The sequence below is a fragment of the Pseudoalteromonas sp. Z1A8 genome, from assembly GCF_011378855.1.
Lineage (GTDB): Bacteria > Pseudomonadota > Gammaproteobacteria > Enterobacterales > Alteromonadaceae > Pseudoalteromonas.
In genome coordinates this window covers 1-57,671 of the sequence record NZ_WTLB01000018.1, presented here as the reverse complement: position 1 = coordinate 57,671, position 57,671 = coordinate 1, and the positions used below count along the sequence as shown (strand labels likewise).

The window sequence follows — 57,671 nt, the reverse complement described above, 5'->3', positions numbered from 1 at the left end:
TCACAATACTTTATTTGGTGGTGATGCACTGGCGTGGATGGATGAAGTGGCATTTATAGCGGCGACTCGTTTTTGTCGTAAGCCTTTGGTAACTATATCTTCAGATAGAGTTGATTTTAAAGAAGCGATACCAGCAGGTACTTTTGCAGAGTTAATTGCTAAAGTCGTGCATGTAGGTAACACCAGCCTTAAAGTTGATGTAGATATATTGCTAGAAACAATGCATAAAGACGATAAGCATTCAGCCATCAGTGGCAGCTTTACGTTTGTTGCAGTCGATGATAATCACAGACCAACACCGGTAGTCTGCGATAAAATGATTTATGGTTTTGATTAATTTAAAGCTTTAAAGACACTAGAGTGAAATTATATAAGCACCTAAATTGGTGCTTATATAAAAACCAGCAAAGAACACATCATACTAAATGTTTATTAAATGTAATCTCAACAGCTCAGTTAATATTTACTAATAAACTAATCAAAATAAGGGGCCAACTAATAGGGATAAAAGTTGTTAGAAGCAAAAAAAGGCATGCTTTAAACATACCTTTTTAGTTACATTTAGCTTTTAATTAAATTTACTAATACTTACATGCATACTACTTAAAGCACCATTGCTGCAATCCAGCCAAATATCAGCAGCGGAATGTTAAAGTGAATAAACGTTGGAATAACAGAGTCTCTAATATGGTCGTGCTGGCCATCGGCATTTAAACCTGATGTTGGGCCAAGTGTTGAGTCTGAAGCAGGGGAGCCTGCATCACCTAAAGCACCCGCAGTACCAACCAGTGCGGCGGTAGCCATAACCGAAAACCCAAGATCTAAACACAAAGGAACAAACAAAGTTGCAATAATAGGCACTGTCGAAAACGAACTACCAATTCCCATTGTAATTAATAACCCGACTAACAAAATAACACCTGCGGCCAAAGGTTTATTACCATCAAAAAGTGCGGCTGAGCTGTGTACTAAGCTCGCTACGTCGCCAGTAGCCTGCATAACTGATGCAAAGCCTTGTGCCGATATCATAATAAAACCAATCATCGCCATCATCGCAACGCCTTTACTAAATACGTCGCCGTTTTCTTCCCACTTAACTACACCAAATACACTAAATATCATTACACCTACTAAACCGCCTAAAATCATTGAGCCACTTAGGTTTTGTGCAACAAGTGAGGCAAGTACCGCACATAGCCCTACAATCATTACTTTTTTAGGGTTTTCTACCTCAGCCGATTTACTCTGAGTTGTTAATGGCTGCTCTGTGTATTCGCGGCGTTTTTTGTAGGTAATAAATGTCGCAATAAGTAATCCAATAAACATACCTAATGCAGGAATTATCATCGCCATAGGGACTTGTGTATTTACAATGTCTAGGCCGTTATCAACTAGATTTTTATGTAAAATAGAATACAAGTAAATACCACCAAAACCATAAGGCAGCACCATATAAGAGGTTGCTAATCCAAATGTTAAAATACACGCTATAGCACGCCTGTCTAATCTTAACTGATTAAAAACAACGAGTAACGGTGGGATTAAAATAGGAATAAACGCTATGTGTACAGGTACTAAGTTTTGCGAAGAAATTGCACAACCTAAAATAATTAATAAAATGAAGTAACTTAAAAATGTTTCATTCCCGCTGCCTTTAGCATTTACTTTAGCAAGTAACTTATCAGCGAGAATGCGTGTTAAACCCGACTTAGAAATAGCAACGGCAAATGCACCGAGCATGGCATAACTTAGTGCAATTTCAGCTCCGGCAGAAAGGCCAGAATTAAATGCATCAACACTTTCTTTTATACCCAAGCCTGCTGTTAAACCAGCAACTAAAGCACTTATGATCATGGCAACAATGACGTTAACGCGAGCCAGAGATAGCCCGAGCATTAAAATAACGCCTATAACAACAGCATTCATAGTATTCTCTATTTGGAAATTTTAATTAATTTTATCAGATCTTTAGCCTGAGTTTTACGCTCTTTCGTAAAAGGTTTTTTACTATAGCGTACTTGGTTAAATAACTGACTAAATGTGTTTATAGATTGTGCAGAACGAGGAAGTTGATCAGCAAAAAAATGTAACTGCTGACTCGGTGTTAAATTATCGGGTGTATTTATTTTTTGTTTTTTCGCCCATGCTTTTACTTCATAAAATTCTTTAACCATAGGCGCTAATTTAGTCGGGCGTTTTGGTAAGTTTAAATACACAAAATAACCTACAAAACAAAAACCAGCTGTTAGTAAAACCATTAATGGTACAAGCCAAATGTTTTTACTACCAAAAATTGATTTTAAAAAATCATTTTGTTTTTCTTCGTCAAAACCAAGTACCCAGCTAGACCATTGATAATCGAGATTTTCAAGTTCCAACCTTAACCAATTAATAGCGGGGAAATTACTTAAACTCACTAAACCAAAATCAAGATTACTTTTAAATTCGTCATTCAGCTCTTCGTTTTGCGAAAGCGAGCCATTTAAACGCTCCGGTGCGACAACAGCGGTTGCATCAAAAATAACCCAACCTTCGTTTTGTAAATATACTTCTACCCACGCATGCGCATCGTACTGGCGAACTGTTAGCGTATTATTATCTTGGTTTAATTCACCGCCTAAATAACCACTTACTAATCGAGCGGGTATACCTGCGGTTCTAAAAATGTACGCAGCGGCGCTTGCATAATGACCACAAAATCCACGTTGGTTTTCAAATAAAAATTGGTCAATCGTGTTATCGCCGCTCATCGGAGTGGGTGTTAACGTATAAGTAAATCCTGTACCTGCAAAGTATTGTAATAAGCTATTGTAAAAATCGCGGTCAGAGTGTGTATCTTGCTTTAGGTTTTTAGCAAGTGATGATGTTTTTACGTTCTCTTTATGAGCTAGATATTTGTAGCGTTTTTCTTCAAATTGTCCAAGTGGTAAAGCTGATAAACTAAAGCTGTTTACATCGTATTGTAAGCTTTTAGCTTGGCGGCTTTTTTTTCGTAATAAACCGAGTGAATTACCTTCAACATTTTGTGAGTTGCTGCTTGAATACGCTAAACCATAGAGCCATTTTTGCGTAGCGGGCTCAGTAATAATTGAGTAGCTTGCAATAAGTTGCTCGTCATTTGTACTCTCAATATTACTTTTTAAATTATTATATTTTAAAAAATCAGACGTTAGCCATGCATTGCCATTAAATTCATCATGCACTATTGCTCGCCAGTAATAGGGGGGTACAGGTTTTCTTTCATTAAATTTAGCTCTAAACACCAGCTCATCTGAATTTGAAAGCTTTGCAATATCGAATGGATCGACTTGTTCAGAAAGCCCAGTTTTTGCAAGTTTTGGCCCAGGGAGTTGCCAAAAAGCGGGCATTTTTGGTAAGAAAAGTAGTAAAAATATAGCTAAAGGAAGCGCTAAAAGTAGCAGTTTACTGCTTTGTTTAGAGGCTATTTTTAAATTATGTTTTGACTCAAGTAGACCAAGTACTGCAAAGTTTAATATGTATAAACCACTTACAGTTAACGTCGTTAAAATACTTTGGTTAAATAAATACACCGATGAGAGTGAAAAAAATGTAAGCGTTGTAATTACATGATAATGCTTTTTGGTTTTAGCCTGCAGCAGCTTAAATAAACTAGCAAGTAGCAGCATGGCCACAAATAAAATAACCGTATCCGACATGCCTACTGTGTAGAGCATTAAACCTAGTGACACACCTGCGAGTATATTTGCCAGCCAAGCATTTGGCTTTGGTTTATTACTCAGCGTTATGTAAAAGTTCCATGCACAAATAAGTGAAAGTACACCTACAAAAGCAAGCGGTAAATGTGATACAAAAAATACAATTAAACATGCATATATAAAAGACAGCGAATAATTTATTACTTTTTCGTTTTTAAGTATGTCCATTACACATCACCATTAAATGAGCATAATAATTCTAAGCATTGCTGCTTATGTTGCTGTCCGGTATTTGTATTTATTGTTTTATTCGGTAGCTTTAACATAAAAGGGGTGTTTTTCTCGGTTGCTTCACACACTAAAAAGCATAACTGGCTTAAACGTTGTTCTGTATCTCCATTCATTAACGTAAAATCGAAGAGCGCATTCGCTGTTTTAAAGTCTACAAACTCTTTTACTAACAACTGCTGTGTTTTTGCGTAATGCTTCCACGACACTCTTTGCAAGCCCATCTCTGGTAAATGTGGGATTAACGACTCAAACTCTTCGCTACCAGATTGTGTAGAAATACCTTTATCGGCTTGCTCATCAAGCATAGAAACATGCGCATCACTGTGTACTTGTTCAAGCGACGGGTATACAAAAACATCTGTTTGTAATTGAATGTAGCTCCAAACAGTTATTAAGCCAAAGGGGTAGTTACTCGCTATTTTAATACGTTGCACTGAGTACTTACCGCGTGAGCTGTAGGGTAAGTTGAGTGTAAGTAACTGAGTCTTACTATCAACTTCGTCGGTATGTTTGTGAGTTTGCTCACTACCTTGATATGTTAAATTAATAGATTGGGTAACTCTAGCGCTTTGTAATTCAAATACAATACTCGGTTTTTGAGGAGCGTAGCTGTTAAATGCATCTTTAAATTTAACCGTTAAGCCTTTAGCGTTACTGTAGCCCATTAATACAGCAATAATCATCACCACAAACATAAGATAAGACATTATTAAAATTAAATTATTTTGATAATTAATGCCCATCACAAAGTTTAAAATAGCCACAATTACAAAGTACCAACCAAGGGATGATGGCAATACATAAATTGTTCTGTGTTCAAGTGTAATTGAGTTTTTTAAATGCTTATTTTTTAATAATTTATTAAATACACCTCGCTTAAATGACTTAAATAAAGAAGGGCGCTTAGCTGTTTTTTTTGGCATGAAAGTTTATACCGGAACTAAAACGTTTTTTAAAATATCGTTTACTTGCGCTTCACCGGACTCATTATGCAAACCTAATCGATGCTGACACACACTTGCAAATACGGCTTGAACATCTTCTGGCATTACAAAATCACGGCCATCAATAAAAGCCCATGACTTAGCTGCTTTAGCCAAAGCCATACTTGCACGCGGTGATAGCGATGCTGCAAACGCATTGCTCGTACGAGTGTAATTAACTAGTTCAATAATGTAGTCAACCACTGGGCTACTTAGTGTTATTTTGCTTATTTTGGATTGAATTTCAGCAAGCTCTTGTTTGTTAATTCGCTGCGGTAATTGGCTGTAATCTCGTTTTTGCATATTCAAAATTAAGCGTTTTTCGGCCTCTTTAGGAGGAAACCCCAAGCTTATACGCATTAAAAAACGGTCTAATTGCGACTCGGGTAACGGATAAGTACCCGATTGATAAAGCGGGTTTTGTGTTGCGATAACAAAAAATGGATTTGGCAGCGTATATTTTTTTCCATCAACTGTTACTTGTTGCTCTTCCATTGCTTCAAGCAACGCACTTTGTGTTTTGGGTCCTGCGCGGTTTATTTCATCAGCTAAAACAACTTGGCTAAAAATAGGGCCTTTATGAAACGTAAAACTGTGCTCGGTAGAGTTAAACACATTAGTACCCAAAATATCAGCAGGAAGAAGATCACTGGTAAATTGTATACGCTGATACGATAAACCTAATACAGCCGACAATGCATGAGAAAGGGTAGTTTTTCCCATACCTGGTAAATCTTCAATGAGTAAATGTCCCTCACTAAATAAGCAAGTAAGTGCCAGTTTTATTTGTTGCTGTTTACCAAATATAACACTCGAAAGATCTTCTATAATCGCAGTAACAGTGCTTTGCATGTTAACCTTATTATTATTCTATTATTTCAAGACGCTTCATTACGGTGTCTACTTTTTTTGTATTAAATGGTTTTGCAATGAAGCCTTTAGCGCCCATTTCCCACGTATTTTGCACGTTTTCGAGGCTATTATGGCCAGAGCACATAACAACATGAGTATGCGGGTAGGTACTATTAATGTATTCTAATATATCCGTACCGTCAGAGTCAGGTAAATCAACGTCTACAAATATAACGCCTGGCGGTTTTTTGTCCATAATAGGCTTAGCAGAGCTAAAATCGGCACTTTCTAATATATCTTCAAACCCTAACTCAGTTAAAATTTGGTTTAGATAATCACGAATTTCCTTAACATCATCAATAATGAGGATAGGCTCTAGCGGGCGAACAAATTCCATATGTAGGTAACTTCTATTTTGAGTACATCTTAAGTGCTTTAATACTAAGCTAACCCCTTCATAAGCTCAAGAACGTTACTTAAAAAACACTAATAAATAAACTATTTATAGATTTAACTAATATCGATCATCCAGCTTAACTTAGCTTATCAAACATCTGACGAGATTAGTCTGATTTTTATGGTGGGTAGATTATACGTTCTCAGATGCATCTAACGGCATAGCAGATGAAAATGGCACTACTTTTGATTCAAACAGTGCAATAGAAGGCGACTCATCGGTTGAGTACTTCGTGTTTGAAGCACAATAATATCTAATCCCTAAAAAGCTATATGTAGCGGCTCGTTATGCAGAAGCCGAAAACACTTCCGACTTAATTGAACAAACAGACAACACAGTGGAGCGTATACAAGTAGCCGCAGGTTACTGGTTTAACGATAAAACGCTTTTAAAAGTTGAGTATGTTAATCAAGAAGAAGGTGTTAATTCGGGCGGCCAAATCGGTAAAGGATTTGACGGCTTCACTTCAGAAATCTCTGTTAAGTTTTAAATCATTATCCAACTAGTCCATCTATTTATATAAAGCGCCTAAAAATGCACTTTGTGGGCAGTTTTATACTTTAAAACTGCCATAAATAGAATTGGAAATAGATTGAAATTTAATAGCCCTTGTTAAAGCATAACGTGTATGGGGAATACCCGATGAAAAATAAATTAATTATGTTCGCGTGTGGCTTTATAAGTATGGGCGCTTAAAATTTAGTAAAAACAATGGTTTATGTTACAAGCGTTCAGGTTTAAGCCATGACAATGGCAGACAGAATTGCTGTGTTTAATGCCGGTATTATTGAACAGGTAGGTACACCTCTAGAGCTTTACAAAAATCCTGTAAACAAATTTGTAGCGGGTTTTATTGGTTCGCCAAAAATGAATTTTATAGATGCTACACAAAATGAAGATACGACTGTTAGTTGTATTGGTATTCGCCCAGAGCATATAACACTCTCTTCAGAAAGCGGCACTTGGGCGGGTACTGTCGGTGTTATTGAACACTTAGGATCGGAGAGCTTTTTACATATAAATATTGAAGGAAAAGGTACCGTAACAGTAAAAGCTGATGGTGATTGCCCATTAAAATATGGCGACAGTATTTACCTAAGCGCACCTGCAGATAAAGTATTAAAGTTTGATAATAATGGTTTAACAATTAGCTAAACCCAATTTTAAATTACCTTAAATAGCACTTTTATAAAGGTGCTATTAACTAAATTCTAATTACATAATCCTATGAAACCTAGGTATTTTTTATTAAGGAATGGTATATTTACAACTATAAATAACAAAAACGTTATTAATAAATAGATACTCCAAAATTAATAAAATAATTTATATAGCAGCACATATAATTAAAATTATGTAATGAAAATAAGGACTTAGTTTTCCTTCTATTTTAAGAGGTTTACGTGGTAAAGCTATCAAATACAGAAATTAGAAAGCTAGACGATGCGGCCAGAGCAGGGTGGTTGTATTATGTTGGCGGTAAAACGCAAGATGAAATAGCTAAAAAGCTCAACATATCTCGTCAGTCTGCACAAAGAATGGTTGCGTTATCAGTTAGCCAAGGGCTAATTAAAGTTAGGCTAGATCACCCGATTGCTAAATGTATGGATCTGGCCGAAAAAATAAAAAGCCGTTTTGGGTTAGATTCGTGCGAAGTTGTACCGAGCGATCCGTCTGAACCTTCATCGACATTAGGTTTGGCTCAAGCTGGCGCGGCAGAAATAGAACGACATTTAAAATCAGAACAACCAAAAGTACTTGCTATGGGAACCGGTCGGGTTTTGCGTTCATGTGTAGATGAGCTAAGAACTGTTGATTGTCCGCAACATAAAATTGTAGCAATGCTGGGTAATATGGCTTTGGATGGATCGGCTTCACCTTATGATGTTGTAGTAAGAATGGCCGAACACACCAATGCAAAACATTACCCAATGCCATTGCCAGTTTTACCAAGAAGTATTGAAGAAAAAGAACAGTTACATGCACAACAAAATATTACCGGTAATTTAAAACTCGCTAAAGATGCCGATGTAACATTTGTGGGTATTGGTAGCTTAGGTGAAAAATCGCCATTACATATAGATGGTTTTATTGATGCGCAAGAACTTAAAGAGTTACAAGAACTCGGTGCCATTGGTGAAATGATTAGTTGGGTGTTTGATAAAAACGGTAAGCTTTTAGATTGCACAGTTAATCAGCGTGTAGCAAGTACGCCATTAAAAACAAATGCTAACAAACAGATTTATGCGATAGCTGCTGGTGAAGAAAAAGTGTTAGCCATTTTGGGCGCAGTAAGGTCAAACATGATCAGTGGATTAATTACTAACGAATATACAGCTGAGCGTTTACTAAGTATTGATTAGACAATTTGATAAATAAAGCATCTATATTAGTAATACCTGTTATTGTAATAAAATCACTTAATGTCCGATACCGTCTAGTATTGGACATAGTAAGGACGCATTTAAGCGCTCTTACTATATAGTCATAAACTACCTATAATTTATATTATGTTAAATAGCATAAATAAGTACATAAGCAAGTTACTCACCTTCATTATTTAACGTATAAATGCCATTTTTTGGCTGTTTAATAAGCGTTAACCTGTTTGTTATAAAATTAGTGTCTTACCTAATTACCTGGTAGCTATACTACATAGAAAAACTCAAGCTATTGAGTTTAATAGTTTTTAAACTATCCAGTTGATGTATTTTTGATGCTCTAGAATGTTTTATCATTTATGTATTCACCAATGAGCTCTGACACTTTATCTGGGTATTCATCAATAACCCAATGTGCGGCTTTATCTATCCAAATCAATGATGAATTTGGTATGGCTTGTTCTAACATTGGTGCATACTTTGGCTTTTGAAACTTGTCTTCTTCACCCCATATTATAAGTGTTTCATGAGATAAGTTTTTAAGATCGCCTGTAATAGCCTCGGTATATTCTTTATTGAGCCTACGCATGTTATTAAATAAAGCGGCTTTTCCTTGCTCGTTGCTCCATGGTGTTAAGTATATTTTCATCAACTCTTCAGTCATTACGCTCGAGTCGTATACACCTTTAGGCATGAAATCTCTTAATGTATCCACAAATTCGGCTACCGTTGTTTTTTCTTATACGCCTGGTTCTAATAAAGGTTCAAATTCTGGTATTGGCCAAGAATCAAAACATACGCTGTCGATTAAAACTAATCCGTTTACTTTATCCGGTTGATTCACCGCCATTAATTGAGCTATACCGCCACCAATGTCATGAGCTACAACATTTGTTTTAGAAATATTTAGTTCTTCCATAAACTTAAGCATTATTCTACATTGCGCATTTATAGATACATCTGTGTCGCTTGGCATATCAGATTCACCAAAATTGAGTAAATCAGGTGCTATTACGCGATTCTTAGATGCTAGTTTTGGCATAACATTTCGCCATAATGCTTTATTAGTCGGTATACCATGTATCAATAATAAAGGTGTTCCTTGTCCCATTTCTTGATAAGCAATTTGATGGCCTTCTACTGTAACGTACTGTGTTATGTTCATAGTTCTGCCTCGTTAACTTTAAAAATTATAATATTTAGTAAAATATAAAATTGGAATATAGCCTTATAAAGCAAATTTCATCCCAAGATGAGTATCTAATAGTTATTGAACCATCATAATATTTTTGAAGTTAAACCCCTGTGATACGTAGGCTCTAGGCTAAGTTGGTTTACTTACCCCATAAAATTATAGGGTTTAATAATTGTGATTATTAAATTGCTTTAGGAGGTGTGAAACGATGACTCTTATATATGCAACAATTACAAAAGCGTAGCTGACAATATTTCAATGGGATTGTTTTTACTGAAGAATAAAATAGTTAACCGCCCTGCTGCTGCCCCTTAATTATTCCAAAATGACCTATAACCTAACCCGTAGTCGCGAGTTTACCTCGCGTGTAATAAAACCAAAACCAAAAATGCGGCATAAAGCAGCGCCTACAAATATAACCTAACCCGTAGTCGCGAGTTTACCTCGCGTGTAGTAAAAGCAAAATCAAAAACGTGGCATAAAGCAGCGCCGACAAACATAGCCTAACCCGTAGGCACGAGTTTACCTCTCGTAATAAAGTAAAATCCCAAATTAATTTAGATGGGTGTCGTCCTAAAATCGTTAACTGCTCTGTTAATGCCACTTAATTATTCTAAAAACGATCTAATATTTTCAATTAATACAGTTTGCTTAACCGGCTTTAATAAAAGACCGTTAAACCCAAGTTTCACATATTTGTTATCGTTATTCTCGTTTTCACTAAATGTATGAGCAATAATTTTTGTTGCTGATGCATCAGCATGCTTTCTTATTTTTAGCATTGCGTCAGTGCCTGTAAATTGCGGCATGACTATATCCATTAGAATAATGTCGTAAATATTTTGAGAAACCATGAGTAGCGCCTCTATTGCACTTGATGCGAAATCAATTAAAATATTTTCTTCTTTGAGCATTTTTCTAATTACAATTTCTATTAGTAAATCATCATCTACTAAAAGTAGTCTTTTAGTGTTATCTATAGGTGTTACTTTAAAATCGATAACTTCTGCCATATATCCAATAGTATTATTCATTTATTACTCCAGTGGCTTATCTTTTTAAAATACGTGATATTTGGTTTATTAAAACACCCTGCTTTACCGGTTTTAATAGTAAGTCATCAAAACCCTGATTTACGTATTTAGAATCTGTATCGGGTGTAGAAGTATGTGCAATGATTTTAGTTTTAGAGTTATCACTGTGTTTTTTAATTTTTAACATCGCGTCAGTTCCCGATAGCTCAGGCATAACTATATCCATTAAAATAATGTCGTAACTATTTTGAGATACCATTAACATTGCCTCTATCGCATTACATGCGTAATCTATTTTAATGTTTTCATTTTTTAGCATTGCTCTAATAACAATTTCTACTAGAGGATCGTCGTCAACAAGTAATAAAGTATTTTTCTGTTTTGTAGTTAACAGGTCGGTTACCGAATTAGTGTTTATTTGCGAACTGCTTACACCCTCTAGTTCGTCTTTGATTTTTTTGCTCGCTAAGTTTACAAGCATAGAAAGTGCTATCGTTGTTTTACTCGTACTGCTATTAATTGATATCGCTTTACCACCTAACATTTTAAATATTGAAATGAAAAATTTTAGCTCTAGTGATAAGTCTTTATCATCTATAAAGCGTGTTATATCGTCACCCGATATACTTTTAAGCTCAGTTATGAAATGGCTGCTGTTGATTAAATTACTTAATGAAAAGTCTAGGTGTAAGTAGTTTCGATTACTTTCATTTTCAATCTGTGCGTTAATACATAGCGTTGTATTATTCGCTGAATCTACGATCTCTGTCACTAACTGAATAACCAATTGAGATATTAACTTTTCATCGCTTGCTACGGTTAACTCAGATGCAATATTGTTTTTTAAAATTATTTTTTTATTTTCAGCCTCTTTAGTCAAAATTGAAATATTGTTATTAATCATTTTATTTAGGTCTACATTTTTGGACTGAAGCTTAAGCTTACCACTCTCCGATTTATTTATATTTACGAGTTGTTGAATTACACTTTCAAGTTGGTCGCACACATTTGATATGCTACCCACGTTATTTTTAAATTCGTTAAAGCTTATTGGGTCTTTAGATATTTCAACTAATGATTGCAAAGACGACAGCGGCGCTTTTAATTGCAGGGTAAGCCTTGAAACAAATTTTTCTTTTAGTTGATTTGTCTGTTTTGATTTTTCAAGCACATCAGCGAGTAAACTTTCTTTTTGATGTGCCTCTGTATCGTCTCTAAAGTAGCAAACAAAACCATTAAAATCTGTATGTCTTTGTAATACGGTTATCCATTTCCCGTCGGTAAAACCTATATCTATTAATTGGTTACGATCGTCGTCTAGTTTATGATGCTCATGGTAATGGTTTATAATATTTTGCTGCTGCGCAATACTTATCATCTGGCCATACGATAACTGATTATTTTGTTTATTTACCTGTGCGAATAAAAGATTGAATGCGTTGTTAGTTATCACTGGAAATTCGTGGCTATTAAAAATAGCAAAGCCATGTGGGAGTGCATCAAGTGAACTTGAAAATAACTCTTCTCGATTAAGGATTAACTGATTTTTTTGTTTTATTTCATTATGTAAACGCCTTGGCAAGCGTAAAAAATAATACACAAACGCGAATACACAAAAAGCGATTAACCCTAATCTAATTAAGCTATATTTAGTAACTTGTGGTCTTATAATTTTACTCATTGGTTGCACGTGTAAGCGCCACGTAGGTGGAAAACGATTGCTTAAAGCACTAATACTATTTTTAATTATACTAGGGTTTACTTCTCCTTTTTTTCCTAAAGTAAACTGTGGAGTTACTATAAAAACGTTATAGTTTTCAGTATTTAATTTACCAATAACGGCTTTTAAAAAATTACTTAAATCAAATGCAGTAAGAGTATAAATAGAGCCTTGCTTTATTTTTATTTCAGAAATTAAGAAGGCTGTATCAGCAACAGTAAACACTTCTACTGATTGTTTATTCGCTCTGTAATCAAATCTTTTTAACCAGTTAGTGAACCCATACGCAGCTAAATCAAAGTTGTTTTTAGACCAAAGTGCGAGTTGGTTATATTCAGAATCAAACACAACGTAACCTTTGTAGGTTAAATTTTGTGAAACCTGGCTTTGTACTAAATTATTAAGTTGCTCTTTTGTATAGTTATTTTGACTTTGTAAAAAGCCAGCAATCACTAAATCTTTTTGCGATATATATAATCCTTGATTATCAAACCGCTCTAATGCATTAAATAATGTTTTACGTAACTGCTGAGTTTGTTGATTATAATCACTTTGCAGCTCTTTTTTTTCAATAGTATAAAGTAGTAATGCAGTGAATGAGAATAATACTAATGCAATTAAAAAAGCCACGGGAGCTAAACTAAATACATGAATATATTTAGCTCCATTATTAATTTTATTTATAGATTTAGTACTTTTATCATCTATCGAATCTGAGCTTTTATTTAATTGTGTCTGCAATAATTGAGAAAATGAAATAAACTGATCTTTTTGCGAACCTATTAATGTTTTAGGTGCTAAATCAGCCATTAGCAATACGCCAATTACTTTATTTGTGGCGCTATAAATTGGATATTGTGCATAAAAACGAATTAAATTATGGGTATTACTAGATATCTCATCAAAAAAAGTATCTTCGAACAAATATAATTTTTCTTGTGTACAGCGCTTTTGATAGCTTAATAACTCATTTTCAACGCTTTCTTTATCGTTGCAAGTTATTAGTTGGTCTGAATAAATTTCTCTAAAATCGATAAATTTAACAATAGGCACATCATAAAATTGCTTTAGTAAGGTTAGGGTTTCTTTAATTTCTAACGAGATTTCATCAGGTTTTGCATCTACTAAATTATCATGTGAGGTAAATATATTTGAGGCGTTCATTGACGTTCTCCTTCCCCTTTAGGGGGAGTATGTATCCACGTTGTACTGTTTTGACCGCTGTGTACTGGCAGTAAAACTTTAAATGGTGGTGTTAAGCTACTAAGTGCGGGCTCGCCGGTGGTGATATTAATTACTTGTTCTGCATTTACTAAATTCAGTGATGTTTTACAGTATGTAACGCCTGGCTCAATGCCTATTAAGCTCAGTGTTTCGCTTATAATCAGGTTGTTAACTAAGTCGATTCCGACCAACTCAAACGTTGTTTTTAAAATAGTGAAAACAAGCGTCTCTACAATGTTTTCATCATCTTCTAAGCGTGTACCTTCGGGGCAGCATATTGTGCCAAGCTCTATATCAACGTTTGTTCCAATACCAACTAATGACAGTGCATTAAGGGCTGTATTTAAAAGCGGTTCTACCTGTGGTAAATATAAATCGAGTATGTCGCCTTGTGATTCGTAACCGGTTTTACACGAGTCACACGATTGCGATAAACCTTGTTCACTTGTACCTAACAGTGGATTTCCTAAAGCGGTTACTCCAACCAAACAACTGCTGTCGGCCGGTTGTTTATCTATTTCAAAGCTTTCACAAGGTGAGCCTGTTACTACTTTTTGCGATACATAACGAGATAGAATTTGTTCACTATTAGCAGGGCATTGTTGTGGCGTACTTCTTAATAACTGACCAATAACGGTATTACCTAACTGCCCTATTGCGTAATTTGGACCTTGCTGTAGCGCATTTATATAACTCACATTACCGGTATTATTTAGTTTACTTACACCTTGGCTGTCTGTTGCTTCATCGCTTAACCCTTTTAAACAAGGATTACCTTGGCAATTTGGTGCATCGTAATAAACAGCTTCTCGTGAGGTAAACCTATCATCTCGTATGCCTATTAATGCCCTGTAAGTGTTGTTTTCTCCCCGGTCTGTATAAAAAATGAGTGGGGCTTGGTGTTCGTCAAAACTAACTGCAATACCGAGCGGTTTGTTATTGGCATCTACTACGGTAATTTGATTATCTACCTTAGTTTGATGACGCTTAATAAGGGCATCCCTTACTAAAATAACACCACCAATCGAGCCAATAATTAAAATTGTTATAATTAAAATAAGCTCGATAGTAAGTATGTACCCTTGTTGATAATGCTTTTTCATATCAAACTCCTATAACACTTCTACAAGCATTTTAAGTACGTTCATAACTTGTAATGCTGCGGGGAAAAATACCAATACCAAAAACATCGGAAAACAAATTAGGATTATGGGAAAGGTTGTATGCATCGCTTTTTTATTAACTTTTTTAGCCAGTAAAATGTTCTTTTTTAGAGCTAGGCCTTCAAGTTGGGCCTCTACTGCTTGGATAAGTGGCGTGCCGAGTTTTGATCCTATTAACATTAAATTGGCGAGTTTTTTAATGCCCATTACACCCGTTCTTTCAAAAAGTGAGTTAAATGCAATTTCTCTATCTTTACCTGCGCTTAATTCAAATAAAAATAACTTTAGCTCTTTGTATAATGGATGTTTTTGACTTAATCCATGATCAACCGCCAGTGCAAATGAGCGCTCTAATGAAAATCCAGCGCGCATGTAAACTAGTAGCACCCGTAAAAAAAACTCTAAACTATTATTAATAGTGGTTTTGCGTTGATTTTTACGTAATAAAAACCAGCATTCAGGTGCAAAAAAACACATAAAACACAGTAATAATTTAATCGATTGGCTCAGCTCATAACCTGTTAGCTCTATAACCGTAAATGCACTAAAAGTAGCAGCCACTTTGAAGCAGTACAGGCTTATTAATATTTTATTAATTTGAATCCCTGCTTGTCTTAGTTGACGTTTAGAGATGATGATTAGTGGATACCAATTAATGTTTTTAGTATCGGGTTTATCTAATTCAACTTTAAGAGACTGCCTGTGAATATGGATAAACGAGCCCATACTCACTAAAAGTCCAACAAGTAAAAGTATATCAATCATAATGTTACCCTTAAGCTAAGGCGTAGCCACAAAAATCCAAATAGCTGACAAATAAGTGCAACTGTTATAAATGCGATTCCATTGGGATCGTTTAGTAACGGTTCAAACCAGGTAGGATCGGTATAGCTAAATAAAGGAATTAAGGCATAAGGTAAAAAGCCACTAAATACAGCCGCATATTTAGTACCCGATAGCTTTGCTTTTAGCTGTTGGCGATCGAGAGTTCTGAGTGACATCATGTTACATACGCTTTTTAGCATGTCAGTTAAGTCACACTGGCTTTGTGTATGCGTGATGATGCTATGAGCAAACAATCTAACTGTTTCGCAGTTGTATCTTTGGATTAAAGGAGCAAATGATGTTTCGGCATCACTACCCATGCTCATGCGTTGTATTAGTAAGGTGCTTTGTTTTTTTATATATGGGTCTGCATGTTCATCAGCAAACTGCATTGATTGCTGTAGCGATAGCCCAGTGCTTAAACACGATTGTACGGTTTCAATAAATTCTAAAAAGTGATGCTCAAATTTTGCTAATTTATAATGAGCCAAGTCAATCACAGTAATAAAACAAGTTATAAAAACGACTATTGAAATTATAAACGCGCTTGTAGATGCCTCGGGGTAATATAGTCTGGCTAAAAACCATGAGCTACTCGAAAGCGAGCACGCCATGCTTATAAACCAGGCGTTACTTATGTTTAAGCCTAGCACGCGTAGTGACAGAGTAAGTACGTCTTTTTCTTCTAAAATATCTACTTTTTTAGTGCCCTGGGTGCTTTTATTATTCACATACAAAGAAACCAATACACTCGCTGCAAGTACAAAGGTTATAACTGCCGCTACAGCTAATAAATAATCAAGTTTAGTCATTATTAGCCTCCGGGTTACTGTGCAGTAATGCTTTCAATTCTTGTGCATTTGCCCCTTGGCTTTTCATAAACTCAATCACTGTTGAATTATCTATTAGCTCACTTTGTACTGGCTCTGCTTCATTAATACTGTAAAGCGGGCTGAAGTGTGCCCCGCCATTTACTAGCTTAATCTCACCAATACTTTTTAAAGTTCGGGTACCATTGGTTGAGCGAGAAACATGCACTATAAGTTGAATACTAGACGCAATTAGCGAACTTGTGTGTGTATCGCTTAGCTGTGCATTGTGTAACTGCACTAAAGTAGATAAACGAATAACGGCATCATTTGCGCTGTTGGCATGTATGGTCGTCATCGAACCTTGATGACCGCAGTTCATTGCTTGGAGCATATCGATTACTTCGCCAGAGCGTACCTCCCCAACAAGTATTCTATCGGCGCGCATTCTAAGGGCTGCTTTTACTAAATCTCTTAAGCTTACTGCGCCTTTACCGTCACTGTTCGTGTCGTGGGCTTCTAGTTGCACAACATGGTTGTGATGCAAATTAAGCTCAGCGCTTTCCTCAATGGTTACCACACGTTCATTTGCGTTAATTGAGTTAGCAAGTACGTTTAATAATGACGTTTTACCCGCTCCGGCATTACCACATACTAAAATATTAACGCCTGTTTTAACTGCGCTTTTCAAAAATGATAAGATGTTTTTATCTAAAAAATGGTTATTAACTAAAAATTCATCGTTTATTTTTTTATGATTAAATTTGCGAATAGATACAATTGCAGCACTGGTACACGCAGGCGGTACAATAATATGCACACGGCTACCATCTTTTAGTTTGCCATCAACGATGGGCATTAATGCATTAACTTGGCGGCCGCAGCCATCAAGTAAGCGATCAACAAATCGGCGTAAATGGCGTTCGTCATCAAACTTACTTGCAGTACAAAGTAGCTTGCCTTGTTTATCAATCCAAATGTCTTGCGTGTCGTTTATTAAAATATCACTTACTTGGTCATCAAGCATAAACTGTGCAATAGGACCCAAGCCGTTAATCTCGTCGTAAACAGCTTGTACAACTTGCTCTTGCTGATGTTGATTAAATGAAGATTGATTAAATTGTGGAATATCACTGCACAATACAGAGATTTTTTCGAGAACATTACTAGATAAAAGCGCGGTTGGCTCTTGTTCGTACTCTTCAATAACGGCATCGTGCAATAGCTTTTTAAGCTCTTCGAAGGTACTTAAACTGGTTTGAACTTCTTCATGTTTGCTTGATAAATTAAACATAAAAACTCACTTAGCTACATATACAGCTTCATTTTTAACGCCTTTAACCACTTCGATTGTGCGACTGGTTTGTAAGCGTGAAAAGTTTTGCAAACGACCTTGTTCAATGTCATAAGCGCTATGCACAATAATTGAGACTTTGTCGGCATTATCTATACCAGCCAATGAATAAACATCTTTTGGAAGCACCGCAAGTACTAACGAAACACCGCCAGCTGAGCTCTTCTCTTTTGCTAAATTATCCATTACGCCACTTTTAGCGGCTTGCGATTTAGGACCTTTTGAAACACCAATAAGCTGTACATCACGGGCAACTGTTCTTACTAAACGATTAGTTTTAGCAACTATGTCTAGTCGGTCTCCTTTGTGTATACGCGAAAGCGGAATATCTAAGGTATTTAGTTTTAAAGTATATAAAACACGCCCTGCCGGAATCGCTTCTGATAAGTTTTGGCTTTTCGCTCTAATAAAATCGGTGTCGAACAAGGGTTGCTCAACCATTTTATTAGTTGCTAATTTTTGACCAATTAATGCACGCGGATTTTGAACGCTCAGTGCAATATTTGAGTAGTTACTTGGATCTATACTTTTTTGCTCTACATCATGAACGGTAACTGTTTGACCAGCAGACATATTTTTGTTTACTACCCACGCTGTTACGCTATTTTCATCGTTTACCTGCCTAATACCCAAAGCCGAAGCTAACATGCCAGAGGTGATGAGTAATGTGAGAGCCGCTGTGGTTGCGCCTTTGTTACTTTTACTTTTCATAATATTCCTCTAGAGTAACTTTCACTGCCACACTTTTGTGGCAGTGAGCCTTAAGCTTGGTTTTCAAACCTGGTTACCTTATATTGGATACCTTGCGTTAGTTACCTTGCGAACCGCCTGCTGCTGTACGTGTTGCAGCATCGCCGCTTGGTGTTGCACTAACAAGTGCGGCACTTTCACTAAAGTCTGATGCAACAAAAGTGAATGAACTGCCATCGCCTGCGTACACATCAACTGAATCTACAAACCCAGAACCTGATACTTCAGCTGTGCCTTCGGCGTTAATCATGCCGTCAAATACATAGCTTTGGTCAAGTGAGCCAATTGCTTCAGCTACATCTTCAAGTTCGCTGGTTACCGAGTCACGTAATGTAGATAAACCAATTACAAGTGCCGCTACCATTGAAGTAGAAAGAATGATTAGCTCTGACGTTAGTACAAAACCTTTTTGCTTTTTGCTATTTAAGTTATGTTTAGTAGTTTTCATAATCGTAGCCTTTAAATTAGAAGAGCTTATGCTCACTTTACATATTGCGAGGACCATGCCAGCTATAAATAACTATTAAATACAGTTGGTTATGTTTTTAATGGTTACTGTTTATTAGATGTTTTAATTTTTGATTTGCAAAATGCAAATCAATATTAAAAATATTTTAGATAAATAATGCTAGGTTTACGTTATTGAAAGTATTATTAAAACTGATGGATAGTGTAAGGGGTAAATATTAAAAGCAGTCTTGTGAGGTTACGTATAAAACGTAGGATGAGCGTAAGCTTTACTTGTATTTTTGATAAATAATAAAGTGGTTTTGGCCCTAAATAATGCCAAATTTTAGGTATAAAAAAAGGCCCGAAGGCCTTAAGAATAACAATTACCTAAAACGGAGAGTTTACCGCGCCTAGCAAGTGCTTTTTTATGCGTGGGTTCTGCACGTAAAACTTGCTCATAGTAGCCACAAGCCAATAAATTATTGGTATTAGCTTCTTCAATTAACCCTTTATGGTAAAAATAGGCAGTGCTATTTAAACCAAACTTAACCGAAAGCTCTAAGTAGTTTGAAGCTATAACGTAACTGCCCTGAGCATAATGTATAGAGGCCATTTGCAGGTATGGTGAAGCATGTGTACCAAAAACATCAACGCCGTATTGAGCAATACTTTTTGCTTTAGCTAAATTACCTTGCTCTATTGCTAACGTAACCCCTAAAGTAATTGCATTTAATGGTGGATTAGCTTTATTCAGTAATGTGTTTATAACTTGTTGAGATTGATTAGCACGGCCACTTTTATAAAGTACGTAGGCCGATATTGAAAGTATTGCCTTGTTATCGGGGTGTTCAAGCATTAACTGATTCACCTCATGCACTAGGTTTAAACAGTTACTTGCATTTATACCTTCACACTTTAATGGTTGGGAATTTAATTGGTATTTTTTAACGATGTCACTCAACGCGTTGTAAGGATTTACTGTTGGCTTGTAATCAATATGAGCGCAACCCGATAAAGTAAGCAGTAAAATTATATAAAATATTTTCATAGCCCTTGCTCCTGTATGTAACTAAGTAACTGGGTGTCTATATTTGCCTGCTCCCACGAACGTAAGGTATTAATTGGCTCACGCACCAGGTTTGGAGTAACAACAATAATTAGCTCGCGGTTGTTTTCACTTTTACTGGTTGTTTCGCTTAACTTTCCTAGCATGCTATTGCCGTTGCCATCAGGTACAAAGTCGTGGCTTGCGTTGTTATCGGTGCTAATTAAGCCACCAATAATAAGAGGTTGTCCGTCTTTTAAACGTGTTGATGTTTGCATGCTGCGTGTATTAAATGCACTACTGTTTAAACTGCTGCCTGTACTTTGTGCAATTTCGGCGGTTAACGTGGTATCGGGTAATGAAATTACAGGGTTTAGATCAAGTGTTATTCTGTCTTTGTCGTCAACCATGGCGCGTACATTTAATTCAACTCCAAATGATTTAAATTCTGTACCGCTAAACACCGACCCACTACTACCTTGCTGCCCGCTTGTAATTCCTGAAGGGCTATAACTTGTAGGTACAGGTACTTCACCACCGACTTTAAACACGGCACTTTCACCGGCTAAAACCGTGATTGTAGGGCGAGAAAGCGTTCGAGAAATACCTTCTTGTTCAAGTAATGAAAATAGCATATCAATGGCAAACTGTGAGGTAGAAAGCTGTAAGTTATTAGTTAATTGACCGCCAATTAATTGCAGCGCATTTTCTATTGTTGCAGAGCCAGATTCACGATTAGTCATACCGTCACGGCCAAATAAACCCGCTTCTTTTTCATATCCATTAGAGAGCACGCTAATATCTGGGCGCCATTGCTTTAACCTACGTTGATTTACTTCGTATAGCTGCACCGATACACGCACTTGCGGTAAATCTTCAACTTCAATACTCGACAAAACTTTACCGCCAGCCACTGACAGCAACGTTGCTCTTGCAATATTAGAACTCACATTACTTAAATTTAATCCTGAGGTAGCATCATTTATTAAACCGCCTGACTCGTTGGCAAGTACTTCAATACCTGAACTTTTATCCTGCGTTGCGCCGCCCATTAAATTATTAGGATCAAGAGGAGAACCCTGAGTTTGTAATGCTTGCTCTGGTTCGAATAATTTATTAATTGTATTTAATAAGCGCACTAGCTCTATCTGGTTTTTTACAGAGCCGGAAAGTAAAAACACATCGTTGTCGTCATTTGATAACTCATCAACCGAGATGCGTTTAATGGTCACTTTATCTGCGCCCATTGATTTTATTACTTCGCTAATACGTTCTTCTTTAGGCTTGGGTGCTTGAGTTACTTTTATTAAATTAATAATAGCGACTTTACTCGAGTTTTGAGAGCTGCCGCCGTTTGCGTTACCCAAGCCTTGCAAGCGTTGAGCAAGTGAATTAAACATACCTTGGTTAGGATTTGAGGTGATAACGGGTTGTGATGCTTGTGAGCTACTGGCATAAAGGTAGTTTTTTGCAGCTTCATAAGCGGCATGACGGTAATTTATTGTTGGTACTTCACCACGTAATACAACAGCATGGCGATCAGGCGCTATGGTTAGCTGTACGTCAGGATGGATGTCGTTTAAGGCATTTTCTAGTACGCTGTAGTCTTCGGTTACGCCAAGTAAAAATGTTTCAGAGCTTTTATCGTCGTACCATACCATCATCGATGTACGGCCTAACTTTTTAGCTAAAATAAGTAGCTCACGCCCATTAACTACGTTCACATCAAGTGTTGTTTCATGGCCAAGTGCAATACGCGAAATATCACGGGTGAACACAAAGCGAGTGTGCGTCCATTTAACTAAATGCGACACTTTTTGTACCCGCTCACCATTTGCATTTTCTATATAATCTAAATGACTTTCACTGCCTACGGCGGTAAAAGGTATCAGTAATAGTATAAAAATAAATTTTAACATAAGCCTTTCCCTCAATTTGCTTAATGTATAGGTAGCAAGTATGAGACCAAGGGTTTTTATGTTTATTATCAGTAGATTGAAGTTTCTAAATGTGGTTTTTGTTATTTTGATTCGCAAATTGCAAATCAATGATTCACACAGGGATTAATAAAGGCGTGAGCTTAAAATGACTATGCGCAGAGCGTGTAAATACACTCTGCGCTAGGGCCTGTTTATCTTTCGAGGTTAATCCTGAAAGGCCTACAGGCACTAGTATTAATTAATGCAATGCCGCAGTAAAAGGAATGCTTTCACAGATTTTCGCTTCAGCTATTAATAGCTCTTCTAGGCGAACATCAACTTCTTCTTTTTCAAAGTATTCGTAAGCGAGTTCTACAAATAGATTTTTATGTTTTTCTTCTGACTTAGCAATAGCAACATAAAAGTCTTTTTCTTTGCCTTCAGGTAATGCTTGGGCAACTAGAGAAAAGCGTTCATGGCCGCGTGCTTCAATTACACCGCCAACCAGTAATCGGTCCATTAAAAAGCCATCGCGTCCGTGTCTAAATAGTGCACGAATTTGTTTTATGTATGGATCTTTTTTGTCGTCACCTAGGTTTACATCGCGTTCTAAAAGTAACTTAAGCACTTGTTTAAAATGTATTAGTTCTTCTAGTGCTAAGTCGGTCATGGCTTTTACTAATTTACGTTTGTCTGGGTAATGCGACAGCATAGACATAGCCATACCGGATGCTTTTTTTTCAGCAGCAGCATGATCTTGTAAAAATGTATTAAAGTCAGCAAGGACAACTTCGGTCCATTCAAATGGGGTGTGGTATTTTAATTCAAACATGTTCTGTACAACTTAAATAATAATGCGGGGATTTTAACGTATTTGATTTAAAAAATCTTGTAAGGCAGTAATTTATCTATGCGCCCTTTAGCCGTAGATTCAACTTTTAACGGGTGTTTAATATCGTTCCATGCGGTGACTTTACCGCCCATATTCATTTTTTCAAAATCAGCTTTGTCACTTTTTAACGCTAAAAAATCGCACAGCTTTTTGTAACTATCAGGCTTTGCTATATCAATAGATAAAAAGTCATGTTCACGGTTATTAAAGTACGTTTGAGCGTCATTAAAATGCTTTTTATAACAATCTGCTAAGTAACTATCGTCATTAATATTATTAAGCGAAAGCTCACTAAACGTATTTAAATAACAGCGTTTTATATGAATATTAAAGCCCCCGTCGCCGCGCGTTAAATTAGTGTGCATACGCGTTAGGAGCTGCTTTATTGATGGCAGCCATGCACTCAATTCGCGTTCTAGGTAAATAAATTTAGAATTTGGGTAATGGATATCAAGCGCTTTAAAATCGTTAAATATGGGAGTGTCGGCAATCGCGTTAGCATTTTCAAAACAGGCATTGGTATAGGCGGTATGCGCTGTTGTAATGCCGAGTTCTAAAAATGCATGGCACACACTGGTTGTGCCGGTACGCGGTAAACCTATTATAAATATTTTGCTCATTAACTTTTCTTTAATTAACCACGTGTCACAAGCATAACAAATGCACTAATAATAATGACTAAAAATGTTGATACAGCACCAATTTGGCGAAATCTCATGTTTTTTTCTACGATGCCTGAATTGTGAAATACACGTCCTATTAATAACATCCCACCTAGTATGTGACAGTAATGACTAGCAAGGCCTTGATACTCTACTAAAAAAAGTAAAATAACAGCAAATGGTACGTACTCCATAAAGTTACCGTGGGCGCGTATTGCACGTTGAAGGCTTGGCTCACCGTTGTCGCCCAATGATACTTTTTGTGCCTGGCGTAATTTTATTACGTTAAAACTTAAATAAACATAGTAAAACGCAAGTAGTGCTGCATAAGTTGAAATGATCACAGTGTTGTCCTGTTATTTTTATCGCATAAATATGCGCTCTATTATTGTGGGCGTGATAATAACATATAAATTTGAGCAGCATTATCAGAAGTTTAATAAATGCCTATGCTAAGCTAGAGGTATTAAGTAAGTAGAAAAATACAAAGGATTTTATGTTTGTACCTCGCAAAGTAGCCGATAGTTACCGTGGAATGATTAACAGTATTGGCTTTTACCCTTCAGTGCTTTCAGTGGGCTTTTTGGTATTCGCCATTATTACTATGTCAGTTGAATATTTAGCCCCTATTGAGCAACTAAAATCGTTTATATCGGTTGTACTCGTTGATAGCGCCGAAAACGCGCGTACTATTTTAAGCACCTTAGCAGGCAGTATTATTTCGCTTACCGTGTTTAGTTTTTCGATGGTAATGGTGGTTTTAAATTCGGCCAGTGCGAGTTTATCGCCTCGCGTAGTGCCAGGGCTTATTACGCGTAAATCACACCAAATGGTTTTGGGCTTTTATTTAGGCAGTATAATTTACTCAATAATTATGCTTATAAATATTAATAAGCTTGAAGGTGGCAGTACGGCTATTCCTTCCATTGGTGTGTTGTTTGCACTTGTTTTTGGCTTGATTTCATTAGGTTTATTTGTGTTTTTTATACATTCAATCTCACGTGCTATTCAGGTTGATAACGTATTAAATGGCTTGTTTAGTCAAACTAAAAACGAAATTAAAACAATTATCCAAAGGCAACAAGAAAACCCAGTTGAAGACTTCCCTGATTTTACCAAGTGGCATTCGGTTAGCAGTAAAACAGAAGGATATTATAAAGGCGTACATACCGATAAGCTGTGTGCCATTTTGGCAGAGCAAGATATAAAGGTTTATATCTCTGTTAACCAAGGCTATTTTACAGTTAAAGGCTATCCGTTTTTAAAATGTAATAAAGATATAGCAAACGATGAAGAGCTGATAAATAAAATTCTCGACTGCTTTATTTTTTATATAGAAGAGTACATTAGCGATCATTATCGTTATGGATTAACACAAATATCAGAGATTGCGGTTAAAGCAATGAGCCCGGGTATCAACGATCCTGGTACTGCGGTTAAATCAATTGATATGCTGAGCATTTTACTTATTCAACGACTTTCAATTAACGATATTAATTACTCGTTTAAGCACAGTGATAAAGGACCATTACTATACCTGCACGAAACAAGCTTTGATGAGTTGCTACACGATAATTTTACACCGCTTCGTAATTACGCCAAAGGCGATGCATACGTAATGACAAACGTGCTTGAGGCATTTAAAAATATTTTGTTTATTGCCCATAAAGATACCGATGCACGCAACAGTTTATTTAATTATTTAAATGCGATTGTTGATGACATTAATGAGCATGTAACTAATGAATACGACAGACGCGAAGTGACTAATATGCTCAACTCTATTGCGCGTATTAGCCAGGAGCAAGGTGAGAAGTTGGTGGCACGTTTTGAGCACCACCAAAAGTAAAGATATCTAACAATTTTAGTCTATGTAATACACAGCATAGCTTGAGGCAGTAACTTTAATCTCTCCAGCATGGTAGGCATCAGGTACATAGTTACTTGGTGCGCTATCAGCCATTATTATTTTTTCTGCACGCATATAAGGCTGCGACTGCACATTGAGTGGACTTAGTGATGCGCTGTACAATCCTTTTAAATCAACGCCATAATCTTCACTAAACTCTTTTGCTGCGTCACGTGCGTCTTTAATTGCTAATTTTTGTGCTTTTTTATGCAGCTCGTTGTAGTTACTTGCTAAAAATTGCGTTTGATTAATTTCGTTAATACCGTTGTTAACTAAGCTTTGTAGTAACTCAGGGTATTTATTTATATCGCTAAGTTTTACCGTTAATGTACGAGAAACCTTAAACCCTTTAAATTCTTGATTACCGGTAGTGCGGTTATATTGGCTATCACGGTTTATTGAGATTTGCCCGGCGTTTATATCTCCCTCTTTAACACCAATTTCTTTTACGAGCTTAATTGCTTTAGCGATGGTTAAGTCGGTTTTATTTTTAGCTGCAATTAAGTCTTTATCAACCTTAGTAATACCTACGCTAAGTTGCACGTAATCTGGCATAGTTGTAAGGGTTGCTTCACCTTTAACATAAATATGAGGAGCATCGGGAGTTGCAGCAGCAAGTGCATCAAAACTAAGTACATTTAAAGCCAGTGCGCTACCTAAAACGAGAGTCAGTGTTTTCATTAAGTCGATCCTTTAATTATGTAAAAGCAAGTAAACACCGTACGTGGTTAATTAAATATGAACAAGCACAAAAAAACAGGCAATTACCTGTTTTTTGTTAAGCGTTGTAACTGTGCCTACAACACTGTTTATTTTAATTACGTATAAACGTTATTAAACACTGCAACGTTTATAGTTACGGTATTTTGGTAACCAGTAATTTTTGTCGATTGCTGCCCATAACGCATCATCAGTAATCTCAAGAGCAACGCCCTCTTCGATTGCTTTTTTAGCAATGGCAAATGCAATACGCTTACTTAGCGTTTCAATTTCAGTTAGTGCTGGTAATAAACTACCTTTACCTGTGTTAGCACGCGGCGATGATTCAGCAAGCATTTCGCTAGACACACTTAACATAGCATCTGTAATGCGTGTCGCCTTAGCGGCAATAACCCCTAAACCAATACCTGGAAAAATATAACTGTTGTTACATTGTGGGATTGGGAAAATTTCACCGTTGTATTCAACCGGATCAAAGGGGCTACCTGTTGCAACAAGTGCCTTACCGTCTGTCCATTTAATAACATCAGCAGGATGTGCTTCTACCTGCTTAGATGGATTACTTAATGGGAAAATAATTGGCTGTTCACAACCGGCGTGCATAGCGCGAATTACTTGTTCGCTAAATAAACCAGGTTGGCCTGAAACACCAATTAAAATGTCTGGCTGTGCACAGTGCATAACATCAAGAAGTGATGCGTATTCACCGCTGTATGTCCACTCACTTAAAGAGCCTTGCGGTTGTGCAAGTGCTTGTTGGAAATCGCGTAAGCCTTCCATACCTTCACTAAGCAAACCAAAACGGTCAACCATAAATACTTGGCTACGTGCCTGTGCTTCACTAATACCTTCAAAAACCATTTGGCTAATGATTTGCTCTGCAATACCACAACCAGCAGAGCCAGCGCCCACAAATACTACTTTTTGTTGGCTTAGGGTTGAATTTTTAATACGACACGCAGCAAGTAAAGACCCTACTGCTACAGCCGCAGTACCTTGAATGTCATCATTAAAGCTACAAATTTCATTGCGGTAGCGCTTAAGTAGTGGCATTGCATTTGGCTGTGCAAAATCTTCAAACTGAAGTAATACATTTGGCCAGCGGCGTTTAACCGCTTTAATGAATAAATCTAAAAACTCATCGTATTCGTCTTGAGCAATACGCTTATGGCGTGCGCCCATGTACATAGGATCGTTTAGAAGCTTTTCGTTATTAGTACCCACATCAAGCATTACAGGTAATGTGTATGCTGGGCTAATGCCACCACATGCAGTGTAAAGTGACAGTTTACCAATTGGGATACCCATGCCACCAATACCCTGATCGCCTAGGCCTAAAATACGCTCGCCATCGGTTACAACAATAACTTTTACTTTGCCTTTAGTCGCATTACGTAAAATGTCGTCAATTTGGTAGCGATCTTCATATGAAATAAATAAACCACGTGCGCTGCGGTAAATGTCTGAGAATTTTTCACAGGCATCACCTACTGTAGGCGTGTAAATGATTGGCATCATTTCTTCAAGATGGTCACGCACTAAACGGTAGTAAAGTGTTTCGTTATTATCTTGAATCGCACGTAAGTAAATATGCTTATTTAGATTGTCGGTAAAGCTAGAGTACTGCTGATAACAACGCTCTACTTGCTCTTCAATTGTTTCAAAGCGAGGAGGAAGTAAACCAGCAAGATTGAAATTTTCGCGTTCTTTTTTACTAAAGGCACTGCCCTTATTTAATAGCGGTGTTTCAATTAGGCCAGGGCCAGAATGATGAATATATAAGTAGTTAGGATCAGTATTAGTTGTCATATTTCCAGGCTTTAACGGAGTCTTAAGTTATGATCTGTCATTATCAGTATTAAAGGTTTAATTGCAACGACAATTAAGCTTGTCAGACCATTGAGAGAAAACACATGCGGGCTTCACTGCCCGCAAGCATATTATACATAATTTAAAATTTGATAGTGGCGTTATTATCAGTTAAATCAGATAACGCAACACCTTCACGGCGCGGATCAGCGCCACCATATAGGGTATTATTTTTAACTTCAACTGCGTGTAAACCCGAGTTTAAGTCAATAATACGTACATTGTGGCCGCGTTTAGTAAGCGCGGGTGCAATGGCTTCAATGGCGGTGCCTTTTTCAAGGCTGGTGTAATCGTTACGATTTGTTGTACGCGGTAAGTTAATGGCGTCTTGCGCTGATAAATTCCAGTCAATAACACCCACTACAACCTGTGCAACGTAATCGATGATACGGCTACCGCCAGGTGAGCCTACAATTAAACGTAAGCTGCCATCTTTATTAAATACCATTACCGGTGACATAGAGCTACGCGGGCGTTTACCAGCCTCTACACGGTTTGCTACAAGCTTGCCGTTTTTACGTGGCGATAACGAAAAGTCAGTTAGTTGGTTATTTAAAATAAAGCCATTAACCATAACCGTAGAGCCAAACGCCATTTCAATTGAACTGGTCATCGACACGGCATTACCTTTACTATCGACAATAGATACGTGCGAGGTAGACGGTAACTCGTATGAGTCATCCATTGCGTAGCTTAAGTAACCTACAGGGTTACCTGCAACGGCTGGTTGGTCTGTTTCGGTAATTAATTTAGCGCGCGAGGCAATGTAATCTTTGTTTAAAAGCTCTTTTGTTGGTACTTGGGTGAAATCAGGATCGCCCATGTACATATCGCGGTCGGCAAATGCAATACGCGATGCTTGGCTAAAGTAATGAATCGCTTTTTCGCCATTTGGCTTAAGTGCACTCATGTCTTTATGCTCAAGTAGACCAAGCATTTGTAGCACCGCTACACCACCACTACTAGGTGGTGCCATTGAACATACGTTGTACGCTCGGTATTGTATACACACAGCGTCGCGCTCTTTGCTTTTGTAATCCCCTAAGTCTTGTACGCTCAACTTACCAGGAGCAATTTTAGAGTGCTGTACGGCGTTAACCATTTGCTTAGCGTTTTCGCCTTTGTAAAACGCATCAATGCCTTGCTTTGCAATGTCTTTGTATAAGTCAGCAAGTGGCTGATTCTTTTTAACACTACCTGCTTCAATTAATTTACCATTTGGGTAAAAATATTCATTAATAATAGGCATACTCAACACGCCTGGGTTTAACTGGCGTGCTAATAAGCCATGTAAACGCGGCGAAATTACAAAGCCTTGCTCTGCAAGCTCAATAGCCGGTTTAAAAAGCTCTTCCCACGGCAATGTACCGTATTGCTTATGGGCGCTTGCAAATGCATGTAAAATACCAGGTACACCAACAGAGCGTCCGCCTACTACTGCTTCAATCCATTTAACGGCTTTACCGTGCTTATCTAAAAACAAGGTTTCATCTGCATTTGCAGGAGCTGTTTCACGGCCATCAAAGCTAGTAAGCTTATTGTTTGCTTTGTTGTAGTACATCATAAATGTACCACCGCCAATACCTGACGACTGCGGCTCAACTAAAGTCAGTACAAGTTGAGTAGCAATAGCTGCATCTACGGCACTGCCGCCTTGGGCTAAAATTTGTTGACCGGCTTTTGAAGCATATGGGTTTGCCGCAGCAACCATGTACTTATTCCCTTGCACCACTTGTTTATGGATTAATCCAGTTGCGGCTTCAGGTTCGCGAGTTTCGATTTGAGTTGGTTGTGCAATAGAAGGCAGCGTTACTGCGCACAGTCCAATGGCAAATAATGAGTTAAGTTTAAAATGCATAAAAATACTAAAAACACTTAATTACGTAGTTGTATTTGGCATCTTAAAGTTAAACGGGCACAATATGCAAAAATTTTGACTAAAAAATTACAATAAAATGCTTAATTTACCTATTCAACCTCGTTATATATTACCGCCTATAATTTTGCTGCTTTTTAGTACCATTTTTGCTGCATTTGATTTAAATAATTTACTTGAATTTAACCGAAGCTTAATTGATGAAGGTGACCTGTGGCGAATTTTCACCAGCCAATTTGTTCATGCTAATTGGGCTCATTTGGGATTAAATGCCAGTGGTGTTTTATTAATATGGCTTTTGCATGGTGAATATACATCCCCTACTCGTTATGCGTTTAATATATGCTTGCTGGCATTATGGTGTGGACTCGGTGTGTATTGGTTTTGCCCAAGCATACATATTTACACTGGGTTAAGTGCTTTACTTCATGGCGTAATTATTTGGGGGGCAGTTAAAGATATAACTGTAGGGCTTAAATCGGGTTATTTATTATTTATAGGCGTATGGATTAAAATAGCGTTTGAGCAATTTAGCGGCCCAAATGCCGATATAGGAAAGCTTATTAACTCCACAGTGGCCATTGATGCACATTTAATTGGCGTTATTGGTGGAACTCTACTTGCCATACCACTGGCTATAGAGCTCTTAAAAAAGCAAAAATAGCGCATAAGCTATTGCTCCTCTAATAAAAACGCCGCGTTAGTTTATTAAACTAACGCGGCGTTTTTGTTTTTATACTTTATTTTAAGAATTAAAGCGTTTCTTTAAATAATTTATGAATACGGCGGTATTCGTCTAACCAGCTTGAAGGCTGTACAAAGCCATGTGGTTCAACTGGGAATATCGCTGTTTCAAAGTTTTGCTTTTCCAGCTCTATTAAGCGCTGTACTAAACGTACTGAATCTTGAAAAAACACGTTATCGTCAACCATGGGGGAGTTAATTAATAAACGCTTGTTTAAACCCTCAGCATAGTAAATTGGCGAGCTACGTTCATAGGCAATCGGGTCAACATCAGGATGGTTTAATATATTAGCTGTGTAACCTGTGTTGTAGTGCGCCCAATCGGTAACAGGGCGAAGTGCTGCACCCGATTGAAATAACTCTGGCGCGGTAAATAAGGCCATAAAAGTCATAAAGCCACCGTAAGATCCGCCATAAGTACCGACTGCTTTAGTATCAACGTTGGCATTTTGAGCCATCCATTTAACACCATCGGCTAAATCTTGTGTTTCAGGCGTGCCCATTTGACGATAAATCGCAGTACGCCAATCACGTCCGTAACCTTTAGACGCACGGTAATCCATATCCATTACTATGTAACCTTCATCAGCGAGCAATGAATGAAACATAAATTCACGAAAATAAACCGAAAACCCCATATGTGAATTTTGTAAGTAGCCTGCGCCGTGGTTAAAAATAACCGCTTTACGGTTTTTGCCTACTTCACCCTCTACGTAATCAGCTGGGTAGTACACTTTTGCGTATATTGGTTGATCAGTATGGCTCGATGGCACGGCTACAATTTTAGGCGCAGTTAGCTTTTTAGCTAAAAACTCATCCGACACTGTATGAGTTAAGCGCGTGGCTTTTGTATTTGCTTTAGCATCTGCTACGTAAAGCTCATTAGGCATGGTAATTGTAGAGTGCTTAAGGAGTAACTTAGTTTCATCTGGGCTTAACGTGTAATCAGTCATGCCATTTAAGTCAGTAACTTGCTCGCTATTACCTGTTTGTGGGTTAACGCGGTAAATTTCGTACAGGCCTGGATGCTCAACATTCGCTTTGTAATAAATTGCGCTGTCGTCGCTGGTAAGCGTTAAGTTAGATACTTCAAATTTACCTTGTGTTAGCGCAGTTGCACTACCGTTTACTGGTTTTTTATAAAGCTGGCTATAACCCGACTCTTCCGATAGATAATAAAGCGTGTTTGAGTTATGCAACCAACCAAAGTCGTTAAATGCATAAGCAATCCATGCATCGTCATGTAGGCGGTGCTGCGAAACAAGTTTGTTGCTTTCAAAATCAACGGTAGCAAGCCAACGATCTTTGTTGTCCCAGGCTTCAAGCATGATAGCAACTTGTGACCCGTCATCGTTCCATACTATTGGGCTTTGCTCAAAACCCCAGTCCATAATAAGGTTAATGCCACGAGGTGCCTTTTTAGACTTATAGGTTTTACCATCACGTGCATAATTTTCTTTTTTAACTGCAGCTAAAACATCTTCATCAAAACCCGGTAAGGTATTAAAGCTAAGTGATGTTTGCTCTTTATTAGTTAAATTGATGTACACAAGCTGTGATGTTTCTTCTTTAGCATCGGCTACACGGCGGCGTGCTTTTTTAGGCTCAATAGTGGCGTCATTTGTAATGTAGTTAGGCATAATATCGCCCTCACCACGCCAATCTGTTTGCTTTTGTACAACAACTAACAGCGCATCACCATTTGGTGAAAGTTGTGCTTCAGATACTTTATTACCGTCACCTAAGTAGTAAGCCGTGTTAGCAATTGAATCGTTTTGTTCATTAATTTGCTCACTGCGCGCTTGCTTATCTTTTTTGTTTTTTTGCTGAAGCGCCACAAATTTAATCAGTTTATGCTGCTCTTTAGCAATATAAGTGCTTGGCTCTTCAATGCCTTTAGGCTCATCGGCAAGCTTTAAGTTAGCAAGCTCAGTCGTTAAACCTGTTTTTAAATCAACTCTAAAAAACACATTGCCTTGGCGATAAACTAAATCGCCATTGTTTAAAAATTGTGGTTTAGATTCGCTTGCTGATGTCGCTGTAATTTGTTTAAGTTCACCCGTTTTTAGGTTTTTAACAAATACATTGCCTTTAAACGTGTAGGCCGCCATTGTTTTATTTTTTGAATAAACAGCTTTATTTGAACCCACAGTATGAAGTTTATTAAGTGCTACCTGCTCTGCTGTTTGGCTAGTAACAGATTGGCTAAATAAATCGCGTAGTGTATTACCTTGCTCTTTTTGAGCATAAATAATAGTAGCCGAATCGCTAGCCCAGTAAGCACTCTCTGGCTGATTACCCATCCAATCTGGATCGGCCATTGCTTGTTCTAGCGTTATTTTTTGTGAGCCGATATCTGCTGGTGTGTTTACAACCGCAGCAATCTTAGTTGCTGGTAATACACTTTGCTGTGTTGAAGAGGTGTTAGCAGTAGCGCTACAACCTGCAAGCATGACACTTGAGGCAACAGCTAAGGCCACTAACGTTTTAGATGAAGAAAAATTAAAAATCATAGTGCTTCTATACGGTTATTATAATTAAGCCGTATTTAAGCAGAAGCACTCAAGTTATTGCAATTTTTTAAGATAAATAGCCATTAAACAGGGTAAAGCTCAGTTTACTAACGCCCCCTTTATTAGTGGACGCTATTCAACTATTAAATCAAGCCACACCAGCCGATGATCGCTTGAAGCGTTTCTGTCCTTAATTAAACGATATTCATCGCTGGTTTTAGTTGGCCAAAACACCCCACCGTCTTTAATTTTTAAGCCATAGTTTGACGGTAGTACGTAATCAACACGTGCTTGCCAATTAGCACTATAATTTTGTGCATAAGGCGCATCATACAGCTCTTTAGCGCCTTCACTTGTTGGAACAAATTGAGCGTTAATAAGTGGATTTTTAAGTATTTGGTCGGTGGTATTTGTACGCGCTTTATCGCCCTCTGGTGCGGCATTTAAATCGCCTAAAATAACAAAACGAGAGTAAGTTTTTAACCCGCCTTTTTCGCCTTTATCATCGTAAATATACTTGGCGTTTGAAACGTAATCAGCAATTAACCTTACTTCATCGTGGTTACGCTTGCCGTTTCTGTCCTCTTCACCATCAAATACAGGCGGTGTTGGGTGAGATGCAATAACATGAATGGTTTTATCATTTACGTTAATAGGTAAATCCCAAAACGATTTAGAGCTGAGCCTTAGTGCTTGCCATTCTTGTTTGCTATACCAGTTTTCGCCTGTTTTAGGCATCACTGGCATTTGTGCATTTGGCATGTCTTTATATTTAAAGGTTTGAAGAGTTCTTACTTTATCAAAATCGATTGGGTATTTTGACAAAATAGCCATACCATAATGGCCTTCAAAAAAGCCAAAGCCTTGTGCATCGCCCATCACGCCATTTTTTTTGCCATCATTATCTAAATCAAACTCGGTGGCTAGGCCTGTATTTACTGGGGCTATATAAGAGTAAGGGTAGTTAATAGCCGCTTGTTTTTGCTGACCTACATTTAAATAATGCTTATTAAAGTATTCAATACCCTGCTCTTTTGGGATGTAATCAAATTCATTAAGTAAAATAATGTCAGGGCGAACACGTTGAATAATTTCGGCTATGTTTTTAATTTGCTGGTGGTTTGCTTTAAGTGCGTTAACTAAAGCATCACTTTTAATTTGCTCACCTTTAGGCGTGTGATTAGTTGCATCCATACTTACATTAAATGTAGCAACACGAAGAGAGTCTGATGCAAATGCACTGTTACTAAAAAAAGTACTAAAAGAAGCGGCAACAAGTAGTGCGCTATAAATTGCTTTAAGTTTCATTAAATAATTTCACTGTAAAATTTTAGACTCAATCATTATTTCACAAACTGGGTATCCACGCGCCTTTTTTAAACATAAAAAAGCCGAGCAAGCTCGGCATTTAATAAAACGAGTATTTAGCCGTTTAATGAAGGATTAAATTAGCTGCCGCTTTTAAAATACCTGGGTAGTCTTGCTCAGGTAAATATTCAGTAAGCTCACCTAATTTATCTGCTAGGTCGTTCATGCTAGTGGCCGATACGTTTATATGGCCCATCTTACGACCTGGCTTTGCAGTTTTACCGTACCAATGGCTAGTCACATCTGCGTATTTTAGTACGTCAGCTGGAATACTAGGTTGCCCTAGTACGTTTATCATCGCGGTAATGTGTTTAAGCTCAGTATTACCAAGTGGTAAACCTGCAACAGCACGCATGTGGTTTTCAAACTGCGAACAGTGACAACCTTGTTGCGTCCAGTGGCCTGAGTTATGTACACGCGGTGCAATTTCGTTAACGAGTAACGTGCCTTGTACATCAAAAAATTCAATAGCGAGTACGCCAACATAGTTAAGTTCGTTTGCTATTTTAGTAAATGCATCGTTTGCTTGAGCTTCAACGCTGTGATTATTTTTACCCGCAATAGAGAGCGTTAACACACCATTTGTGTGCTCGTTTTCTGTTAGCGGATAAATAGCAACATTACCGTGCTTATCGCGCGCACCAATAATAGAGACTTCACGATCAAACGGGATCATTTTTTCAGCAATAATTGTATGTGGCGCAAGCTCTGTGCCTAATGCAATAAAATCAGCCATTTGTGACCAAATTTCGTCTATTTGATTATCTGACTTTAATCGCCATTGTCCTTTTCCATCGTAACCCGCTTGGCATGTTTTAATAACAAGCGGCTTACCTAAGGTTTTAACAGCGTGTTCAAGGTGCGCTTTTTCAGTAATTAATTGATACGGCGCACAAGTTACATTTGTTTTATCAAGCAATGCCTTTTCAAGCGAGCGATCGCCACCGGTTTTAATCGCGGCTTTTCCTGGGTAAAACTTATTACTGTTGCAGCAAAGTGTTAGTACGTCATCAGGAATGTGCTCAAACTCAGCAGTAATTGCATCTGCGTTTGATATTGCTTGCTCAAGTGATGTGGTATAAACCTCGCCAGTTAGCGGGTGCATAATTTGCTTGCTGCCTACATCGTACGCCACTACGTTTAAATTAAGTGGCGCGCCTGCAAGGCTCATCATACGTGCAAGTTGCCCTGCACCTAATATTAAAATATTCATTATTACTCTGCAGGGTTTGGATTAGCTAATATAGTGTCTGTTTGCGCTTTACGGAACGCTTCAATTTTTGCAAAAATTTCTGGATTTTGACATCCTAAAATTTGTGCAGCTAGTAAACCTGCGTTTGCAGCGCCCGGCTCACCAATGGCAAGCGTACCAACAGCAACACCTTTAGGCATTTGGCAAATAGATAAAAGTGAATCAACACCATTTAATGCTTTTGATTTTACAGGTACGCCCAGTACAGGAAGCGATGTAAAAGCAGCAGCCATACCCGGTAAATGCGCAGCGCCGCCAGCGCCTGCAATAATCACTTTAATACCACGTTCTGCGGCTGAACTTGCGTAATCAGCAAGTAATTGAGGAGTGCGGTGTGCAGACACGACTTTAGTTTCGTACTTAATGCCAAAATGCTCTAGCATAAGTGCTGCATGTTCCATGGTTGGCCAATCTGATTTAGAACCCATAATAATGCCAACTGTCATAAATACTCCTCAGTAATGTATTTTTCAAAATAGCGGACTTATGTCCGGTTTTAGGCGGGTATTATACCCAAACGCCGTTTAATTGCGACTCACAAAAACAAAAAAAGCCATGTTTAAACATGGCTTTTTAGAATTAACGGGTAGATAACCTGAACTCTGGTTAAGAGATTTACTAACGTGTTGAATCATGGTGATATTTAAATTTATCTTCTCTAGCCAGAGATTTTCAGTGAAAACAAGGCGAATTTACGCGTCAATAGCTAGCCTATTGCAAGTAAATTCAACGCAGTTAGCGCTGAAAATAGCGGCTTGAGATAGGTTTGTTATCCAGAGTTCAGGTTAAATAGCTAATTAAGCGTCTTTACTCGCTAGGTATTCTGCGTAGTTGCCTCTAAAGTCAATGATTTTACCATCTTTAACTTCCCAAATACGGGTAGCTACCGATGATACAAATTGACGATCGTGCGATACAAACATTAATGTACCTTCGTAGGCTTCAAGTGCTAGGTTAAGCGCTTCAATAGATTCCATATCCATGTGGTTAGTTGGCTCATCCATTAGCAGTATATTTGGTTTATGCATCATAATTTTACCAAACAACATTCGGCCTTGCTCACCACCAGAAATTACTTTAACTGATTTTTTAATATCGTTTTGAGAGAACAGCATACGGCCTAAAAAGCTTCGAACCACTTGCTCGTCATCGCCTTCTTGTTGCCATTGTTCCATCCATTGAAACAAGTTCATGTCGGTCGCAAACTCATCAGCGTGGTCTTGCGCGTAGTAGCCAATGTTCGCGTTTTCAGAGAACTTAAACTCACCGGCTTTAGGTGCTAAGCGCCCTGCTAATGTATTAAGTAATGTTGTTTTACCAACACCATTTTCACCAATAATAGCAATTCGCTCGCCAACTTCTACTAAACCTTCAAGGCCAGAAAACAACGTATTGTCGTCAAACCCTTGCGTTAGATTGTTCATTTCAAGTGCGTTTCTGAATAACTGCTTTTCTTGGTCGAAACGAATAAACGGTGTTTGACGTGATGAGGCTTTAACTTCGTCTAACTGAATTTTGTCGATACGTTTAGCGCGCGATGTAGCTTGCTTAGCTTTAGATGCGTTAGCAGAGAAGCGTGATACGAACTGTTGAAGTTCAGCAATTTGGTTTTTCTTTTTCGCGTTTTCGCTAAGTAGCTGCTCACGTGCTTGCGTTGCTGCAAACATATATTCGTCATAGTTACCTGAGTAAATACGTAGCTCACCGTAGTCAATATCGGCCATGTGAGTACACACAGAGTTTAAAAAGTGACGGTCATGCGAGATGATTATCATGGTACAGTCGCGTTGGTTTAACACGTCTTCTAACCACTTGATGGTGTAAATATCCAAGTTATTGGTAGGCTCATCAAGTAGCATTATATCTGGGTCTGAAAACAACACCTGTGCAAGTAGCACGCGTAGTTTAAAACCTGGTGCAATTTCTGACATTGGGCCAAAGTGTTGCTCAGTACCAATACCTACGCCTAATAGAAGCTCGCCTGCTTTAGATTCAGCAGAGTAACCATCCATTTCAGCAAATTCAGTTTCAAGATCGGCTACTTTCATACCGTCGTCTTCACTCATTTCTGGTAAAGAGTAAATACGGTCGCGTTCTTGTTTAATTTTCCACAGTTCTTTATGGCCCATAATAACAGTATCAATTACTGAGTATTCTTCGTAGGCAAACTGGTCTTGGTTTAGTTTAGCAACGCGTTCATTAGGATCAGTACTTACATTACCTGAAGACGCTTCAAGCTCACCACTTAAAATTTTCATAAATGTTGATTTACCACAACCATTTGCGCCAATTAAACCATAACGGTTTCCGTCGCCAAATTTTGCTGAGATATTTTCAAATAATGGTTTAGCACCAAATTGCATGGTGACATTAGCTGTACTAATAATAGCGCTACCCTCCAAGGGAGTAAGGATGTAATTAAATTGCGCGCAGTTTAAACCAAAATGGCCTGTTTTTCTATGAAAGTTTAATGGCAAACCACGTCGTTTAAGGCAATTATTATCACTGAGCTACTCGTAATTAAAATAACAAATTAAATTTAGTGTTTTGGTAAATTGTTATTCAACTTAGATAAATTAAAATTCATAAATACATTCATAATAAACCGATATGAGTGTTTATAATTTGGTATATATATTAGAGTAAAAACACTTTTAACGTGTATGTGTGTTTACTTAACTCATTTTTGTACAACCTATAGTAATAAAAAGCTATATTTATGAAAATAAAGCAGTTTTAGAGCTTTTACACTAGTCGCTATTTTTTAACCAAGATGAAATTAATTCAAATTAGAATTTTAACACACCACTTATTACCAATTCTTTTTACCTACAAAACAACTAAAAAAACAAACCTCAGCAACACCTGAAAAACAAAATTAACCTCTCGTGAACACCTATTAAGATTAATGCTCAGTTTTATTGAGTATTTTTCACTTTTGAGCCGTTTATTGCTTTGTTAATCTTCGAACCTGAATTTTTACCTACGTAAAAACACTAAAATTTACACAGGGCAACACACAAGATGAGCAAAAAATTAGCGACACTGATTAGCGCAAGTATTGTATTAGCACCCGCCGTTTCGGCGGTAGAGTTATACAATGATGATAAAAACACTCTAAAAGTAGGTGGATATCTTGATGTGCGTGTAATTAACACACAAAACGAAACCGAAGTTGTTAACGGTACTTCGCGCATTAACTTTGGCTTTACCCGAAAGCTCAAGAAAGACTGGACTGCCCTTGCACTCGTAGAATGGGGTGTAAACCCTGTAGGCAGTAGCGATATTGTTTACAACAATCGGTTTGAGTCAATTCAGGACGAGTTTTTGTATAACCGTTTAGGCTATGCAGGCCTTTCGCACGAAAAGTACGGACAACTTACTATTGGTAAACAATGGGGTGCATGGTACGACGTAGTTTACGGCACAAATAATAGTTTTGTATGGGATGGCAATGCCGCAGGAGTTTACACCTATAACAAAGACGATGGCGCTGTAAATGGTACTGGGCGTGCCGATAAGTTAGTGCAGTATCGTAATAGTTACAACGATTTTAGTTTTGCAGTACAAGCACAGCTTAAAAACAGCGAATTTTATACCTGTGACGTAAGCGACATTTCAGAAGAAGAATGCGAAACACTTTGGAACTCAGGCGATAGCGCAGCCCAAGAAGTTGAATTTAATTACACATTTGGTGCTTCTGTTACTTATACACCAACAGATATGCTAACGCTTACTGTAGGTGTTAACCGTGGCGAGTTTGATTTAACGTTTGGCGATGGTTCTACTCGCAATGTTGAAGATTTAATTTATGGTGCAGGCATTATGTGGGGCAACATTGATAAGCCCGGCCTTTACGTTGCTGCTAACGTAAATAAAAACAAAAACCACGACACAGATAATATTGGTCGCTTAATTAAAGACGCAATTGGCATAGAAACATTTGCATCTTACCGCTTTGATAACGATTTTCGCCTTTTTATTGCCTATAACGTGTTTGATGCCGGTGATGATTACGTAATTCAGCCAAACTTTAACGCCGATCCTAACGATGTATTTAAACGCCAGTTTGCTGTTATTGGCCTTCATTACTTAATTGACGAAGACACTATTGCCTACGTAGAAGCGCGTAAAGACTTTAGTGACTTTGAAAGTGATAACGACGATCAACAAGCACAAATGGAGCAGTCGGAAGATGACGGTATAGCATTTGGTTTTAGATATAAGTTTTAAATATAAGTTAAAAAACGACTACAACTTCCCTTAGCACAACCCTTTTAGCCCTTTTAACTTTTTAACTGGGCTTTTTTTATTCCGCCATACTTTTGAATCCCACCGACCTGTATTTTGCACTATCCCTTTGATTACCTTTTCAACAATTTAACTCTATTGCTTAGTTTAGCTTTAAATCAATATGAAGTATGATGTGTTCTTTAATGTAAAGCCACCAGCCAATTTATATTAATTGCATTTAAAGAATGTAAAAAGATGGTGAAACTATATTGAAATTGCAAAGTACTTACACTGCTGATTACAAAGGCGTAAGGCTAATTAAAAGCAGTAACAAATAGATGTGTATATGCTCATAAGTACTGATAGCATTCTAACCCTACAGTCAGGCACTGTGTATAAATACAGTGCGCATATTTACTGTGTAAAAACGATTTAAACCAACTTCCCTTTGTAAGTCGTTAATAATATTAAACTAAATAAAATACTATGAAGCGGATTCGTTTTCATAAATAGATAAAACAGCGATAACTGTATGCGTATACAGTTATCATTTAAGCCTACCTACTTTTTAATAAACGCACTATAACCAGCTAATGCCTTAGCTACACTAAGTGGTGGATTGTCTGAATGCTCAGCACCTTCGTTTATAGCACTTTGCCAGACAAGGTTATTATTAGGGTTTGTTGTTAAAGCAGTCTCTAAATTATTAAATGCTTTTAACATTAATGGATGCTCTGCTCCACCCACCGAAAGATACAAATAAGTAGGTGACTTCACTTTATTTGCTTGAGCCGTTAAAAACGCATCTACGTTATTAACTACAGTCATGTCGTCATACCAAGCTGCTGGGCTAAATGCAAAATAACCATTAAATAACTCAGGCTTTGTATGCAGTGTATAAAGTACAAAGCTACCACCTGCCGAAAAACCACTTAATACACGATTATTACTAAGCTTATATTTTGCCGATAAATACGGGAGTAACTCAGTTTCAATAAACGCTAAAAACTTATCAGCTTCACCGTTTGCCTCGGGTAGTGTTTCGTGATCTAAACGCGCTTGAGTATTTACATCTTGGCGGGCATAAGGAGGCACTAAATCGCGATTACGAGTATCTTTAAAAAACAAATTAGGGATAGACACCAATATAGCCTTATTCCCTTTTTCACTCTTGGCTTGATTTGTAAGTGCTTTATCCCATGTATCTAAATTAAAATTACCATCGGTTTTAATAATTAACGGGTACGCTTTTTTAGCATTGTAATCAGTCGGTAATCTTATAAAAACCTTACGTGATTCGTTAAGCACTTTAGAGTTAATAGTTATATCCGTATAGGCTGATACATAATGATTGTAATAATTTATCGCCAATATTCCCAAAACAAGTATAACTATCGCTAAAGCTAAATTTGTAAGATAGAGTTTTGTTATTTTTATAGCCATTTGGCATCCCCTTAAATATTTACTTTAAGAATTACTTAATCGAGCTTAACCCATTGTTTTATTTCAAGCGCAGTCATAATAAGCTCAACTGAAAACGCAGCTAAAATCATCCCCATCACACGCGTTAAAATAGACGCGCCGCCCGTTCCAATCAACTTAATTATTTTACCCGAAAGCAGCAACAATATTAATGTAATACACAGTACTCCTATAGTAACAAGCGCTGTGCCTATTTGAGTGGTAATTGGGTGAATATGGTTGTCGGTAAGTAGTATTACCGCCAAAATAGCGCCAGGAGTCGCCGTTGCTGGTATAGCTAGCGGAAACACAGCAATATCGTGTTCAGGGTCTTGTTTAGCTTTGTTAGAGTCGTTTCCAAATATCATTTGCAGACCAAACAAAAACAATATAATTCCGCCTCCTAATTGAAACGACACCAACCTAATTCCCATCGCATTAAGTATTAGCTGCCCTATTAAAATAGAACCCAATAGAACGCCACCCGCATATAGCACGGTTTTAAAGGCTGTTTTACGACGTTGTTGATCAGTTAAGTGAGTAGTAAGCGCAGCAAACAGCGCCATAGTGCCTATTGGGTCAATGGTAGCCCAAATAACAAGCGCATCTTGAGATAGTTTTTCTAGCATATAAAATCCTTGTTAAGCGTTAATGTTTAATTAAACACGGGTAACAAATTCATTTGCTTACGCTTAACTATAATAGAAAGCTGTTATTTTTTGTATTTTATTTACACTTGGAGTGTGTTGACCTTTCAGGATAGAAAAAAGATAAGCACTTATAATTGCCGTCTTTAGTTAAAGTGATTTCTGCCAAATAGAATTTTCTCTCAAGCTAAAACCTAACTTAATAAGTAAATTATGAGAACGTGCATTATGTGCACTCACCTCAGCCGATAAATGTTTAAGCGGAATATGCTCAAGTAGCGCTTCAATAAAACCGGTGACTACTTCAAACATCACTCCCTTATCCCAAAAGTCGGGGTGCAACTCAAAACCTATAAAAGCACTACTTTTACAGGGTGTTAAATTATAAAGCCCACAGGTGCCCATTAACTTCCCTGTTATATTATGTTCAATTGCAACTCTAACCACTTCGCCTTCGTAATAGGCGCTTATATCATCTTGAATTAATTGTTTGATTTGTGTGTTGCTAAGCGGTGTTTCGTAGTCGTTAAATTTACTAACCTGAGGATGGTTTAAAATATCAAATAAACACGCAGCGTGTTTGTGGTTAATTAAACGAAGAGTAACGCGGTCAAGCTGTGTGGTATTAAACATTTTATTTAAGTAGTTAGTTAAATTAGCTCTTTATGGGCACGCATTATTAACTTACCATACCCCATTAACAAGCATTATCTTTAAAGCAAAAAGAGTAGATAACGTAATGAGTGACGATTTTAAAGTAATACAACCCACTACCACAGTATATTGCCCAAAACGCGGCGAAGGCTGGACCTTAACAGGCATTACTAATATTAACGAGTTTACCTCTGTAATGTTTGACGGCACACGCTACACACTCCCGGCGCGCGAAATAGTAGAAGAGCTTTTACCAAACCAACTAGCACGCGAACAAAATAGCTAGTTAGTCCCGTACACAATAAAAAGGCTGCAGCGTTGCAGCCTTTTTTATAATTTACGCCAATTTAAAATGTATCATCTTCACTGTATACATTAACATTTAACTCGTCTTCATCTTCAAATACCACAAACGAAATTGGCTTACAGCATACTTGGCAGTCTTCAATGTATTGCTCATCAATATCTGCTGCATCAAGTAATATTTCTATACTTTCTCCACAATAAGGACAGCTTATTGATTTTTCGGTTAACTGGTTCATTTATCACCTGCTAATTTATATCTCGAATGTTGTCACTTTAATAAACAAGCTCGCATAATACAACAGCGTATCAAATAGCGTTTATTTTACTGAATTAATTAAACCATCCTACTTGCTTGAAAAGTGATCTCACTCCCTATTTTATGCTTATAAAACTTTTTAAATGACATTACTTTGCACCATAAATAGTCAACCGGCTAAAACTATGCCACTACAATGAAATAGTATTAGCACTTGCCGGGTCTAACTTTATAAGTATTTAAACTCACACTTCAGGTGGATAATTTTATGAAAAAATCACTCGCATTAGCATTAACATCTGCCGCAATTTTGTTTAGCACGTTTACGCATGCAGCTAAGACCGAAAAAGCTGTTTTAGCTGGAGGCTGCTTTTGGTGTATGGAAAGCGATTTTGAAAAACTAGAAGGTGTAACCGATGTAATATCGGGCTTTACTGGTGGCAAACTTAAAAACCCAACATACAATGGTAACCATAAAGGCCATTACGAGGCAGTAGAAATCACTTACGACCCGGATGTAGTAAGCTATAAGGGCATACTTGATCATTACTGGGTTAATATTGATCCCTTTGATGCCAGAGGTCAGTTTTGCGATAAAGGCCCGAGTTACTTAAGCGCTATTTTTGTAGAAAACGACGAACAACGTAAATTAGCCGAAAAAACAAAAGCAGCTGTAGTAGCCGAGTTTCCTAATCAAACCGTGGTTACGCCTATATTAAACGCAAGTACCTTCTACCCTATTAAAGGAAGGGAAAGCTTTCATCAAGATTATTACAAAAACAACCCAATTCGATACAACACCTATCGCTGGCGTTGTGGTCGCGACAGTCGTTTAGAAGATATTTGGGGCGATAGAGCAACTCATTAGTATTTATGGCTAAACCTCTTAAATTACAAAAAGGCTGCTTATATAAGCAGCCTTTTTATTTATACCGTTTTAATGGATACGTTTAAAATTTATATGTTGCAGAAAGCCTTACGCTTCTTGGTGTACCAGGCTGTACCCATACATCAGCAAATGAGTTTGTGTAATACGTTTCGTCAAACAGGTTATCTACCTCTGCGCGTAATCCAAATGATTTAGTTAAATCGTAATCAACAAATGCACGTGCAGTTGTGTAGCTTGGCAGTTCAAAGTCGGTACCAAAAAACCCGTTTCGTGAACCTACATAGACTAAACCACCACCAAATTTAACAGCTTTACCGTATAATTCTGCCGATTTAACCAGTTGTAAACTAAACTGATGCTCAGGAATATTTAATAAAGAACTTCCCGCTTCTACGGTGTAGCCAAAGTTAGCATCAAAAAATGAGTTTTCAATCGTTGCATCAACATACGCATACGATGCCCAAATATCGAGAGAGTCGGTCAGTTCACCGTTTATATCAATTTCAAAGCCTTTACTTTGCGCTTCACCAATTGCAGCAAAGCTAAACGCCGTTGGGTCGTCTACTACTAGCATGTTGTCTTGCTCTACTTTAAACACAGCAATGGTGCCAAACAGCGCGCCATCGTTTAAAGTAAACTTAACACCAAGTTCAGATGACGTAGACTGATTTGGCTCAAACCCATCTCCGTTTGAATCAGTACCCGATAAAGGCCTAAAGTTTTCACCATAAGCCGCATAAACAGATACAAACTCACTTGCCTCATATACAACACCAAACTGCGGGCTAATACGCGATTCGCTTTGTTTAGATTGAGTATTAGATAAACGGTTATTAAGTGTTTGTTCGTAGTCATCAAAACGGGCACCAACACGTATATCTAGCTTATCGGTTAGGCTTATTTGGTCTTGTATAAACACACCTAACGATTCCTGTATTTCTACCTTGTCGGTATTGTCTGTTGGCGTTGGTAACTCATATGCACCATACTCAGGGTTATATACATTTATAAACTGATCACCTTTTACACGAAGCACAACTTGATCATTTTCAAACTTATCTGAATCAACACCCATAATTAAACGATGCTCTAACCCAGCAATCTCTAAATGACCGGTTACTTCTGCACGGTATACTTGGTATGTAGCGTCGTAATCGCGGTAGCGTCTAAAACGATTTACTTCGCCATCTACTACACCATCAAAGCCTGTTTCGGTTGCAAAACCTTCAAGCGACGTATCACGGTAGTTAGCGCCCAGTAATACGCTCCAGTTATCATTAAAGTCATGAACAAACTCTAATTGATGGCCAAGTACGTCAGCCTCTATTGGGCCATCACCTGGCTCGCCTAAAAAGCGGCTTTCTGGTATTAAGCCAAGCTCGCCGTCTATTGCTAATACACCTCTATCAAACGGGACTTTTTGATCGCTATATTCAAGCTCGTAAATTAGTTGGCTATTGTCGTCAATGTTCCACGTAATTGATGGGCTAAAGCCTTGTTTAGTTGTTTCTATGGTATCGCGAAAGCTTTTTGCGTCTTCATAAAAACCAACCAGTCTAATTGCTACGTCGTCGCTAAGGGGCGTTGTGTAATCCACATCGGCGCGGTAAGTATCAAAGCTGCCTATACTGAGTTTTAGCTCGCCGCTTGTATCAAACGTTGGGCGCTTAGTAACAAGGTTTACTGTGCCGCCTGGCTCACCTCTGCCAAATAAAGCTGCGCGAGGGCCTTTTAACACATCAACAGATTCAATACCCGACAAATCACGCGAGCCACCAAAACCACGCCCTGCGTTAAAGCCATTTACTAAATAGTTACTTGGCAGGTTTTCGTCGCCAACAAAGCCACGCAGTGCAAAGCTATTCCAAAGCCCACCAAAGTTATTTTGACGCGCTACCGATGCCGACAAATCTAGCGCTTGGTTTAAATCTATTGCGCCTGCATTTTCGAGTGCTTCTAAATCTATTTTCAGCTCTGATTGTGGGGTTTCTAAAGGGCTAAAATTACCTTGGTATGCTTGACGAGAGCCAGTAACCGCTAAACGCTCAATAGGCTCTTTAGCACTGTTTTTAGCGCTAGTGTTCTCATTGGCTGCAATAGCGTGGCTTGCAAACATACTTGCTAAGCAGGCACTAATATAAGTGAGCTTAAGCCCTTTTTTATTGGTATTCATGATAAACCTTGTTCATTAGTTAGCTGATAAATTTTGTTTTGGCTGAGCGTCTACATTGCTTAGCTTTTTTTGTTCATTAAGTATGGTTTTGCTAAAGCTTGGCATATTTTCAAGCGCTGCTTTAGTTGGGTTACCTTTTACAAATAACCACGGGTAGTAAAACATCCGTAAGCTTTTATGAAATCCACGCATTTGCGATTCATACCTAAATGCCGCTACGGCATCTGTTTTAGCCATTCGTGTTAAACCACGTTGAAGTAATAATGGCGGTGATAGCCAAGATACAAACCCGGCTAATGAATACTTTTTACGTGCCGCATCTTGGTAAGCGTGTGATAGCTTCGCCGCTTTTTCATCGCCCACTTGCTGAAATGCGTAGTACCATTTCCATTCAAACTCACTTTGCATGTCGGTGTAGTTTGTCCACTTTGGGTGATTTGCCACAAAGGCGTCCATGGTTATTTGCTTTGGAATATCCCACGCACCATTAACAGCTTCTCGCTGGGTAAGCACAATGTCGCCACCTTTTGGCGAATGCACCGCTTTGTTTATCGCTAAATCACCTAAAATAGGAATAATAAACGCAACTAATACCCAAAAACCTATTAAGGTTGAGGCAACACGTGGCGCACTACTGGCATTTTTGCCCCACCACACACTCAACAACGTCCAAAAAGCCAAGTAAATAACACATATAAAAGTAATAAATCCAACATCACCCAATACTGAGCTACTAAGAAAAGCGCCTACATAAAATGGCAACATTAAGCATATTATTACCCTATAAACCTTACCGTTATACGTGCGCCCCACAGCGCAAAGTACGATTTAGCCGTAGTGACCAGCAAATCGTGCCTGCCACTGGTGCGCTCACTAGCAAATAAATCATGAAATAATAAAATAATCACCAATGGCGCTAAAGCACTTAATACAAATACAAAATCAATTTTACCGGCTTGAGCAAGCTCTGCGTTTTGTGCATCGCTTTCGTATATTTGCCCCTCTAGCGCAAGTAAGTTTAAGCGGTGTTTCCACGGGTAAATATCGCGCTCGCCTAAAGCAGCAAATGCTAAATTTGAAGGCGATGAATACGTTAAATGAAAACTGTAATAAGCAAGCGAGCCTGCATCATCGTACTTATGCTGTACATTAGTTAAGTCCGTTAAATCGGCTGCTTTTAAGCGCTCAATCGTTTGCTTTTGCTGTGTTACTTCGCTAAGTCCGCTATAAACGGCAAATCCCGACATAACAAACGTACATACCAGTAATACCACTAAGTATTTTTGACGAAGTAAAAAACGCCATTCACGCACAAGTTGTTTTAATAGGTAACTCATAACAAACGCCTCCCTACAAATTTAATCCCGCCTAACAACACTCCAATCCAAAGTAGTAGCTGTAAAAAAGCGGGTATGCTTCGCTGCGTTCTTATTTCAGGAGTGTCTACATTAAAGGTAAAGTCTTGCAGTATTTGCCAATTTTTAGCACTTACACGTGCCTTTTGGGTTGCTGCAGTATCGGCATTTCGGTTCATGTCGTCTTGGTAGCTAAGTTTTTCTACATGAACTTTATTAAGCCCTTGTACAAAATCAAATCGCAGCTGCTCGGTTTCGCGTAAAAAACGATGATGCGTTTCAATACTCGTTCCCACTACAATCATTGATAACGATCGAATTGCCACCATAGGTGAAACCCAGCCAAAATAACGCGACACCTTTGTTTGGTTAAGCTCAGCTTGCATACGCTGCTGTGCAAACTTATTGAGTACGCTAGTTAGCTTAGCCTCAGATTCGCTTGCCACTAGCCCTCTAAAATTAACGGGTAGATCATCAATGCTGCTCACGTTGTATTTAGTAAGGAGTGATTGTTTAAATTGCTTAAATGCGGGGTCGTTTGTGTTGTGCCCGTCACCTAGCTTTCTAAGCTCGGCTTTTACAGCAAAGTCGGTTTCTATTTTACCTGCTGACGGTACAGCCGTTGAAGCCGTTGTACTCGCTACTCGTGGCATTACAATACACAGTAAAATCCATACAAACGCAAGTGCTGTAAAGCTGCCGCTGTTTTTACTAAACACGCTTGATGCCAATAAAACAAGCAGCACCCACACAGTTAAATATAAAGCGTAGCCAAGCACAAAGCTTGCCACAGCAAGTAACCCTTCGCCTGAGCCAAGTGTAAATAAAGCCGATACCGTAAGCGGAATTAAAATTAGTCCTACAACCGACATTAACGCAAGCCCTTTACCTGCAATGAGTGTCCCGCCCAATGTACCTTGCGATAACAAATAAGATAATGTTTGCGACTCACGCTCGCGGCTAATAGCGCTATAACCAATTAATATCAGTAATAACGGTGCGAGTGTTTGTACAATAAATGCAGGGGTTAAACTGCCTAATTTAGTTAATGCTGTACCTTGGCGGCTATCTGCAAACATTGCGCTGTTTTGTCTGTGCCCTTCTAAAAATATAGAGTTACCCGTATAGGCATCAATACCTGGGTCGAGTGTGCTCAGTGGCGAAGGTGTTCTGAAAGCGTAATGCCCATAATGCACCATTCTCTGTGGATGGCGGTCGGGTTGATCAACAAAGCTTTGCTCAGCGCTTGTTTGCAGTTCGTGGCGAGTATGGCTTAGCTCCATCATAGTAATAGCGGTAACAATTACCGACGTAAGCGTGAGCACTAAACCAATAGCAAGTATGGTCATTGCAAGTTTTGAGCGAAGCCAATAGCGCCACTCATCCTTTGCAACTATAACCACCTTTGAAAAGTTATTTATGCTCATTACGCGCCTCTTTGCGCAAAAGCAGCGTGGACTTGTTCGGTATCAATACGGCCATTTTGTGGTGCGTCAAATTCGCCCACCAGCTCACCGCCTCTTAATAAACCAATACGATTAGCCACTTGGCATGCGCCGTATACATCGTGCGTCACCATTAAAATAGTAGCCCCCGTTAATGCAAGCTCGCGCACTAACTGGTTAAACTCATCTATGGCAACAGGGTCAAGGCCCGATGTAGGCTCATCAAGTAAAAATATGGGTGCTTCACGTAAAATGGCTAACGCAATTGCTGTTTTTTGTCTCATGCCTTTTGAGTAGGTTTGCATGTGACGATCCCACGCAGCTTGTTGCAAGGCAACACGATTAAACGCGGCATTAATTTGCTCATCTGTTTTATTAATATCAGCAAGTGATAAAAAATACGCTACGTTTTCGCGCGCTGTTAAATGCGGATACAACGTTGCCGACTCGGGTAAATACGCGGTTTTACCACGCACAAAATCAAGCGCTTGTGTTACCTCTTTACCTGCTACTTTTACCGAGCCTTGCGTGGGTTTATTAAAACCCAGTAACGTTTTTAAAGTTGTTGATTTACCCGCACCATTACCGCCTAGTAGCGCGTAAATTTCGCCAGGGCCCACACTAAAGTTTAAGTTTTTTAAAATAGCGTTGTTTTTAATGCTAAAACTTAACGAGTCCACTTCAATTATTGCATCGCGATTATTGTGAGTACTACTAACGGGTTGCTTAGGGATTTGTGATTCTATTGGTGATGTTTTATTAATTGCGGTAGGTGTTGTCACACTAAACTCTATATGGGAAATCAGAATTTATGAATGCTATACTATATCAAACAGTAATTGCAACAATATAACATTATCAATGTTAACAAATACGTAAATTTAACTCTATTAAATAAAATTGATGTACTAAACGCTAATTTAAGCCAGGCTGTTAAGTGTAATTAATTAGCCTTTAGGTTTGCCCCCTATAATGATGCTAGCCTATTTTTGCGCAGGATATGGCTACGCCGTAAGCTCTACTTTTATTGTTGATATAGTAGAGCGTGTTGAAGGCCTAAAAGGACAAGGTAGCATTGCTTTTTTATTAGTGGGGCTTGCAGCAACACCCGCCGCATTAATATGGGATTCTATAGCACGGCGTACTGGATTTATTAAAGCTTTAATAGCCGCATACACTTTACTTTTAATTGGTATTATTTTGCCCGCTATTAGCGATACGCTCCCCGTAATTATAATAAGTACCCTTCTGTTTGGAGGCACCTTTATTGCCTGTGTAAGCCTTGTTTTAACCATGGCGGGTAACTTTTATCCTAGTAACCCTGCAAGATCTATGGGCACGATGACCCTAGCCTACGGCGACGCACAAATAATAGCGCCTATACCAAGTGGATGCCTGCTGGAATATTTTGGTAACTATAATATGGCGCTTTATTTATCAGCATTCATAGTAATGATTGGTACTTGGTTTTTGTTTGGGCTTTTAAAAAAGCCTTTACTATAAACATAAGTAGCGCAGGTAAAGTAAATAAAACAAAATTACCGCTAAAAGTGGCTGCTAAAAATAGCAGCCATAAATAAATTTATTATCCAAGCTCACGCTATTTTAAGCCCACCTTTAAAGTAAATTGAACAATTAAGTTTTTGATTGTTAGAATGCCCCCCCTATTTTCCTATCAAGAGACACAATGGCAAACTTCAATACTCATCTTAATACTGCGCTAATCATCACAGGCTTAACCTCAGCCACCTTATTATCTGCAGGCCATATTGATTTAAAGGACGCGCTCTGGTTATGGTTTTTAGGCTCAATCGGCGGCTTATTACCCGACATAGATTCAGATAACTCCACATCACTCGATACTATTTTTAACTTATTTGCACTCAGCGCTGTATTACTGGTACTGCATTACATAACCACCGAGCTCATTATTACAATTAGTTTTATCGAATTAATCGTAGTGCCGTTATTGGTGTACGGATTTATGAAATATATTATTAGACCCATTTTTGAATGGATCACAGTACACAGAGGTAGTTGCCACTCTTTACTATTTATACTGTTATGCGCGCTATTAACAACGCAAGTAGCATGGAAACTGAATGACCAATCAACAGCACAAGCAGCCACTTTTGCCTGGTTAACAGGTGGATTTATTTTACTAGGCGGGTTAATTCATTTATTGCTGGACGAAATTTACAGCGTAGATTTAAGCAATGTCACCATTAAACGATCTTTTGGCACCGCTATGAAAATAGCTGACTTCGACAATAAATTAATTACATTGTCGTCGGTTGTTGCCATTGCAGGTTTAATCTATATTGCGCCGCCTACAGAGCAAACTATTATAGCGTTAAGTGATTGGTCTCAATTCATATTTTTCTCTTAAAAAGTAGATATGTAGGTATGTAATAATCCCTTTTACCGCATAGTGACTTCACATAGTTACAATTGCCCTATTCAATAAGTGGCTTTTTAAATTTGGTGTAAAAAGCTACTTATTCGTAGTGTAGTGAGTAGTGTAGTGACATAGTTAATGCCCTTTTAGTCATTGAAAGTTAATTCACAATGAATAATGAGACGCTTCGCTTTTAGAGGGCATAAATGGCTTAAATAAAAACAGTTTTACAATTTAATTTTGATTTAAAAAATCAAAGCTTTAGCCTATTTGTTATTAATTATTATTTTTATAAGTTTAGTGAAATTATTAAATAGTTTCGCCTGTCTTATATCTGCAAGTATGAGCGCTATTTATATAAAAGTTTCATCTGATAGATGTATTCAGAGCTATTGCATCTTTTTAAAGCGTCAAATATAAAATTATAAGAGGTAAATAATGGAATTTACGAATAAACGCACCATCCTAATTTCAGCATCTTTATTGTTAGTATTGGCAATATCTCAGGCTATTTCTTCTGCCCTTTATAGTGCAGAAATTAGCTTTTCAAGGCAGTTTTCATGGGGGCTAGAAGCACTAGTATTTACTGTGCTTGCTGCCTTTGCTGGTACAGCAATGGTACAAGCAAAACATTCTCAACTAGGCTGGTCGGCTATCGCCTTTAGTGCGGTACTTAACCTAGTACAGGTAAGTATTGGCCTTACATTGTTTTCTACATTTGGTAAAGTTGCGGGTACCGTAGAAGGCGCACAACCTTTAATTGGTGGCGTGGTTTCTTTGTCATTCATGATTTACTACGCAGCTAAAGTATTATTAGGACTAGCAGCACTTGTTTTTGGCCTGTCTTTTATAGCTAAAGGTGGCAAAGCCATTGGCGGGCTTACAGCCTTAGCAGGCGGAGTTGCAATGCTTGCCAATGGTATTTTAATTACCTTTGGTCGTGATGGATTTCTTCCATCAGCTGTTGCAGGCGCTTCGGGTATGATTGCAACGTTACTTTTAGCGATATGTTTGATTAGTCTTTACCGTAAGCAAGACTAAGGCTTAATACCTTTCAAGTAATGTGCTTATTTAAATAAGTTATAAACATCGGCGTATATTAGAGATCTAATTCGCCGATGTTTTACGTTTAAAGCATTCACCTAGCGTACCTCAAGTTAATGCCCTCTTTCGTAAACTAAGATTAATTCACAAAGAGGATATGAGGCGCTGCGCTTTTAGAGGATAAAAATAGCTTATATCAAAACCTTTTAACCAATTTATGTTTTGATGTATGAAGTCAAGATTTAACCCCTTTAGATTCTTATTTCCCTAATTAATACCTTTAGATTCAATAGCATTGAAGATATCTTCCCATTTCATAGCAAAAACTTTAACACCTTCAACGTTGTCGATTACATTCTGCATTTCACTTAAATACCAGCCTTTAGACAAAAATAACTCTGAAGTAAGAACTATCAATATTTTGTTTTTAAAACCACTTTTCTCAAGGAACTTTGCTTGCCTTATAAGCTGAGTACCAGCGCTTGTAAATTTACTTCCAATTTTATTTTCGATTAACACGATTGTATTTTCGCTTTTAGAAAACGAAAGTAAATCTGCAGGCATCTGCCCCCATATATCTACAGTTTCTGAATCTGAAAAAAGAGGATATTCACAATAAAATGGGGTTGAGCAATTAATATATTCTGAAGAACAAAGTTTGTCAGATAAATATGGAATTGAATAAAGGTTAACACTACCCCAGTCAATAGAGCTATTTGCATGATGATAGGCCAATAACGAGCTCAACTCTGTCTCATTACTCGCTTTATGACCTGTAATTGGATCTACCATTTCATTAGGAATACTTTGGATGAATTTTCTTTTTGTTGTCAATTGAAGACTCCTTGCCTTAAAAATTAATCGTTCAGTAGATTAATTCTTTATTTCCTCTGAGGTTAATCTCAAAAACATTAAATGTAAAAGGCTGCTTAATTTAAGCAGCCTTTTTAATAGCCTGTAGAACATGGACAACTTATAAAATTGCCCAATCTAAAGTCTATTGCTAGTTTTGCGTATTCTCAATAGGCCAATCTTTATGGAACAGACCAAACTAGACAGCCACATTTATTGAACAAATAAAACTGTAACACTAAATTTGCTCTTCAAGTTCAAAATTTATCTTTTATTGCTGGGTCACTTTATTTCATCCGTTAAATAAGTAATTAGCCCTATTAAACCTAAATTACACGCATGAAAATAACTGCATAATGCAGTAGTGATTTATTACTGAATAGTTTTACTGAGCAGCTTAAATTTATGCGAGTAGCTTTTCGCAATTGCTGATATTTTCTTGTCGTGACGCATACTGAGTAAATTGCACCTTTGGTTGATAGTTAATTGTTTACAATGCATCTTGGTTAGGTATTTATTGAATAGAGCTATTTTTTTAAAGTAGTTTTATTGCTCTATTCAGATTTAAAATATTGACTTTAATTATTAATATAAATTAACAGCGAGTAGTTGAAATTATAAAAAAATCGCTGTTAATTAATGATTTATGTCAGATGGAATATAAAAATTAATGGAAGAAATAAAAAGGATAAAAAAGAAATAGAGGATTTTCTTATATGGAATTAATTACAACATCTAAACATCCGAGATACTATATGATAAACAAGCAAAAAAATTATTCAATGCTATATAAAGCATTAATTATCGCTCTACCAATACTTACAGCTACTTTTACAAGTAATGTAATAGCGGCTACAAATAAAGTTAACGTTGATGTTAATTTAGATACTAAACATCGTATCGGTAATATTCAAAGTTTCAATCGTGAAAAGTTTATTTCGTTACATTCAGCACCAACTGAAAATGATTGGAATGATGATAGCAAAGGTAATAATGAATTAGATGATTTGATCGGAAAATTCATCAAAGGTTACGACGTATATTTTGGTCGTGATACAGGGTATATGAAAAACCAACTTTTTGGTCAAGCACAAGATAACATCCGTTCAGGTTTTATTGACGAATCAACCGCAACAACTCTAGGGAAAGCAGCAGTAAATACCTTTGAAAAAAGCACTCAGACCAGATTCGTTAATGGTAGACGTTTTAAAAATAGATCAGAAAATATGGTTGTTGCAGGTCAAGTTCACCCGTATTATCCTGATGGTACTAACATTGGCAATACTGGTTGGGCTTTCTCACAAACAGATACAGCGCAAGAGCCACTTGGTACTGCAACAGGTCACTATATGGGCCAGTTCTTAAAAAATTACTTTGCGCAAAGTAATACTGCAGTAGGTCATCCAAAACCTGCGTTTATAGAGGTAGTTAACGAACCTCTTTACGATCTTAATATCGATCCTAAAGATGGCAGAGCAAAAGCTCCTATTTCTGATATTTTTAGTTACCACACCAGTGTCGCTAAAGAAGTTCGTAAAACAAATAACGAAAAGTTAAATAAAGGCGTTAAAATTGCTGGATATACCACAGCATTCCCTAATTATGATTGGGATAACTTCCAACGCTGGGAAGACAACGATAAATTATTTATCGACACGGCAGGCAAAGATATGGATGTTTTTTCAATTCATTTATATGATTTTCCTACTCACCCACGCGGCGAAGAATATAGACGTGGTAGTAATGTTGAAGCAACCCTTGATATGTTAGAGCAATATTCAACGATTAAGTTTGGTCGAGTTAAACCATTATTAATCTCTGAATATGGTGCTTCGGTGCATGCATTACGTAATAAACCATGGACGCATGTTCGCGATGCTGAAAAATTACGTGGTTATAATGCGTTATTAACACAATTTTTAGAACGCCCTAATGTTATTGCTAAAGCTATCCCATTTATTCCAGTGAAAGCTGAATGGGGTAGACATGGTGATACCGGTTACCCATATGAAAACCGTTTAATGCGTCAAAATTTTGAGAAAGCAGGTCAAACAGGTACACAATGGGTATACACTGATTTAGTGAAGTTTTATCAATTATGGTCGAATGTTCGAGGTACGCATGTTGATAGTTGGGCATCAGATTTAGATATAATGGTTGATGCGTATGTGCAAAATAATAAAGCACACATCATCATGACGAGTTTAGAGTTTGAAGATACTGATGTTTCATTGAAAGCATTGGGTATTACGGGGAACTCGGTTAAATCAGTTCAAATAAAAACGTTATCTTACGATAATAATAACCATGCGTTATTGGAAACTAAAAACCTAACGAGTGTGCCAGGTACCGTATTTTTACCGAAAGAAAGTACTAAGATTATGACCATTACTTATCAAAACAAGATAAACATTGATAAAGTAAATCAAGAAACAAAGTATTACGCAACAACTTATAAAAAGCCGATTAAGGCGAATAGTAGTCTATTATTTAATATTAAAAATGTTGAAGTGGGAGCCCAAGGTGAAGCTGTATTACGCTTAGGTATGGGGCGTGCTCATGGTAAGTCTCTTGTTCCAGTTGTAAAAGTGAATGGTGTTACGGTAACAGTACCAAAAGACTTTAGAGGATATGACCAAAAGAACGGTAAAACCCGTAACGGTCGTGCAAGCTTCTTTGGCGTGATTGAAATCCCTGTACCTCATGACATTTTACAAGGCAGTAACTGGATTAATGTCACCTTTGATGATGCGGGTGGTTTTGCCACAAGTGCAGCTTTACAAGTAATAAACTCAGACGAGAGTATTACGCGTAGACTTTAAATTTCTATTATAAGCAGTTGAGGTAAGTAGTTTAAATAAGCTTTTACTGAACATTAAAATGGTATTCATAAATTATGAATACCATTTTGTTGTTTGTAATACTTACTAAATGCATAACTAGTCGTTAACGCATAAAAAAACTTAAGCATTAATTTTTGAATAAAAAATTTAGATTGGGTGTCTTGTTAATTTTAAGCAGCTTATCTTCAACCCACCCTCGTCGATGCTCGTAAGATTGACCAGTAAAACGGTCTTCTCCACATAAAAATGCGCGACGAACACAGCGTGAAATACAGTGATAGTATTTTGTATCAACAACCAACTAAACTAGACAGCCACTTTAATTGAACAAACAAAACTGTGACACTAATATTTGCTCTTCAAGTTCAAAATTTATCTTTTATTACTGGGTCACTTTCATTTCATCTAATAAATAAGTCATTAGCATTCTTAAACCTGAATTACACGCATGAAAATAACTGCATAATGCAGTAGTGATTTATTACTGAATAGTTTTACTGAGTAGCTTAGTTTTATGCGAGTAGCTTTTCGCAATTACTGATATTTGAGCGCCGTTTCCGGTTTAGATTTTCACAGTAACTTGCTTGTGAGGCAGGCCTACCTACTGCGCCATGAAATACGCGCGTAAATTGTGTGGTGAGTTTTAACCAGTTTTCGGGGGATATATTAAGTCTTTCTAGCAAAGGAAGGTTCATATTATCAATGTGCCCGCGTTTATCCTCTAGCATTATTCGCCCTGTTAACTCAACAAGTTCAAGGTACGATTTAAGTTCAAACGGCAGCCCTTTAGGCATAATCTGACGTGGCATGCCTGCAAAGCGCAGTAACTGCTTAGATTGTTTACCTTCTTCCGCGCATGTTAAGCGATTTTGTACACTGGTATGGTCTGATTCTTCTGGTGTGTTAGCCATTTTAGCTCTAATGGGATTTAAATCGACATAGGCCATACAGGCGGCAAGTGCTGCTTCATCTAGTAATGCTTGCGATGTGAATCTGCCTTCCCAGAATCTACCCGTGCAGTTATCTTCTTTATTTGCTCTGCGCGCAATATCTTCATTTAGTAACCGCATAAACCAACTGATACTCGCTAGGCGCTCTCGGTATTGTTTAACCGTTTGATTGAAAAAGATGAGTTCAACTTTACTTAGCTTTTCACCTTGTACATATTTTTGCGTTAACAC

46 protein-coding genes and 5 pseudogenes (1 of these 51 running past the window's edge) are annotated in these 57,671 nt (G+C 37.7%); 13 read left to right on the top strand and 38 right to left on the bottom strand.

Annotation, left to right across the window (positions count from 1 at the left end):
- Positions 1 to 337 carry the 3' portion of an acyl-CoA thioesterase gene (locus GQR55_RS09110; protein WP_002960891.1) on the top strand. Its footprint begins 95 nt before the window's first position, so 337 of the gene's 432 nt are visible here — the last part of the coding sequence; its start codon lies off the left edge, out of view; its stop codon occupies positions 335 to 337.
- 266 nt (positions 338 to 603) lie between these two features.
- On the opposite strand, the gene GQR55_RS09105 is transcribed toward GQR55_RS09110, so the two are convergent.
- Genes GQR55_RS09105 through GQR55_RS09085 form a run of 5 tightly spaced genes read right to left on the bottom strand, consistent with a single transcriptional unit; the run spans position 604 to position 6,200 of the window.
- A complete protein-coding gene (locus GQR55_RS09105) occupies positions 604 to 1,926 on the bottom strand; it encodes a Na+/H+ antiporter family protein (RefSeq protein ID WP_166420329.1) in 1,323 nt (440 codons plus the stop codon).
- Between the two features lie 8 nt (positions 1,927 to 1,934).
- The gene (locus tag GQR55_RS09100; RefSeq protein ID WP_166420328.1) at positions 1,935 to 3,905 is read right to left on the bottom strand and encodes a DUF3488 and transglutaminase-like domain-containing protein; all 1,971 of its coding nucleotides are present in this window, start codon (positions 3,903 to 3,905) and stop codon (positions 1,935 to 1,937) included.
- On the bottom strand, positions 3,905 to 4,891 hold the full coding sequence (locus GQR55_RS09095) for a DUF58 domain-containing protein (protein ID WP_166420327.1): 987 nt from the start codon (positions 4,889 to 4,891) through the stop codon (positions 3,905 to 3,907). Before GQR55_RS09095 ends, GQR55_RS09100 begins: the two co-directional genes overlap by 1 nt.
- A 6-nt stretch (positions 4,892 to 4,897) precedes the next feature.
- Entirely contained in the window at positions 4,898 to 5,803 is a 906-nt protein-coding gene (locus tag GQR55_RS09090) for a MoxR family ATPase (RefSeq protein WP_166420326.1), read from the bottom strand.
- Positions 5,804 to 5,816: 13 nt separating this feature from the next.
- Entirely contained in the window at positions 5,817 to 6,200 is a 384-nt protein-coding gene (locus tag GQR55_RS09085; protein ID WP_165728620.1) for a response regulator, read from the bottom strand.
- 123 nt (positions 6,201 to 6,323) lie between these two features.
- Between GQR55_RS09085 and GQR55_RS09080 the strand changes: the two are divergent.
- The 3 genes and pseudogenes from GQR55_RS09080 to GQR55_RS09070 all read left to right on the top strand — a co-directional run.
- Positions 6,324 to 6,750 (top strand): annotated as a pseudogene (locus GQR55_RS09080) (hypothetical protein); the annotation flags it as partial.
- A 218-nt stretch (positions 6,751 to 6,968) separates the two neighbouring features.
- Positions 6,969 to 7,415: pseudogene (locus GQR55_RS09075) on the top strand (TOBE domain-containing protein); the annotation flags it as partial.
- A gap of 248 nt (positions 7,416 to 7,663) precedes the next feature.
- Positions 7,664 to 8,623: a sugar-binding transcriptional regulator gene (locus GQR55_RS09070; RefSeq protein ID WP_166420325.1), complete on the top strand. Its 960-nt coding sequence runs from the start codon at positions 7,664 to 7,666 to the stop codon at positions 8,621 to 8,623.
- 358 nt (positions 8,624 to 8,981) lie between these two features.
- Here the strand turns inward: GQR55_RS09070 and GQR55_RS09065 are convergent.
- From GQR55_RS09065 to GQR55_RS09000, 14 genes and pseudogenes are all read right to left on the bottom strand, one after another.
- Positions 8,982 to 9,806, bottom strand: a pseudogene (locus GQR55_RS09065) (alpha/beta hydrolase).
- Positions 9,807 to 10,444: 638 nt separating this feature from the next.
- Positions 10,445 to 10,870: a response regulator gene (locus GQR55_RS09060; RefSeq protein WP_166420324.1), complete on the bottom strand. Its 426-nt coding sequence runs from the start codon at positions 10,868 to 10,870 to the stop codon at positions 10,445 to 10,447.
- Between the two features lie 16 nt (positions 10,871 to 10,886).
- A complete protein-coding gene (locus tag GQR55_RS09055; RefSeq protein WP_166420323.1) occupies positions 10,887 to 13,754 on the bottom strand; it encodes a response regulator in 2,868 nt (955 codons plus the stop codon).
- Positions 13,751 to 14,917, bottom strand: a complete 1,167-nt coding sequence (locus GQR55_RS09050; protein WP_166420322.1) for a hypothetical protein — start codon at positions 14,915 to 14,917, stop codon at positions 13,751 to 13,753. The genes GQR55_RS09055 and GQR55_RS09050 overlap by 4 nt, the downstream gene beginning before the upstream one ends.
- A gap of 9 nt (positions 14,918 to 14,926) precedes the next feature.
- Complete coding sequence (locus tag GQR55_RS09045; protein ID WP_166420321.1) at positions 14,927 to 15,742, bottom strand: type II secretion system F family protein; 816 nt, start codon at positions 15,740 to 15,742, stop codon at positions 14,927 to 14,929.
- Positions 15,739 to 16,614 (bottom strand): type II secretion system F family protein, encoded by an 876-nt coding sequence (locus GQR55_RS09040; protein ID WP_166420320.1) that lies wholly within the window; start codon positions 16,612 to 16,614, stop codon positions 15,739 to 15,741. The genes GQR55_RS09045 and GQR55_RS09040 overlap by 4 nt, the downstream gene beginning before the upstream one ends.
- A complete protein-coding gene (locus GQR55_RS09035; protein ID WP_166420319.1) occupies positions 16,607 to 17,905 on the bottom strand; it encodes an ATPase, T2SS/T4P/T4SS family in 1,299 nt (432 codons plus the stop codon). The genes GQR55_RS09040 and GQR55_RS09035 overlap by 8 nt, the downstream gene beginning before the upstream one ends.
- A gap of 6 nt (positions 17,906 to 17,911) precedes the next feature.
- Positions 17,912 to 18,676 (bottom strand): hypothetical protein, encoded by a 765-nt coding sequence (locus GQR55_RS09030; RefSeq protein ID WP_166420318.1) that lies wholly within the window; start codon positions 18,674 to 18,676, stop codon positions 17,912 to 17,914.
- Positions 18,677 to 18,773: 97 nt separating this feature from the next.
- Positions 18,774 to 19,163 (bottom strand): hypothetical protein, encoded by a 390-nt coding sequence (locus GQR55_RS09025; protein ID WP_166420317.1) that lies wholly within the window; start codon positions 19,161 to 19,163, stop codon positions 18,774 to 18,776.
- A gap of 372 nt (positions 19,164 to 19,535) precedes the next feature.
- Positions 19,536 to 20,213: a hypothetical protein gene (locus GQR55_RS09020; protein ID WP_165728635.1), complete on the bottom strand. Its 678-nt coding sequence runs from the start codon at positions 20,211 to 20,213 to the stop codon at positions 19,536 to 19,538.
- On the bottom strand, positions 20,210 to 22,129 hold the full coding sequence (locus GQR55_RS09015; protein WP_166420316.1) for a pilus assembly protein N-terminal domain-containing protein: 1,920 nt from the start codon (positions 22,127 to 22,129) through the stop codon (positions 20,210 to 20,212). Before GQR55_RS09015 ends, GQR55_RS09020 begins: the two co-directional genes overlap by 4 nt.
- Before the next feature lie 259 nt (positions 22,130 to 22,388).
- The gene (locus GQR55_RS09010; RefSeq protein ID WP_007586685.1) at positions 22,389 to 22,961 is read right to left on the bottom strand and encodes a tRNA-(ms[2]io[6]A)-hydroxylase; all 573 of its coding nucleotides are present in this window, start codon (positions 22,959 to 22,961) and stop codon (positions 22,389 to 22,391) included.
- 47 nt (positions 22,962 to 23,008) lie between these two features.
- Positions 23,009 to 23,641, bottom strand: coding sequence for a sulfotransferase (locus GQR55_RS09005; RefSeq protein ID WP_166420315.1), 633 nt, complete (start codon positions 23,639 to 23,641; stop codon positions 23,009 to 23,011).
- A gap of 14 nt (positions 23,642 to 23,655) precedes the next feature.
- Positions 23,656 to 24,027, bottom strand: coding sequence for an MAPEG family protein (locus GQR55_RS09000; RefSeq protein WP_166420314.1), 372 nt, complete (start codon positions 24,025 to 24,027; stop codon positions 23,656 to 23,658).
- 152 nt (positions 24,028 to 24,179) lie between these two features.
- Here GQR55_RS09000 and GQR55_RS08995 point away from each other — a divergent pair, with 152 nt between their 5' ends.
- Positions 24,180 to 25,532, top strand: a complete 1,353-nt coding sequence (locus GQR55_RS08995; protein ID WP_166420313.1) for a DUF2254 domain-containing protein — start codon at positions 24,180 to 24,182, stop codon at positions 25,530 to 25,532.
- 15 nt (positions 25,533 to 25,547) lie between these two features.
- On the opposite strand, the gene GQR55_RS08990 is transcribed toward GQR55_RS08995, so the two are convergent.
- From GQR55_RS08990 to ggt, 3 genes are all read right to left on the bottom strand, one after another.
- Positions 25,548 to 26,273, bottom strand: coding sequence for an SIMPL domain-containing protein (locus GQR55_RS08990; protein ID WP_166420312.1), 726 nt, complete (start codon positions 26,271 to 26,273; stop codon positions 25,548 to 25,550).
- 153 nt (positions 26,274 to 26,426) lie between these two features.
- Positions 26,427 to 28,121 (bottom strand): NAD-dependent malic enzyme, encoded by a 1,695-nt coding sequence (locus GQR55_RS08985; RefSeq protein ID WP_166420311.1) that lies wholly within the window; start codon positions 28,119 to 28,121, stop codon positions 26,427 to 26,429.
- 142 nt (positions 28,122 to 28,263) lie between these two features.
- Positions 28,264 to 30,039: a gamma-glutamyltransferase gene (gene ggt, locus GQR55_RS08980; RefSeq protein ID WP_166420310.1), complete on the bottom strand. Its 1,776-nt coding sequence runs from the start codon at positions 30,037 to 30,039 to the stop codon at positions 28,264 to 28,266.
- A gap of 97 nt (positions 30,040 to 30,136) precedes the next feature.
- On the opposite strand from ggt, the gene rrtA reads away from it, so the two are divergent.
- Positions 30,137 to 30,721 carry a rhombosortase gene (gene rrtA / locus GQR55_RS08975; RefSeq protein ID WP_166420309.1) on the top strand — a complete coding sequence of 195 codons (585 nt, stop codon included), beginning with the start codon at positions 30,137 to 30,139 and terminating at the stop codon, positions 30,719 to 30,721.
- A gap of 88 nt (positions 30,722 to 30,809) precedes the next feature.
- Here rrtA and GQR55_RS08970 read toward each other — a convergent pair whose 3' ends face one another.
- The 5 genes from GQR55_RS08970 to GQR55_RS08950 all read right to left on the bottom strand — a co-directional run bounded on the left by GQR55_RS08970 (position 30,810) and on the right by GQR55_RS08950 (position 38,321).
- Entirely contained in the window at positions 30,810 to 33,314 is a 2,505-nt protein-coding gene (locus GQR55_RS08970; RefSeq protein ID WP_166420308.1) for a prolyl oligopeptidase family serine peptidase, read from the bottom strand.
- 132 nt (positions 33,315 to 33,446) lie between these two features.
- Entirely contained in the window at positions 33,447 to 34,622 is a 1,176-nt protein-coding gene (locus GQR55_RS08965; protein WP_166420307.1) for an endonuclease/exonuclease/phosphatase family protein, read from the bottom strand.
- 124 nt (positions 34,623 to 34,746) lie between these two features.
- Positions 34,747 to 35,895, bottom strand: coding sequence for a 5-(carboxyamino)imidazole ribonucleotide synthase (locus tag GQR55_RS08960; RefSeq protein WP_166420306.1), 1,149 nt, complete (start codon positions 35,893 to 35,895; stop codon positions 34,747 to 34,749).
- A 2-nt stretch (positions 35,896 to 35,897) separates the two neighbouring features.
- The gene (gene purE, locus GQR55_RS08955) at positions 35,898 to 36,380 is read right to left on the bottom strand and encodes a 5-(carboxyamino)imidazole ribonucleotide mutase (protein ID WP_002962540.1); all 483 of its coding nucleotides are present in this window, start codon (positions 36,378 to 36,380) and stop codon (positions 35,898 to 35,900) included.
- 351 nt (positions 36,381 to 36,731) lie between these two features.
- A complete protein-coding gene (locus GQR55_RS08950; protein ID WP_166420348.1) occupies positions 36,732 to 38,321 on the bottom strand; it encodes an ABC-F family ATPase in 1,590 nt (529 codons plus the stop codon).
- Between the two features lie 637 nt (positions 38,322 to 38,958).
- Here GQR55_RS08950 and GQR55_RS08945 point away from each other — a divergent pair.
- The gene (locus GQR55_RS08945) at positions 38,959 to 40,167 is read left to right on the top strand and encodes a porin (protein ID WP_166420305.1); all 1,209 of its coding nucleotides are present in this window, start codon (positions 38,959 to 38,961) and stop codon (positions 40,165 to 40,167) included.
- A gap of 561 nt (positions 40,168 to 40,728) precedes the next feature.
- Here GQR55_RS08945 and GQR55_RS08940 read toward each other — a convergent pair.
- The 3 genes from GQR55_RS08940 to GQR55_RS08930 all read right to left on the bottom strand — a co-directional run bounded on the left by GQR55_RS08940 (position 40,729) and on the right by GQR55_RS08930 (position 42,908).
- Positions 40,729 to 41,610: an alpha/beta hydrolase-fold protein gene (locus tag GQR55_RS08940; protein WP_166420304.1), complete on the bottom strand. Its 882-nt coding sequence runs from the start codon at positions 41,608 to 41,610 to the stop codon at positions 40,729 to 40,731.
- 35 nt (positions 41,611 to 41,645) lie between these two features.
- On the bottom strand, positions 41,646 to 42,257 hold the full coding sequence (locus GQR55_RS08935; protein WP_166420303.1) for a MarC family protein: 612 nt from the start codon (positions 42,255 to 42,257) through the stop codon (positions 41,646 to 41,648).
- A gap of 168 nt (positions 42,258 to 42,425) precedes the next feature.
- Positions 42,426 to 42,908, bottom strand: coding sequence for a GNAT family N-acetyltransferase (locus GQR55_RS08930; protein WP_166420302.1), 483 nt, complete (start codon positions 42,906 to 42,908; stop codon positions 42,426 to 42,428).
- Positions 42,909 to 43,014: 106 nt separating this feature from the next.
- On the opposite strand from GQR55_RS08930, the gene GQR55_RS08925 reads away from it, so the two are divergent.
- Positions 43,015 to 43,215 (top strand): hypothetical protein, encoded by a 201-nt coding sequence (locus GQR55_RS08925; protein WP_002962626.1) that lies wholly within the window; start codon positions 43,015 to 43,017, stop codon positions 43,213 to 43,215.
- 61 nt (positions 43,216 to 43,276) lie between these two features.
- On the opposite strand, the gene GQR55_RS08920 is transcribed toward GQR55_RS08925, so the two are convergent.
- On the bottom strand, positions 43,277 to 43,471 hold the full coding sequence (locus GQR55_RS08920) for a CPXCG motif-containing cysteine-rich protein (RefSeq protein WP_166420301.1): 195 nt from the start codon (positions 43,469 to 43,471) through the stop codon (positions 43,277 to 43,279).
- A gap of 288 nt (positions 43,472 to 43,759) precedes the next feature.
- Here GQR55_RS08920 and msrA point away from each other — a divergent pair, with 288 nt between their 5' ends.
- Positions 43,760 to 44,359 carry a peptide-methionine (S)-S-oxide reductase MsrA gene (msrA, locus tag GQR55_RS08915; protein WP_166420300.1) on the top strand — a complete coding sequence of 200 codons (600 nt, stop codon included), beginning with the start codon at positions 43,760 to 43,762 and terminating at the stop codon, positions 44,357 to 44,359.
- An 82-nt stretch (positions 44,360 to 44,441) separates the two neighbouring features.
- Here msrA and GQR55_RS08910 read toward each other — a convergent pair whose 3' ends face one another.
- The 4 genes and pseudogenes from GQR55_RS08910 to GQR55_RS08895 form a co-directional block, all read right to left on the bottom strand.
- On the bottom strand, positions 44,442 to 46,553 hold the full coding sequence (locus GQR55_RS08910; RefSeq protein ID WP_166420299.1) for a TonB-dependent siderophore receptor: 2,112 nt from the start codon (positions 46,551 to 46,553) through the stop codon (positions 44,442 to 44,444).
- 15 nt (positions 46,554 to 46,568) lie between these two features.
- Positions 46,569 to 47,890: pseudogene (locus tag GQR55_RS08905) on the bottom strand (DUF3526 domain-containing protein).
- Entirely contained in the window at positions 47,887 to 49,335 is a 1,449-nt protein-coding gene (locus tag GQR55_RS08900) for a DUF3526 domain-containing protein (RefSeq protein WP_166420298.1), read from the bottom strand. The pseudogene GQR55_RS08905 and the gene GQR55_RS08900 overlap by 4 nt, the downstream one beginning before the upstream one ends.
- Complete coding sequence (locus tag GQR55_RS08895) at positions 49,335 to 50,135, bottom strand: ATP-binding cassette domain-containing protein (protein ID WP_346774256.1); 801 nt, start codon at positions 50,133 to 50,135, stop codon at positions 49,335 to 49,337. The genes GQR55_RS08900 and GQR55_RS08895 overlap by 1 nt, the downstream gene beginning before the upstream one ends.
- A gap of 190 nt (positions 50,136 to 50,325) precedes the next feature.
- Between GQR55_RS08895 and GQR55_RS08890 the strand changes: the two genes are divergently transcribed.
- The 3 genes from GQR55_RS08890 (at position 50,326) to GQR55_RS08880 (ending at position 52,792) form a co-directional block, all read left to right on the top strand.
- The gene (locus tag GQR55_RS08890; protein ID WP_166420297.1) at positions 50,326 to 50,856 is read left to right on the top strand and encodes a YbfB/YjiJ family MFS transporter; all 531 of its coding nucleotides are present in this window, start codon (positions 50,326 to 50,328) and stop codon (positions 50,854 to 50,856) included.
- Positions 50,857 to 51,040: 184 nt separating this feature from the next.
- A complete protein-coding gene (locus GQR55_RS08885; protein WP_166420296.1) occupies positions 51,041 to 51,742 on the top strand; it encodes a metal-dependent hydrolase in 702 nt (233 codons plus the stop codon).
- 447 nt (positions 51,743 to 52,189) lie between these two features.
- Positions 52,190 to 52,792 (top strand): thiamine biosynthesis protein ThiC, encoded by a 603-nt coding sequence (locus GQR55_RS08880; protein ID WP_166420295.1) that lies wholly within the window; start codon positions 52,190 to 52,192, stop codon positions 52,790 to 52,792.
- A gap of 270 nt (positions 52,793 to 53,062) precedes the next feature.
- On the opposite strand, the gene GQR55_RS08875 is transcribed toward GQR55_RS08880, so the two are convergent.
- Positions 53,063 to 53,629 carry a PD-(D/E)XK nuclease family protein gene (locus tag GQR55_RS08875; RefSeq protein WP_166420294.1) on the bottom strand — a complete coding sequence of 189 codons (567 nt, stop codon included), beginning with the start codon at positions 53,627 to 53,629 and terminating at the stop codon, positions 53,063 to 53,065.
- 773 nt (positions 53,630 to 54,402) lie between these two features.
- Here GQR55_RS08875 and GQR55_RS08870 point away from each other — a divergent pair.
- Complete coding sequence (locus tag GQR55_RS08870) at positions 54,403 to 56,469, top strand: agarase (RefSeq protein WP_166420293.1); 2,067 nt, start codon at positions 54,403 to 54,405, stop codon at positions 56,467 to 56,469.
- Between the two features lie 181 nt (positions 56,470 to 56,650).
- Here the strand turns inward: GQR55_RS08870 and GQR55_RS20180 are convergent.
- Positions 56,651 to 56,791: pseudogene (locus GQR55_RS20180) on the bottom strand (transposase); the annotation flags it as partial.
- A gap of 211 nt (positions 56,792 to 57,002) precedes the next feature.
- On the bottom strand, positions 57,003 to 57,671 hold a 669-nt coding region (locus GQR55_RS08865; protein ID WP_166420292.1), incomplete at its 5' end, for a transposase.

Bases quoted from the DNA above. Each gene is read 5' to 3' on its own strand.
- GQR55_RS09105 (WP_166420329.1), bottom strand. From the start codon at position 1,926: ATGAATGCTGTTGTTATAGGCGTTATTTTAATGCTCGGGCTATCTCTG.
- GQR55_RS09060 (WP_166420324.1), bottom strand. From the start codon at position 10,870: ATGAATAATACTATTGGATATATGGCAGAAGTTATCGATTTTAAAGTA.
- GQR55_RS08890 (WP_166420297.1), top strand. From the start codon at position 50,326: ATGATGCTAGCCTATTTTTGCGCAGGATATGGCTACGCCGTAAGCTCT.
- GQR55_RS09015 (WP_166420316.1), bottom strand. From the start codon at position 22,129: ATGTTAAAATTTATTTTTATACTATTACTGATACCTTTTACCGCCGTA.
- purE (WP_002962540.1), bottom strand. From the start codon at position 36,380: ATGACAGTTGGCATTATTATGGGTTCTAAATCAGATTGGCCAACCATG.
- GQR55_RS09005 (WP_166420315.1), bottom strand. From the start codon at position 23,641: ATGAGCAAAATATTTATAATAGGTTTACCGCGTACCGGCACAACCAGT.
- GQR55_RS08885 (WP_166420296.1), top strand. From the start codon at position 51,041: ATGGCAAACTTCAATACTCATCTTAATACTGCGCTAATCATCACAGGC.
- GQR55_RS09055 (WP_166420323.1), bottom strand. From the start codon at position 13,754: ATGAACGCCTCAAATATATTTACCTCACATGATAATTTAGTAGATGCA.
- GQR55_RS08965 (WP_166420307.1), bottom strand. From the start codon at position 34,622: ATGAAACTTAAAGCAATTTATAGCGCACTACTTGTTGCCGCTTCTTTT.
- GQR55_RS09020 (WP_165728635.1), bottom strand. From the start codon at position 20,213: ATGAAAATATTTTATATAATTTTACTGCTTACTTTATCGGGTTGCGCT.
- GQR55_RS08910 (WP_166420299.1), bottom strand. From the start codon at position 46,553: ATGAATACCAATAAAAAAGGGCTTAAGCTCACTTATATTAGTGCCTGC.
- GQR55_RS08925 (WP_002962626.1), top strand. From the start codon at position 43,015: ATGAGTGACGATTTTAAAGTAATACAACCCACTACCACAGTATATTGC.
- GQR55_RS08960 (WP_166420306.1), bottom strand. From the start codon at position 35,895: ATGAATATTTTAATATTAGGTGCAGGGCAACTTGCACGTATGATGAGC.
- GQR55_RS08995 (WP_166420313.1), top strand. From the start codon at position 24,180: ATGTTTGTACCTCGCAAAGTAGCCGATAGTTACCGTGGAATGATTAAC.
- GQR55_RS08970 (WP_166420308.1), bottom strand. From the start codon at position 33,314: ATGATTTTTAATTTTTCTTCATCTAAAACGTTAGTGGCCTTAGCTGTT.
- GQR55_RS09085 (WP_165728620.1), bottom strand. From the start codon at position 6,200: ATGGAATTTGTTCGCCCGCTAGAGCCTATCCTCATTATTGATGATGTT.
- GQR55_RS08940 (WP_166420304.1), bottom strand. From the start codon at position 41,610: ATGGCTATAAAAATAACAAAACTCTATCTTACAAATTTAGCTTTAGCG.
- GQR55_RS08985 (WP_166420311.1), bottom strand. From the start codon at position 28,121: ATGACAACTAATACTGATCCTAACTACTTATATATTCATCATTCTGGC.
- GQR55_RS09095 (WP_166420327.1), bottom strand. From the start codon at position 4,891: ATGCCAAAAAAAACAGCTAAGCGCCCTTCTTTATTTAAGTCATTTAAG.
- GQR55_RS09090 (WP_166420326.1), bottom strand. From the start codon at position 5,803: ATGCAAAGCACTGTTACTGCGATTATAGAAGATCTTTCGAGTGTTATA.
- ggt (WP_166420310.1), bottom strand. From the start codon at position 30,039: ATGCATTTTAAACTTAACTCATTATTTGCCATTGGACTGTGCGCAGTA.
- GQR55_RS08935 (WP_166420303.1), bottom strand. From the start codon at position 42,257: ATGCTAGAAAAACTATCTCAAGATGCGCTTGTTATTTGGGCTACCATT.
- GQR55_RS08930 (WP_166420302.1), bottom strand. From the start codon at position 42,908: ATGTTTAATACCACACAGCTTGACCGCGTTACTCTTCGTTTAATTAAC.
- GQR55_RS09040 (WP_166420320.1), bottom strand. From the start codon at position 16,614: ATGACTAAACTTGATTATTTATTAGCTGTAGCGGCAGTTATAACCTTT.
- GQR55_RS09010 (WP_007586685.1), bottom strand. From the start codon at position 22,961: ATGTTTGAATTAAAATACCACACCCCATTTGAATGGACCGAAGTTGTC.
- GQR55_RS08880 (WP_166420295.1), top strand. From the start codon at position 52,190: ATGGAATTTACGAATAAACGCACCATCCTAATTTCAGCATCTTTATTG.
- GQR55_RS09025 (WP_166420317.1), bottom strand. From the start codon at position 19,163: ATGAAAACTACTAAACATAACTTAAATAGCAAAAAGCAAAAAGGTTTT.
- GQR55_RS09100 (WP_166420328.1), bottom strand. From the start codon at position 3,905: ATGGACATACTTAAAAACGAAAAAGTAATAAATTATTCGCTGTCTTTT.
- GQR55_RS09030 (WP_166420318.1), bottom strand. From the start codon at position 18,676: ATGAAAAGTAAAAGTAACAAAGGCGCAACCACAGCGGCTCTCACATTA.
- GQR55_RS08870 (WP_166420293.1), top strand. From the start codon at position 54,403: ATGATAAACAAGCAAAAAAATTATTCAATGCTATATAAAGCATTAATT.
- msrA (WP_166420300.1), top strand. From the start codon at position 43,760: ATGAAAAAATCACTCGCATTAGCATTAACATCTGCCGCAATTTTGTTT.
- GQR55_RS09050 (WP_166420322.1), bottom strand. From the start codon at position 14,917: ATGAAAAAGCATTATCAACAAGGGTACATACTTACTATCGAGCTTATT.
- GQR55_RS08920 (WP_166420301.1), bottom strand. From the start codon at position 43,471: ATGAACCAGTTAACCGAAAAATCAATAAGCTGTCCTTATTGTGGAGAA.
- rrtA (WP_166420309.1), top strand. From the start codon at position 30,137: ATGCTTAATTTACCTATTCAACCTCGTTATATATTACCGCCTATAATT.
- GQR55_RS08990 (WP_166420312.1), bottom strand. From the start codon at position 26,273: ATGAAAACACTGACTCTCGTTTTAGGTAGCGCACTGGCTTTAAATGTA.
- GQR55_RS09035 (WP_166420319.1), bottom strand. From the start codon at position 17,905: ATGTTTAATTTATCAAGCAAACATGAAGAAGTTCAAACCAGTTTAAGT.
- GQR55_RS09045 (WP_166420321.1), bottom strand. From the start codon at position 15,742: ATGATTGATATACTTTTACTTGTTGGACTTTTAGTGAGTATGGGCTCG.
- GQR55_RS08945 (WP_166420305.1), top strand. From the start codon at position 38,959: ATGAGCAAAAAATTAGCGACACTGATTAGCGCAAGTATTGTATTAGCA.
- GQR55_RS08900 (WP_166420298.1), bottom strand. From the start codon at position 49,335: ATGAGCATAAATAACTTTTCAAAGGTGGTTATAGTTGCAAAGGATGAG.